Source organism: Mycolicibacterium wolinskyi, assembly GCF_002101965.1.
GTDB lineage: Bacteria > Actinomycetota > Actinomycetes > Mycobacteriales > Mycobacteriaceae > Mycobacterium > Mycobacterium wolinskyi.
Genome location: NZ_LQQA01000010.1, coordinates 341,493 through 398,664, shown reverse-complemented (window position 1 = coordinate 398,664; position 57,172 = coordinate 341,493). Strand labels below are relative to the sequence as shown.

The 57,172-nt window shown below is 66.8% G+C and carries 52 protein-coding genes and 2 pseudogenes (2 of these 54 only partly in view); 32 read left to right on the top strand and 22 right to left on the bottom strand.

Annotated features, from left to right (window positions below; translation table 11 throughout):
* The 5 genes from AWC31_RS10655 to AWC31_RS10635 form a co-directional block, all read left to right on the top strand.
* Positions 1-867: the 3' portion of an AAA family ATPase gene (locus tag AWC31_RS10655; RefSeq protein WP_085144219.1), read on the top strand. It extends 150 nt beyond the left edge of the window; 867 of the gene's 1,017 nt are visible here — the last part of the coding sequence; the start codon falls outside the window, past its left edge; the stop codon is at positions 865-867.
* On the top strand, positions 864-1,784 hold the full coding sequence (locus AWC31_RS10650; protein WP_085144218.1) for a DUF58 domain-containing protein: 921 nt from the start codon (positions 864-866) through the stop codon (positions 1,782-1,784). Before AWC31_RS10655 ends, AWC31_RS10650 begins: the two co-directional genes overlap by 4 nt.
* A complete protein-coding gene (locus AWC31_RS10645) occupies positions 1,781-2,725 on the top strand; it encodes a VWA domain-containing protein (RefSeq protein WP_067844021.1) in 945 nt (314 codons plus the stop codon). Before AWC31_RS10650 ends, AWC31_RS10645 begins: the two co-directional genes overlap by 4 nt.
* A gap of 12 nt (positions 2,726-2,737) precedes the next feature.
* Positions 2,738-3,658 carry a S1C family serine protease gene (locus AWC31_RS10640; protein WP_085144217.1) on the top strand — a complete coding sequence of 307 codons (921 nt, stop codon included), beginning with the start codon at positions 2,738-2,740 and terminating at the stop codon, positions 3,656-3,658.
* A gap of 111 nt (positions 3,659-3,769) precedes the next feature.
* A complete protein-coding gene (locus tag AWC31_RS10635; protein ID WP_085144216.1) occupies positions 3,770-4,066 on the top strand; it encodes a hypothetical protein in 297 nt (98 codons plus the stop codon).
* Between the two features lie 126 nt (positions 4,067-4,192).
* On the opposite strand, the gene AWC31_RS10630 is transcribed toward AWC31_RS10635, so the two are convergent.
* From AWC31_RS10630 to AWC31_RS10620, 3 genes are all read right to left on the bottom strand, one after another.
* Complete coding sequence (locus AWC31_RS10630) at positions 4,193-4,600, bottom strand: DUF2628 domain-containing protein (protein WP_085144215.1); 408 nt, start codon at positions 4,598-4,600, stop codon at positions 4,193-4,195.
* 47 nt (positions 4,601-4,647) lie between these two features.
* On the bottom strand, positions 4,648-6,078 hold the full coding sequence (locus AWC31_RS10625) for a BamB-related PQQ repeat family beta-propellar protein (protein ID WP_085144214.1): 1,431 nt from the start codon (positions 6,076-6,078) through the stop codon (positions 4,648-4,650).
* Between the two features lie 64 nt (positions 6,079-6,142).
* Positions 6,143-7,363: an MFS transporter gene (locus AWC31_RS10620; protein ID WP_067844030.1), complete on the bottom strand. Its 1,221-nt coding sequence runs from the start codon at positions 7,361-7,363 to the stop codon at positions 6,143-6,145.
* A 150-nt stretch (positions 7,364-7,513) separates the two neighbouring features.
* Between AWC31_RS10620 and AWC31_RS10615 the strand changes: the two genes are divergently transcribed.
* Entirely contained in the window at positions 7,514-8,644 is a 1,131-nt protein-coding gene (locus tag AWC31_RS10615) for an ROK family transcriptional regulator (RefSeq protein WP_085144213.1), read from the top strand.
* Between the two features lie 4 nt (positions 8,645-8,648).
* Here AWC31_RS10615 and AWC31_RS10610 read toward each other — a convergent pair whose 3' ends face one another.
* The gene (locus AWC31_RS10610; RefSeq protein WP_085144212.1) at positions 8,649-9,524 is read right to left on the bottom strand and encodes an LLM class flavin-dependent oxidoreductase; all 876 of its coding nucleotides are present in this window, start codon (positions 9,522-9,524) and stop codon (positions 8,649-8,651) included.
* Between the two features lie 122 nt (positions 9,525-9,646).
* Here AWC31_RS10610 and AWC31_RS10605 point away from each other — a divergent pair, with 122 nt between their 5' ends.
* Positions 9,647-10,351, top strand: coding sequence for a GAF and ANTAR domain-containing protein (locus AWC31_RS10605; RefSeq protein WP_085144211.1), 705 nt, complete (start codon positions 9,647-9,649; stop codon positions 10,349-10,351).
* A 1-nt stretch (position 10,352) separates the two neighbouring features.
* Here AWC31_RS10605 and AWC31_RS10600 read toward each other — a convergent pair whose 3' ends face one another.
* Positions 10,353-11,081: an STAS domain-containing protein gene (locus AWC31_RS10600; RefSeq protein ID WP_085144210.1), complete on the bottom strand. Its 729-nt coding sequence runs from the start codon at positions 11,079-11,081 to the stop codon at positions 10,353-10,355.
* Positions 11,082-11,215: 134 nt separating this feature from the next.
* Between AWC31_RS10600 and AWC31_RS10595 the strand changes: the two genes are divergently transcribed.
* Entirely contained in the window at positions 11,216-12,394 is a 1,179-nt protein-coding gene (locus tag AWC31_RS10595; RefSeq protein ID WP_085144209.1) for an MFS transporter, read from the top strand.
* Here AWC31_RS10595 and AWC31_RS10590 read toward each other — a convergent pair.
* A complete protein-coding gene (locus AWC31_RS10590) occupies positions 12,378-13,649 on the bottom strand; it encodes a diiron oxygenase (RefSeq protein WP_085144208.1) in 1,272 nt (423 codons plus the stop codon). The genes AWC31_RS10595 and AWC31_RS10590 overlap by 17 nt on opposite strands.
* A gap of 118 nt (positions 13,650-13,767) precedes the next feature.
* On the opposite strand from AWC31_RS10590, the gene cobF reads away from it, so the two are divergent.
* Both cobF and AWC31_RS10580 read left to right on the top strand, forming a co-directional pair.
* Positions 13,768-14,508: a precorrin-6A synthase (deacetylating) gene (cobF, locus tag AWC31_RS10585; protein WP_085144207.1), complete on the top strand. Its 741-nt coding sequence runs from the start codon at positions 13,768-13,770 to the stop codon at positions 14,506-14,508.
* Positions 14,509-14,514: 6 nt separating this feature from the next.
* Positions 14,515-14,904, top strand: coding sequence for a phage holin family protein (locus AWC31_RS10580; protein ID WP_085144206.1), 390 nt, complete (start codon positions 14,515-14,517; stop codon positions 14,902-14,904).
* On the opposite strand, the gene AWC31_RS10575 is transcribed toward AWC31_RS10580, so the two are convergent.
* Complete coding sequence (locus tag AWC31_RS10575; protein WP_234816794.1) at positions 14,869-16,611, bottom strand: FUSC family protein; 1,743 nt, start codon at positions 16,609-16,611, stop codon at positions 14,869-14,871. The genes AWC31_RS10580 and AWC31_RS10575 overlap by 36 nt on opposite strands.
* A gap of 42 nt (positions 16,612-16,653) precedes the next feature.
* Here AWC31_RS10575 and AWC31_RS10570 point away from each other — a divergent pair, with 42 nt between their 5' ends.
* The 5 genes from AWC31_RS10570 (at position 16,654) to AWC31_RS10550 (ending at position 20,339) form a co-directional block, all read left to right on the top strand.
* Positions 16,654-17,508 (top strand): Fpg/Nei family DNA glycosylase, encoded by an 855-nt coding sequence (locus AWC31_RS10570; RefSeq protein WP_067844055.1) that lies wholly within the window; start codon positions 16,654-16,656, stop codon positions 17,506-17,508.
* Between the two features lie 41 nt (positions 17,509-17,549).
* Entirely contained in the window at positions 17,550-18,299 is a 750-nt protein-coding gene (locus AWC31_RS10565; protein ID WP_085144204.1) for an SDR family oxidoreductase, read from the top strand.
* Between the two features lie 701 nt (positions 18,300-19,000).
* Positions 19,001-19,312, top strand: coding sequence for a helix-turn-helix transcriptional regulator (locus tag AWC31_RS10560; RefSeq protein ID WP_085144203.1), 312 nt, complete (start codon positions 19,001-19,003; stop codon positions 19,310-19,312).
* Positions 19,278-19,841 carry a hypothetical protein gene (locus tag AWC31_RS10555; protein ID WP_085144202.1) on the top strand — a complete coding sequence of 188 codons (564 nt, stop codon included), beginning with the start codon at positions 19,278-19,280 and terminating at the stop codon, positions 19,839-19,841. Before AWC31_RS10560 ends, AWC31_RS10555 begins: the two co-directional genes overlap by 35 nt.
* An 84-nt stretch (positions 19,842-19,925) precedes the next feature.
* On the top strand, positions 19,926-20,339 hold the full coding sequence (locus tag AWC31_RS10550; RefSeq protein WP_207626333.1) for a hypothetical protein: 414 nt from the start codon (positions 19,926-19,928) through the stop codon (positions 20,337-20,339).
* A 13-nt stretch (positions 20,340-20,352) separates the two neighbouring features.
* Here the strand turns inward: AWC31_RS10550 and pgi are convergent, their stop codons facing one another.
* The gene (pgi, locus tag AWC31_RS10545; RefSeq protein ID WP_085144201.1) at positions 20,353-22,002 is read right to left on the bottom strand and encodes a glucose-6-phosphate isomerase; all 1,650 of its coding nucleotides are present in this window, start codon (positions 22,000-22,002) and stop codon (positions 20,353-20,355) included.
* 50 nt (positions 22,003-22,052) lie between these two features.
* Here pgi and AWC31_RS10540 point away from each other — a divergent pair, with 50 nt between their 5' ends.
* Together AWC31_RS10540 and AWC31_RS10535 are read left to right on the top strand one after the other, a co-directional pair.
* Positions 22,053-23,501: an NAD-dependent succinate-semialdehyde dehydrogenase gene (locus AWC31_RS10540; protein WP_085144200.1), complete on the top strand. Its 1,449-nt coding sequence runs from the start codon at positions 22,053-22,055 to the stop codon at positions 23,499-23,501.
* Between the two features lie 80 nt (positions 23,502-23,581).
* The gene (locus AWC31_RS10535) at positions 23,582-25,609 is read left to right on the top strand and encodes an acyltransferase family protein (protein WP_085144199.1); all 2,028 of its coding nucleotides are present in this window, start codon (positions 23,582-23,584) and stop codon (positions 25,607-25,609) included.
* On the opposite strand, the gene AWC31_RS10530 is transcribed toward AWC31_RS10535, so the two are convergent.
* Positions 25,606-25,869 (bottom strand): chorismate mutase, encoded by a 264-nt coding sequence (locus AWC31_RS10530; protein WP_067844861.1) that lies wholly within the window; start codon positions 25,867-25,869, stop codon positions 25,606-25,608. The genes AWC31_RS10535 and AWC31_RS10530 overlap by 4 nt on opposite strands.
* Positions 25,870-26,103: 234 nt before the next feature.
* Here AWC31_RS10530 and pcrA point away from each other — a divergent pair, with 234 nt between their 5' ends.
* Together pcrA and AWC31_RS10515 are read left to right on the top strand one after the other, a co-directional pair.
* On the top strand, positions 26,104-28,425 hold the full coding sequence (gene pcrA / locus AWC31_RS10520) for a DNA helicase PcrA (protein ID WP_085144198.1): 2,322 nt from the start codon (positions 26,104-26,106) through the stop codon (positions 28,423-28,425).
* Positions 28,426-28,443: 18 nt separating this feature from the next.
* Positions 28,444-29,046: an HAD family hydrolase gene (locus tag AWC31_RS10515; protein WP_234816793.1), complete on the top strand. Its 603-nt coding sequence runs from the start codon at positions 28,444-28,446 to the stop codon at positions 29,044-29,046.
* A gap of 101 nt (positions 29,047-29,147) precedes the next feature.
* On the opposite strand, the gene AWC31_RS10510 is transcribed toward AWC31_RS10515, so the two are convergent.
* The 7 genes from AWC31_RS10510 to AWC31_RS10480 form a co-directional block, all read right to left on the bottom strand.
* On the bottom strand, positions 29,148-29,555 hold the full coding sequence (locus tag AWC31_RS10510) for a 4Fe-4S dicluster domain-containing protein (protein ID WP_085144196.1): 408 nt from the start codon (positions 29,553-29,555) through the stop codon (positions 29,148-29,150).
* The gene (locus AWC31_RS10505; protein WP_085144195.1) at positions 29,552-31,135 is read right to left on the bottom strand and encodes an FAD-dependent oxidoreductase; all 1,584 of its coding nucleotides are present in this window, start codon (positions 31,133-31,135) and stop codon (positions 29,552-29,554) included. Before AWC31_RS10505 ends, AWC31_RS10510 begins: the two co-directional genes overlap by 4 nt.
* Positions 31,119-31,856, bottom strand: coding sequence for an ABC transporter ATP-binding protein (locus AWC31_RS10500; RefSeq protein WP_085144194.1), 738 nt, complete (start codon positions 31,854-31,856; stop codon positions 31,119-31,121). The genes AWC31_RS10505 and AWC31_RS10500 overlap by 17 nt, the downstream gene beginning before the upstream one ends.
* Positions 31,853-32,707, bottom strand: a complete 855-nt coding sequence (locus AWC31_RS10495; protein WP_085144323.1) for an ABC transporter permease — start codon at positions 32,705-32,707, stop codon at positions 31,853-31,855. Before AWC31_RS10495 ends, AWC31_RS10500 begins: the two co-directional genes overlap by 4 nt.
* Positions 32,704-33,663 (bottom strand): ABC transporter substrate-binding protein, encoded by a 960-nt coding sequence (locus AWC31_RS10490; protein WP_085144193.1) that lies wholly within the window; start codon positions 33,661-33,663, stop codon positions 32,704-32,706. Before AWC31_RS10490 ends, AWC31_RS10495 begins: the two co-directional genes overlap by 4 nt.
* A 135-nt stretch (positions 33,664-33,798) precedes the next feature.
* Positions 33,799-34,533 carry a hypothetical protein gene (locus AWC31_RS10485; RefSeq protein ID WP_085144192.1) on the bottom strand — a complete coding sequence of 245 codons (735 nt, stop codon included), beginning with the start codon at positions 34,531-34,533 and terminating at the stop codon, positions 33,799-33,801.
* Positions 34,534-35,643, bottom strand: coding sequence for a M23 family metallopeptidase (locus tag AWC31_RS10480; RefSeq protein ID WP_085144191.1), 1,110 nt, complete (start codon positions 35,641-35,643; stop codon positions 34,534-34,536).
* Positions 35,644-35,924: 281 nt separating this feature from the next.
* Here AWC31_RS10480 and sucC point away from each other — a divergent pair, with 281 nt between their 5' ends.
* A complete protein-coding gene (sucC, locus tag AWC31_RS10475) occupies positions 35,925-37,088 on the top strand; it encodes an ADP-forming succinate--CoA ligase subunit beta (protein WP_067844097.1) in 1,164 nt (387 codons plus the stop codon).
* 14 nt (positions 37,089-37,102) lie between these two features.
* A complete protein-coding gene (gene sucD / locus AWC31_RS10470; RefSeq protein WP_085144190.1) occupies positions 37,103-38,005 on the top strand; it encodes a succinate--CoA ligase subunit alpha in 903 nt (300 codons plus the stop codon).
* Between the two features lie 81 nt (positions 38,006-38,086).
* On the opposite strand, the gene AWC31_RS10465 is transcribed toward sucD, so the two are convergent.
* Positions 38,087-39,958 (bottom strand): S9 family peptidase, encoded by a 1,872-nt coding sequence (locus AWC31_RS10465; protein WP_085144189.1) that lies wholly within the window; start codon positions 39,956-39,958, stop codon positions 38,087-38,089.
* Positions 39,959-40,038: 80 nt separating this feature from the next.
* Entirely contained in the window at positions 40,039-40,665 is a 627-nt protein-coding gene (locus tag AWC31_RS10460; protein ID WP_445252263.1) for a TetR/AcrR family transcriptional regulator, read from the bottom strand.
* 138 nt (positions 40,666-40,803) lie between these two features.
* On the opposite strand from AWC31_RS10460, the gene AWC31_RS10455 reads away from it, so the two are divergent.
* Positions 40,804-42,330: an acetyl-CoA acetyltransferase gene (locus AWC31_RS10455; protein ID WP_085144188.1), complete on the top strand. Its 1,527-nt coding sequence runs from the start codon at positions 40,804-40,806 to the stop codon at positions 42,328-42,330.
* A 223-nt stretch (positions 42,331-42,553) separates the two neighbouring features.
* Positions 42,554-43,309: a sensor domain-containing protein gene (locus AWC31_RS10450; RefSeq protein WP_085144187.1), complete on the top strand. Its 756-nt coding sequence runs from the start codon at positions 42,554-42,556 to the stop codon at positions 43,307-43,309.
* Here AWC31_RS10450 and AWC31_RS10445 read toward each other — a convergent pair whose 3' ends face one another.
* Positions 43,310-44,158, bottom strand: a complete 849-nt coding sequence (locus AWC31_RS10445) for an LLM class F420-dependent oxidoreductase (RefSeq protein ID WP_085144186.1) — start codon at positions 44,156-44,158, stop codon at positions 43,310-43,312.
* A 130-nt stretch (positions 44,159-44,288) separates the two neighbouring features.
* Here AWC31_RS10445 and sfnG point away from each other — a divergent pair, with 130 nt between their 5' ends.
* From sfnG to AWC31_RS10415, 6 genes are all read left to right on the top strand, one after another.
* Entirely contained in the window at positions 44,289-45,419 is a 1,131-nt protein-coding gene (gene sfnG, locus AWC31_RS10440) for a dimethylsulfone monooxygenase SfnG (RefSeq protein WP_085144185.1), read from the top strand.
* A gap of 147 nt (positions 45,420-45,566) precedes the next feature.
* Positions 45,567-46,379, top strand: coding sequence for a DUF5336 domain-containing protein (locus tag AWC31_RS10435; RefSeq protein ID WP_085144184.1), 813 nt, complete (start codon positions 45,567-45,569; stop codon positions 46,377-46,379).
* A 60-nt stretch (positions 46,380-46,439) separates the two neighbouring features.
* Positions 46,440-47,870 (top strand): cell division protein PerM, encoded by a 1,431-nt coding sequence (locus AWC31_RS10430; protein WP_085144183.1) that lies wholly within the window; start codon positions 46,440-46,442, stop codon positions 47,868-47,870.
* Between the two features lie 10 nt (positions 47,871-47,880).
* Positions 47,881-48,513 (top strand): phosphoribosylglycinamide formyltransferase, encoded by a 633-nt coding sequence (gene purN, locus AWC31_RS10425; RefSeq protein WP_085144182.1) that lies wholly within the window; start codon positions 47,881-47,883, stop codon positions 48,511-48,513.
* Positions 48,514-48,523: 10 nt separating this feature from the next.
* Positions 48,524-50,086 (top strand): bifunctional phosphoribosylaminoimidazolecarboxamide formyltransferase/IMP cyclohydrolase, encoded by a 1,563-nt coding sequence (gene purH, locus AWC31_RS10420; RefSeq protein ID WP_085144181.1) that lies wholly within the window; start codon positions 48,524-48,526, stop codon positions 50,084-50,086.
* Between the two features lie 30 nt (positions 50,087-50,116).
* Positions 50,117-50,767 (top strand): LpqN/LpqT family lipoprotein, encoded by a 651-nt coding sequence (locus AWC31_RS10415; protein ID WP_067844129.1) that lies wholly within the window; start codon positions 50,117-50,119, stop codon positions 50,765-50,767.
* Here AWC31_RS10415 and lpqN read toward each other — a convergent pair.
* The gene (gene lpqN, locus AWC31_RS38280; RefSeq protein ID WP_409371491.1) at positions 50,764-51,666 is read right to left on the bottom strand and encodes an envelope biogenesis lipoprotein LpqN; all 903 of its coding nucleotides are present in this window, start codon (positions 51,664-51,666) and stop codon (positions 50,764-50,766) included. The genes AWC31_RS10415 and lpqN overlap by 4 nt on opposite strands.
* An 87-nt stretch (positions 51,667-51,753) precedes the next feature.
* Positions 51,754-52,593, bottom strand: a pseudogene (locus AWC31_RS38275) (serine/threonine-protein kinase); the annotation flags it as partial.
* Positions 52,594-52,706: 113 nt separating this feature from the next.
* On the opposite strand from AWC31_RS38275, the gene AWC31_RS10405 reads away from it, so the two are divergent.
* From AWC31_RS10405 to AWC31_RS10395, 3 genes and pseudogenes are all read left to right on the top strand, one after another.
* On the top strand, positions 52,707-54,089 hold the full coding sequence (locus AWC31_RS10405) for a sigma 54-interacting transcriptional regulator (protein WP_067844869.1): 1,383 nt from the start codon (positions 52,707-52,709) through the stop codon (positions 54,087-54,089).
* Positions 54,082-56,076, top strand: a complete 1,995-nt coding sequence (locus AWC31_RS10400; protein WP_067844137.1) for a vWA domain-containing protein — start codon at positions 54,082-54,084, stop codon at positions 56,074-56,076. Before AWC31_RS10405 ends, AWC31_RS10400 begins: the two co-directional genes overlap by 8 nt.
* A 249-nt stretch (positions 56,077-56,325) precedes the next feature.
* A pseudogene (locus AWC31_RS10395) lies at positions 56,326-56,670 on the top strand (hypothetical protein); the annotation flags it as partial.
* A gap of 33 nt (positions 56,671-56,703) precedes the next feature.
* On the opposite strand, the gene AWC31_RS10390 reads toward AWC31_RS10395, so the two are convergent.
* A protein-coding gene (locus tag AWC31_RS10390; RefSeq protein ID WP_110775013.1) for a YdcF family protein crosses the window boundary here: on the bottom strand, positions 56,704-57,172 show its 3' portion. Its footprint extends 134 nt past the window's final position; the window shows 469 of its 603 coding nt (coding positions 135-603); its start codon lies off the right edge, out of view; it ends in the stop codon at positions 56,704-56,706.

The following is a 57,172-nucleotide window of genomic DNA, read 5'->3' as shown; positions in this document are numbered from 1 at the left end:
GTGCCGGGCATCGCCAAGACGCTGGCGGTGCGCACCGTCGCCACCGTCGTCGGCGGCAGGTTTCACCGGCTGCAGTTCACGCCCGACCTGATGCCGGCCGACATTCTCGGCACCCGGGTGTGGCGGCCGTCGAGCGAGACGTTCGAGATCGAGCTCGGGCCGATCTTCGGCAATCTGATCCTGGCCGACGAGATCAACCGCGCACCGGCCAAGGTGCAGTCGGCACTGCTGGAGGCGATGGCCGAACGGCAGGTCAGCATCGGCGGCCGAAGCTTCGCACTGCCGACGCCGTTCCTCGTGCTCGCCACACAGAACCCGATCGAGACCGACGGGGTGTATCAACTGCCGGAAGCCCAGCGGGACCGCTTCCTGCTCAAGGTCGACCTCACGCATCCGAATGAATTGGAAGAGATGGCGATCCTGGCCCGGATGGGGGCGAAGCCGCCGCAGCCGCGCACCTTGGTGACCACCGACGACGTGGTCGCCATGCAGCGCGCCACCGAAGACGTCTTCGTCCATCACGCCGTCGCGCACTACATCGTTCGTCTCGTGATGGCGACCCGCGAGCCCGCCGGTTACGGCGTCGGCAGTATCGCCGGGTTGCTGGACTACGGTGTGAGCCCGCGTGGTTCGCTCGGCCTGCTGTCGGCGAGTCGCGCTCTCGCGCTGCTACGTGGCCGTGACTACGTGCTGCCAGGCGATGTCGCCGAGATCGCGCCCGACGTGCTGGCGCACCGCCTGGTCCTCACGTTCGACGCGGTCGCCGACGGGGTGGATCCGCGTCAGGTGATCGCCGAGGTCCTCGACCGGGTGCCCGCCCCACAGATCGCCCCACGTCACGCCGAGCTCGACGAGATGGCGTCATGAGCGCGAACCCGTGGCGCGCACTCGATCTCGACGTGCTGCGCCGGATCGACGGCCTGGTGCCCGGCGATCACGAAGGCAGCCGGCTCGGCCTTGGCAGTGAACGTGAAGAGGTCGTGCGCTACCAACCCGGCGACGACGTTCGGCGGATTGACTGGAACATCACCGCGCGCAGTACGGATCTGCACGTCTGGCGCCCCCGAGCGGACAACCAACTCGACACCTGGGTGCTGCTGGACATCACGGCGAGTATGGCGTTCGGCACGGTCGCCGACGAGAAGCATGAACTCGCCGCCAAGATCGTGGCGGCCGTCGGGCTGCTGACGGATGCCCCGGGCAACCGGCTGGGCGTTGCCACGTTCGGCGCCGACGGTGTGCGGTGGCACCGCCCGGATTCCTCGCGCCTGGCGGCGCACCGCCTCACCCGCGAGCTCGCCGGGGATGATCGGCGCACCGGATCCGGAATCACCCTGGCCGCGGCCATCGATGAGTTCGGCCGGCGTCGCCACCGCCAGGGGCTGCGGATCGTGGTGTCGGATTTCTTCGACCCCGCAGGCGGTTTCGATCCACCGTTCGACTGGTACCGGCCGCTGCGCCGGCTGGCCGCGCGCCATGACGTCATCGCGATCGAGGTCGTCGACCCGCGCGAGATGGCGCTGCCCGACGTCGGTTCGGTGTTGCTCGTGGATCCCGAATCCGGTCGGCAGCGCCAGATCTGGACATCGAACCGGACCGTGCGGCGCCGATACGAGGACGCCGCGGCGGCCTATCGGACATCGGTATCGGCGGCCATCCGGTCCAGCGGTGCCGAGCATCTTCCGGTCAGCACCGGGCGCGATTGGGTGCGCGATCTCGCGCGGTTCATCGCGGCGCGCAGGCGCACGATGCGCCGCCGTAGCCGAGGGACGCGGGCGCGATGACGTTTCTGTTTCCCGCTGCCCTGATGCTGCTGGTGCCGGTGGCGCTGCTCGCCGTCGGATATCTGGTCACGCTGCGGCGCAAGCAGCGCTACGCCGTGCGCTATGCCGCGCTTCCGTTGCTGGACAAGGTGATTCCTGAGCGCCCGCAGTGGCGACGGCACGTGCCTGCGGCCCTGCTGCTCATCACGCTCGGATTGCTCGCGCTCACCGCGGCCCGGCCTGAGATGGCGGTCCGGGTGCCGTATGAACGGGCGACGATCATCGTCGCGATCGACACCTCGGAGTCGATGCAGGCCCGTGACGTCGAACCGGACCGATTGACCGCGGCCATCGCGGCGGCAGGCGACTTCATCGATCAGCTGCCACCGGCCTTCAACGTGGGGGTGATCGCATTCGCCGGATCGACGGTGGTGGTGCACGCGCCGGACACCGACCACGCCGGCGCCAAGGACAGCCTGCGGTCGATAGGCACGTCGTCGCGCACCGCGATCGGCGAAGGAGTCTTCGCGGCTCTCGCTCAAATCCGGACGGTTACGGGAGACGAGGGAACCGATCTGCCGGCGCATGTGGTCCTGTTGTCCGACGGTACGAACACCAGCGGCCGCAGTCCCACCGCCGCGGCACGCGCCGCTGTTGCCGCCGGGGTGCCCGTCTCGACCATCGCCTACGGCACCGAGGGCGGAGTCATGGAGAGCTATGGCTACTCGACTCCGGTGCCGGTGGACGCGGAAACGCTTGCTGAACTGGCGGATACGACAGGTGGGACGGCGTACGCCGCGGCCAGTAGCGACGAACTGGCCGACGTCTACCGAGACATCAGCTCGTCGATCGGCTGGCGCACCGAGTGGCGTGAGGTGACGCCGTTCGTTGCTGCTCTGGCGCTCGTGTTCGGACTCGTCGCGGCGGGGCTTTCGCTGCGCTGGTTTTCCAGATTGGTGTGAGGAGGAAGTGAGATGGCCGATCAGCAGGGGCATCTGGGCGGCCGTGCGGGCCGTCGGGCCGGGCCGGAATTCGTGACGCCGCTGCACCGGGCGCCGCCTACTCGGCCGGTCCCGGCCGCGGTGCCGACCCGGATCCGCTTACCGCCGCCGGCGGCGGCACACGACGTGCCACCGACGCCGGTGCGGCCACCGGTACGCGCACCACGCCGTGCTCTGTCGGTGACGGCATGCCTGGTGGCGGGCGCGGTGGCCGGGGCAGGCGCGGGTTTGATGGCGGGCGGCGCCGACGTCGCGACGGTGATACGGCAACAGCCGCCCGCCGCCGCTGGATCCAGTGCGGTGCCCGATGCGCAAGCCGCGGCGGCTGCACTGCTGCCCAGCGTGGTGGACATCCGGGCGGGCAATTCCCGGGGGTCGGGCTTCGTGATCGACGACCAAGGTCGAGTGATGACCAACAACCATGTGGTGCAGGGCTATTCGAGGGTATCGGTGGCCTATGCCGATGGTAGGGAGTCGGCGGCCCGGGTAGTGGGTGCCGACCCCGCGACCGACATCGCCGTATTGGAGGTCGCGGGCTCCGCGCCGGCAGCGGCGGCACTCGGGACGAGTTCGGCGCTGCGCATCGGGCAGCCCGTGATCGCCGTCGGCGCGCCACTCGGCCTGTCGAGTTCGGTGACTGCGGGCATCGTCAGCGCCACCGACCGTACGGCTCGCCTGGGCGGGCAGCCGGGACTGCCGATGGTGCAGACCGACGCCTCGATCAACCCCGGCAACTCGGGCGGGCCACTGGCGAATCTGCAGGGGCAGGTGATCGGTGTCAACACCGCACTCGCAACCGTCGGTGGGGCCGAGGCGGGCAACATCGGGATCGGGTTCGCGGTTCCGATCGACCGCGCGATCGACGTCGCTCGGCAGATCATCGCGAATGACTGAAAATCGGCTGAGAAAATCTGGAATTTTCCGGCGCGATTCGAAATTGGAGCTTATAGGCGGCAACCGGAAGCAGCGGGACTTACGGGTCGCCAAAGATGAAGGGTTGGGAAAATGAAGAAGTATGCGTTGGCGGCGCTCGGTGCAGGTGCATTGGCATCGACTGCGCTCATCATGGGTGGCACTGCTGCCGCCGCGCCGACAGAGCAGTCGGTGGAACAGACCGTGAAAAGCCTTGAGACCAGCGGCTATCACGTCATCGTCAACCGTACCGGCGCCGCGCCGCTGTCGAGCTGCACGGTGGTCGGGGTCCGCCAGGGGCCGACCCACTCCACAAAGGACTCTCGGGGTGGCGGCTCCATCAACACGACCGTTATCTCGCAGACCGCTTATGTGGACGTGGCCTGCTGACGGGAATAAAACGCACCATCAATTTGTTTAAGGCGCTCGAACGATGAATTGCGGTTCGTCGATAAAACGCGCCTGCAATTGGCCGCACATCATGTGCGGCCAATTGTTTTTGGCTCGATGAACGGGTCAGCGTTTTCTGCCGAAACCCTCGAACGGGTTCCAGGACTGGCTGTTCTTGACGATGTGCAAGTAGTAGGCGTAGTTGGCGGTCGACATTGCGAGTGCAGCGACGCCGATCCCGACGGCGCGGCCGATCGAGTCGGGAACGTTGAGAAAGACCATGGCCACCGCGACCGAAACGGCCACGGCAAGCAGGGTCAGACCTTTGCGCCACATGCCCTTGACGAAGAAGTAGATGGGGCCGAAGAGGAACGCGAGGACGTTGGATGTGAGCCGCAGCTTGGTCCCGAACGGTAGGGCGCGGTAGGCGGCCTTCGATTGCGGTGTCGAGTTGGGCAGGCCATAGGTGTCGAAGAAGTCGAACCGCCGACGCCACGATGTTGAAAGATGGTTGACCGGTAAGTGTTCAGCCATGGGTGACGCCTTCCTGTGGGAGCGACTCTCGCCGTCGAATCGTAGAGTCACGGTGTGTAGCCGACGATCTCGGCAGTCGAGTCGTCATAGGTTTGCACGAACAGGGTGGCGCCCTGGCTGTCGGCGATGTAGCGCCCATCCGACTTCTTGTCCGACTTGACGGGCCACGGCAGGGTGACTTCCCGGTTGCAGGTGTCGCGGTTGAGGGCCCGTACCTCGAGTCCCTCGCCGTTCGGCGTCACGGTCTGGATGAGGAATTGATCGGTGAGCCACGTTGGCACGGCCCCTGCCCAGGGTTGGCTGGCGTATTGGCAGCGTAGGGAACGGTCGACGTTCATCAGGTCGGTGGTTCGGTCCTGGTCGAGCTCACCCGGGTAGGTCACACCATCGCCGTCCGGCGCGAACACAAAGTCACCGCGACCGTCATCGCTGGGGTAAACCGATCCCGGCGGCAGGTCGGCCGACTGGCCGGTGAGGTAGTTGACGAGCATGTGTTTCCTCTCGCCGAGAGTGATGCACGGTCCGTTCGCGGGGCGCCTCGGGCACGCCTTGTTCAGGGTCAGTGACACGCTGTCGTTGACGGCCCGGTCGACGCGCAGGTTTTCCCAGGTGTCTCGTGGCTGGTTGTCGGCTCCGGGGATCGGCTCGTCGGCGATCTGCGCACCTGTCGCCGGATCGTGGGTGAGGACCCGCAGTCTGATGGTGTCGGGCGTGGAGCAGTCGTTGACCGTGACGAGGTGCGTCGTGGTGTCGGCCTCGCGAACGGTGTAGGGCTCATCGAGGCTGGACAGTGTTTCCAGCGGTCCTGCGCCACAGCCCGCGGGGTTGGGTATCTGCCATGCCTGCCGACCGGTGCGGGCGTTGAAACCGGTCCAGGAATCCTTGCCGCGCACCATGAGTGATGCGAACGAGCCGCCTTCGTTGATGTCGAGTGCCTTCCACATGGCAGCGTCGTGCGATGTCCACAGCTGCTCGCCGGTGACGGCGTCGAGCCCCACCATCTCGGGGGCCCGGCCAAGGTCGTCGTTGCCCGCGAAGCCGACAACGACGATGCGGCCGTCGTCGTAGACGCCGACTCGGGAGAGGCGTTCGTCTGGGCCGATGCGGTTGTAGTGCCACCGTTCGGCCCCGGCATTGTCGAAGGCGGCGATGTCGGGCGCGGCATCGTCCTTCGACCAGTACGGCGTCCACACGATGAACCCGGCGCCGGCGGGCCGGATATGCGGTCTGAAATACGGCAGCGCGAGTCGAAACCGCTCTTGCCCAAGGGTTGCCGGCCGCGCAGGAATATCGACAGGGTCAGCGGTCGTGGCGTCTACGGTGTCGCGTTCGCCGGGCGCAGTGATCGTGGCCGTTACGGTGACCAGGATGGCGGCCGCGCTGCCGGCCAGCGCGGCGGCGAGCCCGATTCGGCGGCGCCGCCGTGACGAACTCCGTCCGGGGCGTCGGCCGGGGTTCTGGGCGTCGAGGCTGTCCATGCTGCGTCGATCCTATGGCCGCCTGACGGCGGTCAGGTGCAGCAGTTTTCAGCCTTCGAACAGCTCAGGCGGTCGCGCCCCGGCGCTGCAACGCCACCGACACCGTCAGCACGAGCAGCCCGCCGACGGCGAGCATCGCGCCGGCCGCCGCGGGAGCGGTGTAGCCGAAGCCCGCCGCGATCACGAGCCCGCCTACCCACGCGCCGGTCGCATTGCCGATGTTCAGTGCCGAGTGGTTGAGTGCGGCCGCGAGCGTCTGTGCGTCATGGGCGACGTCCATGAGCCGGGTCTGCAGCGCGGGACCGACCGCCGAACCGGCCGCCCCGATGCCGAACAGCACCAGCAGCGCCGTCCACGGATTGTGCGATGCCAGTACGAACACCGCCAACAGCACACCCAGCGTGCCCATCGACAAATAGAGCGCACGGATCACCGACACATCGGCCAGCCGGCCGCCCACGAGGTTACCCACGACCATGCCGAGCCCGAACACCATGAGCGCGACGGGAACCAGGGATCGGGAGAGCCCGGCAACGTCGGTCATCGTGGTGCTGATGTAGGTGTACACCGCGAACATGCCGCCGAATCCGATCATGCCGACGAGGACCGCGAGCCACACCTGGGGTCGGCGCAACGCGCCGAGCTCGGTCAGCGCACTGGAAACGTGCATCGCCCGCAACTGGTCGGGCAGCCAGAACCACAGCGCGGTCAAGGTGAGTACGCCGATGACGACGACGAGACCGAATGCGCTGCGCCAGCCCAGGGCCTGGCCCAGCCACGACGCGATCGGAACGCCGAGCACCGTCGCGATCGTCAGACCGGACAGCACGTGGGCGACGGCCTTGGCCCGGTTCTGCGGCCCCATCAGATGCGCGGCCGCGAGTGCGGCGATGCCGAAGAACGCGCCGTGCGGCAGGCCCGCGACGAACCGCGCGACGACGAGTGTCGGGTACGACGGCGCCACCATGCTCGCCAGGTTGCCGAGGGTGAAGACCGCCATCAGTCCAAGCAGCAGCGCCTTGCGCGGAAGCCGGGCGGTCAACGCGGCGATCACCGGGGCGCCGATCACCACGCCCAGCGCATAGGCGGAGATGACGTGGCCCGCGGTGGGCTCGGTGATGCCGAAGCCCGACGCGATGTCGGGCAGCAGGCCCATTGCGACGAACTCGGTGGTGCCGATACCGAAGCCGCCGAGGGCCAGGGCGAAGACTGCGAGCCACCGCACCGTGGGATCGGGTGCGACGACGGAGGATGGGCCGGTCGGGCGTTCGAGTGAAGTCGTCATACGTTGCGGCTTTCCGATGGCTTGGGGTGGGGCTGAGCTCTCGGGCAGCGTTGGCGAGAACGGCGTCTGCAACGCTATCGGGACTTCTGCTGTTCCATCAACTTACTTTTGCATTTTGAATGCGTAAGTGATGGAGGTTACGCTGCTGGTATGTCGACCGTCGGCGACGTCTTTGCCTTGATCAGGCAGCGTCGCGACATCACCCGCACCGAGATCGGCCAGGTCACCGGCCTTTCTCGCACCGCGGTGTCGGCTCGGGTGGCCTCGCTCGCCGCGCAAGGCCTGGTTGTCGAGAGCGAGCAGGCCCCATCGACGGGCGGGCGGCCCGCGACGCTGCTGTCCTTCAACGCCGACGCCGGCGTGGTGCTTTCGGCGGCCATCGGTCGCAGCCGGACGCGGCTCGCGGTGTGCAACTTGGCCGGGGACGTGCTCGACCTCACCGACATCGACCAGCAGCCCGAGCTCGGGCCCGACGATCTCATGCCCGACGTGGTCAAGCGTCTCGACGCGCTGCTCGCGAGCCACCGCGGTGCCCACGTGTACGGCATCGGCGCGAGCCTGCCGGGAACCGTCGACCGATCCCGCGGCGCGAGCCTGGACTCGCCGATCCTGCCCGGATGGGACGGGGTCGAACTGCAGACGTATTTCCGCGAGCTGACCGACGCGCCGGTCGTCGTCGACAACGACGTCAATGTCATCGCGATCGCCGAGAAGCACAGTGCCGTCGACGACATGCTGGTGCTCAAGGCCTCCACGGGCATCGGCACCGGAATCATCGCGGGCGGCGCGTTGCAGCGCGGTGCGATGAACGCGGCGGGGGAGTTGGGGCACAACAAGACCTCTGCGGCGACTGGATTACCCTGCCGCTGCGGCGATACCGGCTGTCTGGAGGCCGTCGCAGGCGGCTGGGCGCTGGTGACCGCGTTGCGCCAGGACGGCAAGGCCGTCAGTCACCTGCGCGACGTGGTGGCACTCGCCCACAGCGGCGATGCCGATGCCAGGCGGATGATCCGCGACAGCGGCCGCCATGTCGGCGAGGTGCTCGCGGCCGCGGTCAACCTGCTCAACCCCGCTGTCCTGGTGGTCGCGGGCGACATGTCGGGCGGCTACGACATATTCGTAGCCGGGCTGCGAGAGACGTTGTACGGCAACGCCACTGCGTTGGCGACCCGCACCTTGCAGGTGGTGCCGTCGACGTACGGGGACCGGTCGGGCGTGATCGGCTGCGCCACGATGATTCTCGACGAGGTGCTCAGCGCGGGCGCGATCGACCGGCTCTAGTCGACTACACCTTCGCGATCACGTTCTCGGCGAACCACTCGAGGTTGCGGATCTTCTTGTCGAGCGGTTCGGTGTCCTCGCCCATGATGTAGGGAATTCGGAAGCCGACGATGACATCCGTGACACCCTTGTCCTCCAGCCGTTTGATGCCGTCGACCGTGAAGGCGTCGGTCGAGATGACATGAATCTGGAAGTCGTCCGTACGGGCCGCCTCAGATTCTTCTTCCCGAAACTTGTTGAGCCGCCCCAACAATTGATCGAGTTCCTCGGGGCTGCCGCCACCGTGCATCCAGCCGTCGCAGCGGGCGGCCCGGCGCAGCGCGGCGTCGGCGTGCCCCCCGATCAGGATGGGCACCGGCTTCGACGGTGCCGGCGTCATCTTGGTTTTGGGGATGTCGTAGAACTCGCCGTGGTATTCGAAATACTCGCCGGTGGTGAGTCCGCGAATGATGTCGATGCACTCGTCCATCCGCTTGCCACGTTTGGCGAACGGCACATCCATCAGCTCGTAGTCCTCGGGCCACGGGCTGGTGCCCACGCCGAGCCCCAGGCGATTGTCGAACAGCGCGGCCAGCGACCCGGCCTGCTTGGCCACCAGGGCGGGCGGCCGGATCGGCAGCTTGAGGACGAAGAAGTTGAACTTGAGTGTGGTGGTCGCCGCGCACAGCGCCGACGCCAGCACGAAGGCTTCGATGAACGCCTTGCCGTCGAGGAACTCGCGGTTGCCGTCGGGCGTGTAGGGGTATTTCGAGTCGGACTCGAATGGGTAGGCGACGCTGTCCGGGATCGTCATCGCGTGATAGCCGGCCGCCTCGGCGGCCTTGGCCAGCGGGATGTAATAGGTGGGATCGGTCATCGCTTCTGCATAGGTGAACCGCATGCCCCCACACTAGAACGTGTTCTAAAACTGGGTGGCTTATTGGTTGGCGCCGACGGGGTTAGTCTTGAAGACTGCATATACCTCTGCGACGACGGTCGCCGTGCGGGATCGGAGCCACGCCCATGTCGGAAAGCCGTCACCAGGTCATCGCCCTGCAGGTCGCTGACCTGATCCGCGACATTCAGCAGAATCCGCCCACCGACATCGACGCAGCGCTCACCGAGCTCACCGAAAGCGGCGTGACCTACATCCCCGCCGCCCAGCACGGCGGCATCACCATCGCCTCCAGCGACGGCAAGCTGCACACCGTGGCCGCGACGAGCGAGATCGCGACTCTTCTCGACAAGATCCAGCAGCGCTGCGGCGAAGGCCCGTGCCTCACCGCGGCATGGGAACAACACGTCACCAAGATCGACGACGTCGAGATTGAACAGCGGTGGCCCGCCTATTGCCGGGACGCCCGCGAGGAAACCCCGGTCAGGTCGATCATGGCGTTCCAGCTCTACGCCGACAACAAGACCATGGGCGCCTTGAACTATTACGCCGAAGAGCCATATGCGTTCGATGCGGACGCGATTGAGGCGGGGTTGATCGTTGCGACGCATACCGCGCTCGCCTGGAACCTGCTGCGCCGTGACCAACAATTCCGCAGCGCGCTGGCATCTCGCGACATCATCGGCCAGGCGAAGGGAATGATGATGGAGCGCTACAAGATCGATGCCGTGCAAGCGTTCGAGGTGCTCAAGAAGCTCTCGCAGAGTTCCAACACGCCACTGGCCGAGGTCGCCCGCGAAGTCATTCAGTCAGAACACCCGGTCGCCGACTGATTCAGAGGCGGTTTTCGGGGCCGATCAGCGCCCAGACTATTTTGCCGGTCGTGGTCGGCGTGCTGCCCCAGGCGCGAGCCACCGCGGCCATCACCGCCAGGCCGGATACCGCGACGGCGCCATGATAGGGGTTCTCGTGCCGGACAGCGGGGGCCCGGCTGTTGTCCTCGACGGCGATCGCGACGGTGTCACCTCTGCTCTCCGCGACCAGGTGAGGCGCGCTCTGCGTGTGTTCCAGCACGTTCTCGACGAGGACGTCGACGATTATCGACGCCACCGGGATCAGGTCAGGGTGCCACCAGGTCAACAACCATTCGATGACGAGCTCACGCGCCCGGTGCAGGCTGGAGTGCACGGCAGGCAAAGAGGCGTCGGCACGCTGACTCGGTTGCCCACGGCCCTCGTAAGCCGCGCAAGCCGATTCGACCGTCGGATACACCGGAACGTGACGCGTGATGCCCGTGCGGGCGATGCGCCCGCGGCTGCGGTCGTCCTGGCAGGCCAGGGTCACCGGCACGTCCGGCCACATGCTGACGTGCCAGCGGGCGCTGGTGAACACCGACCACGCCGAGCGCACCGGGACCTGAAGGTCGGTGACATCGACGATGACCGCATCGGGTCCGCTCAAGGCGCACTCGATGACGGAGTCGCGCAACGGTAGATAGGTCGTGTCGTCGAGAATTCCGTCGAAGGCCAAGACGCTGGAGTTGCCCAACGTGTGCGCCGACATCGCAATCGGACTCTCCGCTCCAGCCACTCCGATCCTCCATCGCATCCCTAGCGAGGCCTGGCAGCTGATCGAGTACCCGCAATTCGCGCTTCGACAACCCTCTCGACACAACGAATTCGAGGCATTATTTCGGGGTGCCCATCGCCTGGCTCACCCGCAACGTCCGGGTGCTATCGGCGGTGTCGTTTCTGCAAGACACCGCAAGCGAACTCCTCTATCCGCTACTGCCAATCTATTTGACGTCGGTGTTAGGAGCCCCGCCCGCGGTGGTGGGTGCCGTCGAAGGCGCTGCCGAGGGCGCGGCCGCGATGACGAAACTCGCGGCGGGTCCGTTGGGGGACCGGTTCGCGAAGCGGCCACTGATCGCGACGGGTTACGGGATGGCGGCGCTCGGCAAGGTCATGGTCGCGGCAGCAGGCGCGTGGCAGGGCGTGCTGGCCGGTCGCGTGGTCGACCGCCTCGGCAAGGGGATCCGCGGCGCGCCGCGCGACGCCCTGCTGGTCGCCGATGTCGATGCCGCGGCACGCGGCAGGGTGTTCGGATTTCACCGCGCCATGGACAGTTTCGGCGCAGTGCTCGGGCCGCTGCTCGGCTTGGTCGGGTACGAGTTGCTCGACCACCAGATCGCGCCGCTGTTGTGGGTCGCGATCGTGCCCGCGGTGCTGAGCGTCGCCCTGGTGTTCCTGGTATCCGAACATCGGCGAGAGACGCCGCGCAGAGACCGCCAGCCGGTTTTCGCTCGGGTGCATGATCTGCCCGGTCGATACTGGCGGGTGACGGCCGTCCTCGTCGGCTTCGGACTGGTGAACTTCCCGGACGCGCTGTTGTTGTTGCGGCTCAACGGGATCGGCTTCTCAGTCGTCGAGGTCATCCTGGCCTACGTCACCTACAACGCGGTCTACGCGGTCGCGAGCTATCCGGCCGGCCTGCTGGCCGACCGGATCGGCCGGGTACCGGTGTTCGGGATCGGGCTCGTGTTCTTCGCGGTCGGCTACGCCGGTCTCGGGATGACGTCCGACCCTGTGTTCGCGTGGTTGCTGATCGGTGCGTACGGCATGTTCACCGCGTGCACCGACGGTGTCGGCAAGGCCTGGATCTCGTCACTGGTCGGCTCGGATCTGCAGGGCAGCGCGCAGGGAGTGTTCCAGGGTCTCAGTGGTTTCGCCGTGCTCGCGGCGGGGGTGTGGGCCGGGCTGCTGTGGGGTGCCGTGCCCGGCGAGCCGGGGCAGCTGCCCCTGCTGGTCTCCGGAATCGCCGGGGGCGTGTTCGCCGTCGCGCTCCTCGTGGCCGCGGTGGTCAGCCCGCGACGGTGATCTCGACGTCGTCGAGCGGGAACGGCGGTTCACCCACCCCGGCGATCGAGAACGTGCCCTGCGCGGTGCGTTCGGTGATCCGCGCGTCGACGGTCCGCGACCCGATGGTCAGCCGCACGGGTCCGGCACCGGCGGGCATGTCGCCGTCGAGGATCGAACCCTGCCAGCGGTAGCGGCCGTCGATCGGGCCCAGATGCCCCGTGAGCAATACCCGCACCGCGTGCTCACGCTCGGCGGCGTGCACAACGGCGGGCCCCTCGTAAACGTCCTCGTCCATCGACGGCTCGGCACCGGGCTCCAACGCAATACGTCGCCGCCAGTTGATCTTCGGCCGGTGACCGGCATCCTGCGGCAGGAACCCGCTGCGCCGCCACATCCGGCGGCCGATGCGGCCCATCAGGCCGACCTCTTCGAGGAACGCCGCCAGTGGCGCGAACCCGGCGATCTGGACCTTCTGGCGATGTGCACTGGCGCGGGCCATGCGACGCGCGGCGCGTGCGTCCAGGCCGACGCGCTGGTACTGCACCTTGTTGGTGAACAGGTACCGGAAGAACAGCCCGCCGACGCCGTTGAGGTTGCTCACCCACACGCGGGTGATCCACGGCATCGTCGGCGTGCGCTTGCGCAGACCGTCGCGGGCGAACTGGATGTGGCGCGCCTCTTCGGTGACGTGAATGCGCATGAGACGCTGCACCATTGGCTGCAGGTCAGGATCGTCCATCATCTGGCGCTGCAGCGAGTCGAAGATCTCCTCACCGATCAACGCGGCCACCCACAGGACCGAGCCCTGGAACATGAACGGCAGCGAATTGATGATCATGCGCTGATAGAGCCGAGGCCGCACCGGCTTGGCGCCGATCTTGTCGATCGCCTTGCCGAACATCACCATGTGCCGGGTCTCGTCGCCGAGTTCGGTGAGCTCGTAGTGGGTCGACCGGGCCGTCGGATCCTGATGCATCATCTTGCGCAGCAGCGCCTGATTGAGGATGTTCTCGAACCAGATGCCCGCCGACAGCGTGTTGGTCAGTTCTTGACGGGACAACTCGATCTGCTGCTCGCGGGACATGCTGTCCCACAACGGTGTTCCGTACAGGGATACCACCCTGGGCGGCAGGTAGAACTTGTCGGGATCCAGCGGCGCATCCCAGTCGATGTCGACGATCGGTGCGTATGACTTCTTGACCGAACCTTTGAGGAGGCGTTCGGAGAACTCGTCGCGCGTGGCGGCGTTGGTCGCCCTTACCGAGGCTGTCACCCTTGACGTCCCTTCGTTGACGTTTCGCCCTTCGAACGTAAGTACCCGCAACACAAGATGTCAATACCCGGGGTATCGGATACTTTGGGTACTTTCCGGCGGCGGCTAACCTTCGCATGTGCGTCGCATCCATGTCATCGGAATCGGGGCCGGCGATCCGGGCTACGTAACCGCACAAGCCGTTTCCGCGTTGAACGACACGCAGGTGTTCTTCGCGATGGACAAGGGCCAGTCGAAAGACGAACTCGTCGCACTGCGCCGATTGATCTGCGAGCGGTTCATTCGCGAGCCCGGCTACCGGTTCGTCGAACTACCCGACCCCAAGCGCGCCGAAGAGGGCGAGTACCGCCAGATCGTGGCGGATTGGCACGCCGAGCGGGCCCGGATCTGGGCGCACGCCATCGAGACCGAACTCGGCCCCGACGGCACCGGGGCTTTCCTGGCGTGGGGTGACCCGTCGCTCTACGACAGCACCTTGCGGATCCTGGAAAAAGTGGCCGAGCACGTGGACTTCGAGTACGACGTGATCCCCGGCGTCACCGCGATCCAGGCCCTCACCGCGCGCCACCGCATCCCGCTAAACGACGTCGGCGAGCCGGTCCTGATCACGACGGGCCGCCGGCTCCGGGAACAGGGCTTGTCGGGCAGTGCCGTGGTGATGCTCGACGCCGACTGCTCGTTCCGCAGTTGCGCACCGCAGACCCGCATCTGGTGGGGCGCCTATCTCGGCACCCCGGACGAGCTGTTGATCGCGGGCACGGTCGGAGAGGTCGGCGATGAAATCGCCACGGTCCGCGCCGAAGCCAGAAACCGCCACGGCTGGATCATGGACACCTACCTGCTGCGGTCGGCAGACTGATCACCCATGGGCTCATTTCTGCTGCGCGCCGCATTGACCGGATTCGCGCTCTGGGTGGTCACTCTCATCGTTCCCGGGATGAGCTTTGTCGGCGGCGACTCGACTCTGACACGGGTCGGCATCATCTTCGTCGTCGCGGTGATCTTCGGTCTGGTCAACGCGATCATCAAGCCGATCGTGCAGATCCTGTCGATCCCGCTCTACATCCTCACGCTCGGCCTGATCCACATCGTGATCAACGCACTGATGCTGTGGATCACGTCGTGGATCACCGAGCACACCACACATTGGGGTTTGCAGATCGACGACTTCTGGTGGACCGCCATCTGGGCCGCGATCGTGTTGTCGATCGTGAGCTGGCTACTGTCCTTCGTCCACCGCGCGGCGCAGAGCTGACACCTCGTCGGCGAGCGCGGCAGCGGTATCGCCCGCAGCCTTGACGTCGCCGTCGTGTTCGAGTGCCCAGCACGCCGCCAGCGTGCGATAGGCGACCTGTTCGGTCGACACCACCGTCGGCCACATACGTTCGGCCGCAACGCGTTGCGCGGCCGAACCGCCGGTCGCGGCATCGTAGGCCGGCAGCAGCGCCATCGCGCGCAGTTGCAGATCACGGCGGTCGGCGCGGGCCGCCGGTGTCGTGGCGTCGCCCGCGGCGAGGTGGGGCAGTGTCGCGCCGATCGTGTCGACTGTCGCGGAGATGGTGCTGGACAGCCCGCGCTGTGTGCGCAGTCGTTGGGTCGACCAATATACGAAAAGCGCCACCGCACAACCGATCACGGTGTCGCCGCCACGCGCGAGGAGCAATTCGCCGAGCTCGGCGACGGGCGCGCCGCCCGAGGCGATGGTCAGCGCGGCCGGCGTGATGAACACGACGGCGAGCGTGTAGTTGCGCACGACGTACATCTCGATGACGAACTGCAGCGCGCCGATCGTCAGGGCCAGCCACAGCCCTTGCGGGTGTAGCGCGAGGATCACCCCCGCCACACCGAGCCCGAGCAGGGTGCCCACCCCGCGTTCGATACCGCGCAACACGGTGCGCAGCCAGTCGAAGCCCTGATGCAACATGAGCACCGCGGCGGCCATGGCCCAGTAGGCGTGGTTCATCGTCAGAGCGGACGCGATCGCGCCCGAGATCGCCACCGCGATGCCCGCCTGCACGGCCAGTTGCAGTGACACCGAACCGGGTGTGATCGCGCGCCGCAGCAGTTGCCACGCACTCGGCCTGCCGAGCGGAACCCCTTCGGCGCCATGCTCATCGGTGATCGCATCGGCGGGAATCGTCGCGAGATGGCGGGCCAGGTCGGCGGCATCGGCCGGCGGGGCCTGGCCCGTGTCGGCGGCCCGCATCGCCGTGGCGAACAGCACGTGCAGCCGACGGTTCACGACCCGTAACCGGTACAGGGCGCGGTCAGGTTTGGGCTGCACCGGCTGGAAGTTCACGAGCGTGACCCATGCGGTGTGCAGCAGCATCGCGGCCCGGTGGCGTGCCTGCGCCTGTGCGTCCGCGTCGGAACCGATGCTGTCGACGTAAGCAGCGACGGCCGCCGCGGCCGCGGCCACCGCCGCCCTCTCCGGTCCGCGGGGCCGCACGAGCGCACCGATCATGTGGACACACCACGCGAACGCGCCGCCCGCGAGCACGAGCGCCGCCAGGCGGCCGGGGCTCAGATGCGACGCGGCCTGCACTCCGGTGCCCGCGGCGCACGCGAGCACGAACATGTAAGCACCTGGCGGTCCGACAGCCAGTGCATGGCATACGAGAACCGCCAACATCGCGATCACGGTCACGGTGACGATCGCGAGCCACGCCGTCTGCGCCGCCCAGTCGCCGAGTGCGACGGCGGCCGCGAAACACACCGCGATCACGCCGAGGTAGACACCGCGGTTGAGGTAGGGGCGGCCGCTGCCGTACAGCGACGTGAACCCACCGATCGTGGCGATCAGCCCGGCTGCGGTGTCGCCGGCCGCCCAGCCGACAAGAACCGGAACGGCCATGCAGATGCCGGCTCGCAGCGCGAACGGCCACCGGCGGGGCACCTTGTTGATCACGAAGATGGTGCGCAGCGGGTTGGCAACCGGCTTGGGCGCTTGCCGATCGGACATGGTTACCAGCATGCTCGGCGACGGGCTGACACACTGGGAGGCATGCCCGAACTGCCCGAGGTCGAGGCGTTGGCCGACCATCTGCGCCGGCATGCGGTCGGACGGGTGGTCACCCGCGTCGACGTATCGGCACTCTCCGTCCTCAAGACGTTCGACCCACCGATCACCGCGTTGCACGGCGAGACGGTCACCGATGCTGCCCGCTGGGGCAAGTACTTGGGGCTGCAGGCCGGATCGCAGTGGCTGATCACGCACCTGTCGCGCGCCGGGTGGCTGCGGTGGTCGGACAAATTGGCACCGACGCCGCTCAAGCCGGGTAAGGGGCCGATCGCGCTGCGCGTGCACTTGGGTGACGGCGTCGGGTTCGACTTGACCGAAGCGGGCACCCAGAAGCGGCTTGCGGTGTGGGTGGTTTCCGATCCTCTCGATGTGCCGCAGATCGCGTCGCTCGGTCCCGATGCGCTGTCATTGGATTCCACCGGGCTGGCCGCTGTGCTGGCGGGGCAGTCCGGACGGCTCAAGACCGTCATCACCGATCAGAAGGTGATCGCGGGGATCGGAAACGCCTACAGCGACGAAATCCTGCACGTGGCCAAGCTTTCGCCGTTCGCGACAGCTGGGAAACTGACCGACGCGCAGCTCGCCTCCCTGCACGACGCGATGATTTCGGTGCTCACCGACGCGGTGTCGCGGTCGGTGGGACAGCAGGCCGCGACGTTGAAGGGCGAGAAGCGGTCGGGGTTGCGCGTGCACGCCCGCACCGGGCTGCCGTGTCCGGTGTGCGGTGACACCGTGCGCGAGGTGTCGTTCGCCGACAAGTCGTTCCAGTACTGCCCGACGTGCCAGACGGGCGGCAAGGTACTCGCGGACCGCCGGATGTCACGTCTGCTCAAGTAGGCGAGTTCTTGACAGTTGTCTAACCCGGTTATCCTGCTGCGGTGACCCGTCAGAAGATCCTCATCACCGGCGCCAGCTCGGGCTTGGGCGCCGGTATGGCCCGTCAATTCGCTGCCAAGGGCCGCGACCTGGCGTTGTGCGCGCGCCGCACCGACCGGCTCGACGAGCTCAAGGCCGAACTGGCCGACCGGCATCCGTACATCAAGATCGCCGTCGCGGCGCTCGACGTCAACGACCACGAAGCCGTGCCGAGGGTGTTCGGCGAGATGTCGGAGGAAATCGGCGGCATCGACCGGGTCATCGTCAACGCAGGCATCGGCAAGGGTTGGCCGCTCGGTGAGGGCAAGCCGTGGGCCAACAAGGCCACGCTCGAAACCAACTTGATCGCCGGGTTGGTGCAGATCGAATCCGCGCTGGAGATGTTCAAGAAGTCCGGCAGCGGCCACTTGGTGCTCATCTCATCGGTGCTCGGCAATACCGGTGTGCCCGGTGGCAAGGCCGCCTACTGCGCGAGCAAGGCCGGCATGACGTCCTTGGGCGAGTCCTTGCGCGCCGAATACGACAAGGGCCCGATTCGGGTCACGGTCATCGAGCCCGGCTACATCGAATCCGAGATGACGGCTCGCGCCAACTCGACCATGCTCATGGTGGACAACGAGACCGGCGTGCGCGCGATGGTCGAGGCCATCGAGAAGGAGAAGGGCCGCGCGGTCGTGCCGCGTTGGCCGTGGGCGCCGCTGACACAGGTGATGCGGCTGCTGCCGCCGAAATACACCAAGCGCTTCGCCTGAGTTCTCTCAGCGCGGATTCTCTCGGCGCAGCACTCTCTCCGCCGGGAGGTATTGGCTCTGCCCGCCTACGAGCGACAATGTCGCGGAAAACGCCTCTTGTGCACCACAGGCCACGGCAGTCCCGCATGCCCGATCACTCTTGACTCTCCGACCTCATGAGCAACAGTGGCCTCGTGATTTCGGCTGCCCGGCTACCAGCGACAAAGTCGCTACGCAGGGCGGGCAGTGCCTGATCGGACGTATCGGCCGCTCGCGGTCGTCTCGTCACGGTCGTCCGGGGCGCCACCGCTCGCTTACGCACGCCGCTTACGCACGGGGGCGCGCTGTCGCGATCCGCGACCATCCCTACACACGCGGGCAGGAACGTCCACGGCATTACTCAGCGACAAAGTCGCGCATAGCCGGGCAGCCCGATTTCCGTTGTGCAAGTGACTGATTGGGCCCATGGGGTACAAGAGTTCAGCGACGCGAGGCTGCTGAGGCTGATGTTGCCTAGGAGGCGGTTTCCGCGACTTTGTCGCGCATAGGCGGGCGGGACGACACCTCCCGCCCCGAGTCGGTCAGATCCCGCCCCGAGCCGGTCGCATCCGCCCAGCCGAGTCGCGAGGCCGTCGTACCGCCAACCGGTCTCGTCGGCCAGAAACCCAGCAGAGGCGCACGCAGGGTTGACATTTTGTTGGGTTTTCCTAACAATCAGTTGCATGAGTCCGGTGAGACGTGGGGACAACCTCCCGATTCACAACCGTATCGGCGTGCTACGCGCGGAGCGGAGGATGACGCGCGCCGAACTCGCGGCGCTGATCAACGTGAATCCGCAGACGGTCGGCGCTTTGGAACGGGGCGATCATTACCCGAGCCTCGACCTGGCTTTCCGGATCTGCGATGTCTTCGGCCTGCCGGTCGAAGCCGTCTTCTCACGCGAAGCATTCACCCCACTGTCCGCCGAGGTCTACGGAAACAGGACACGAGCGGAAGGAAATGACGAAGATGTCTCGACCGAACACACAGGCTGACCCGACCCTGCTCGATCGCTATCAGGACTATCGCACTCGGCGGTTCCTCAAACACGAACGCACATACGCCAATTCGTTGCCCGGCTGGCGAAACAAACGCCGACGGCGAATCCTCGTCGGCTGGCTGGCCGCGACGTTCGCGTTCATGTTCGCCGTGGCGGTGCTGTGCGCGTTCGGCGTGAAATGGGCTCCGTTGTTGTGGCTTCCGGCGTGCCTCGCGTTCTTTCCGGGGTGGACCGCACTGCAGATCGTGTCCGGGCGACGCGGCGACGCTCCGCAGGCCGCGTTGGACGAATACGAGATCGCGCAGCGCAACAGCGCCCGATCGATCGGGCTGACCGTGACACAGAATTTGATGTTGATCCCGATCGCGTACCTGATCTTCGGGGCGGTGATCACCGGCGGCGCCGATGTCGACATGGCCTACGCGGGTGGTCTCATGGCGCTGACGGTGTTGCTCGTCGGCGGTTGCACGCCCGCGATGATCCTGGGCTGGACGCGCACCGATCCGGACCTCGAAAATCTATAAACCTGCTATCTATGTGGCCTGTGTCGCAGGAAAACAGATCGCAGGGTGGTTTTGACTTCCGGGAGTCGTGGGTAGACGGGAGTCATGATGGCAAAACTTCTCACCCCAATGTTCTTTGCAGGCGCTGCCGCGGGAGCGGTGGCATTCGCACCCATCGCGATGGCTGAGCCGGCTCCGCCGCCGCCGTGCGTCAACGCCGACGGCACGCCGTGTGCGGATCTCGGCACTGCCGGACCAGGTGGGGCCACTGGCCAGATTCCTGGCGGACCTGGTGGCACAGCCGGCCCGGGTGGCGCCAGCGGCGCCATTCCCGGTGGACCGGGCGGTGCGGCCGGACCTGAGGGCGCGACCGGCGTGATCCCCGGTGGGCCTGGTGGGACAGCAGGCCCGGGCGGCGCAACCGGCTCGATCCCCGGCGGCCCGGGCGGCACGGCCGGACCTGGCGGAGCCAGCGGCTGCATCCCGAACGTCGGATGCGCCACCATCCCCGCCCCGTAAGTCCTGAACGCGCTCAGGCGCTTCGACCGCGCTCCACTCGGTAGCGACGGACCAGGGCATCGGTGGAACCATCGGACTGCTTGGCCGGTGACGCCTCAGCGGTGATCACCGGCAGCAGTGCCTTTGCCTGGGTCTTGCCGAGTTCGACACCCCATTGATCGAACGAGTCGATACCCCAGATGACGCCTTCGGTGAACACCTGGTGTTCGTAGAGCGCGATCAGCTGGCCGACCACCGACGGCGTCAACTTCGTAGCGAGGATTGACGTCGTCGGGCGGTTGCCCGGCATCACCTTGTGCGGTACCACGCCGGCCGGAGTCCCTTCGGCCGCAATGGCTTCCGCCGTCTTGCCGAATGCCAGGACCTGGGTCTGCGCGAAGAAGTTGCTCATGAGCAGGTCGTGCATGCTGCCGGTGCCGTCTGCGGTCGGCAGGTCATCAGTGGGCTGGGAGAACCCGATGAAGTCGGCGGGGATCAATCGCGTGCCCTGGTGCAACAGCTGGTAGAAGGCGTGCTGCCCGTTGGTTCCCGGTTCGCCCCAATAGATTTCGCCGGTGTCGGTGGTGACGGGCGTTCCGTCGGCGCGCACCGACTTGCCGTTGGATTCCATGGTGAGCTGCTGCAGATACGCTGCGAATCGCGACAGGTCGTTGGAATACGGCAGCACCGCCCGTGATTGCGCGCCAAAGAAATTCGAGTACCACAGCCCGATCAGCCCGAGCAGTGCCGGCGCGTTCTCGGCCAAGGGTGCGGTGCGGAAATGCTCGTCGACGAGGTGGAATCCGGCCAGGAATTCAGCGAATCGCTCGCGGCCGATCACGGCCATCACCGACAGCCCGATCGCCGAATCCACCGAGTAGCGACCGCCGACCCAATCCCAGAAGCCGAACATGTTGTCGGTGTTGATGCCGAACTCGTCGACGAGCTTCTTGTTCGTCGACACGGCCACAAAGTGCTTCGACACCGCCGCGTCGCCGAGCTTGTCGGTTAGCCAACGGCGCGCCGCCGTGGCGTTGGTCAAAGTTTCCAGCGTCGAGAACGTCTTCGATGCCACGATGAAAAGCGTTGTGGCCGGATCGAGTCCGTCGAGCTTGGCCACCAGGTCGGCCGGGTCGACGTTGGACACGAACCGTGCCGAGATGCCCGCGTCGGCGTAGTGCCGCAGCGCGTCGTAGACCATCACGGGTCCGAGATCCGAACCGCCGATGCCGATGTTGACGACGGTCGTGATCCGCTCGCCCGTCGCGCCCGTCCACTCGCCGCTGCGCAGGCGATCGGTGAAGTCGCCCATGCGGTCCAGCACCTCGTGGACGTCGGCGACCACATCCTGGCCGTCCACGGTCAGCGAGGCATCGGCCGGGAGGCGCAGCGCGGTGTGCAGCACGGCGCGATCCTCAGAAGTGTTGATGTGCTCACCGGCGAACATCGCGTCGCGGCGCGCCTCCAACCCGGCGGCGCGGGCCAGATCGACCAGCAACTCCAGGGTTCTGCGCGTGACGCGGTGCTTGCTGTAGTCGATGTAGAGGTCGCCGACCGTCAGTGCCAACTCGGTTCCGCGCGAGGCATCCTCGGCGAACAACTCCGTCAGATGCTTGTTGCCGATGTCGTCGAAGTGGCTCGCCAGGGCCTGCCACGCGGGAGTTGAGGTGATGTCAGCACTCATTCTCACGACCTTAGTGCGGTGCTCGTTTCGAAGGTGTACATGATTGATGTATGCACATTGAAGACCTGATTTCATCCGTGCCCACCGGATTGTGGATCGGCGGTGAGGAACGCGAAGCCTCGTCGACGTTCAACGTGCTCGACCCCAGTGACGATCAGGTGATCACCGCCGTGGCCGACGCCACCGCCGAGGACGCAGTCGCCGCATTGGACGCCGCATGCGCGGTGCAGGCGGAGTGGGCCGCGACCGCGCCGAGAGAGCGTGGCGAGATTCTGCGGGCGGTGTTCGAGAAGATCAAGGAACGCGCCGACGACATCGCCGCGCTCATGACTCTCGAGATGGGCAAGGTGCTCGCCGAGAGCAAGGGCGAGGTGGCCTACGGCGGCGAGTTCTTCCGCTGGTTCGCCGAGGAGGCCGTACGCATCGGCGGCCGCTACACCCCGGCGCCTGCGGGCACGGGCCGCATCATCGTGACCAAGCAGGCCGTCGGCCCGTGCTATGCCATCACGCCGTGGAACTTCCCGCTGGCCATGGGCACTCGCAAGATGGGCCCGGCCTTTGCCGCAGGTTGCACCATGATCGTCAAGCCCGCCCAGGAAACCCCGCTGACCATGCTGCTGCTGGCCAAGCTCATGGACGAGGCCGGCCTGCCCAAGGGCGTGCTGTCGGTTCTGCCGACGAGCAATCCACGTGAGGTCACCGGTGCGCTGATCGACGACGGCCGGCTGCGCAAGCTGACCTTCACCGGCTCGACCGGTGTCGGCAAGGCGCTCGTCAAGCAGTCGGCGGACAAGCTGCTGCGCACGTCGATGGAGCTGGGCGGCAACGCGCCGTTCATCGTGTTCGACGATGCCGATGTGGACGCGGCCGTCGACGGGGCGATCCTGGCCAAGATGCGCAACGGCGGCGAGGCCTGCACCGCGGCCAACCGGTTCCACGTCGCCAACGCGGTGCGGGAGGAGTTCACCGAGAAGCTCGTCAAGCGGATGAGCGAATTCACCCTCGGCAAGGGCATCGAGCCGTCGTCGACGTTGGGCCCGCTGATCAATTCCAAGCAGGTCGCCACAGTCACCGAGCTCGTGTCGGACGCGGTGTCGCGCGGCGCGACGGTCGCGGTGGGCGGCGTCGCACCCGGCGGCCCCGGCAACTTCTACCCGGCCACCGTGCTGGCCGATGTGCCCGCCGACGCGCGCATCCTCAAAGAAGAGGTGTTCGGGCCGGTCGCGCCGATCACCGGATTCGACACCGAGGACGAAGGCGTCGCGTCCGCCAACAACACCGAATACGGCTTGGCGGCATACGTTTACACGCGGTCGCTGGACCGCGCGTTGCGGGTGGCCGAGGCCATCGAGTCCGGCATGGTCGGTATCAACCGCGGCGTCATCTCGGATCCGGCCGCGCCGTTCGGCGGCATCAAGGAGTCCGGGTTCGGCCGCGAGGGCGGTACCGAGGGCATCGAGGAGTACCTCGACACCAAATACATCGCGTTGACGAAGTAGAGACACAGGCGCGCCTTCCCGATCCGGCGCCGAGCCGCCCTTAGACTTTGGTGCTCGGACGCCAGACGGGAGGGCATGACGTGACTGCGCCGACAGTCCGTGCTGCCAGTCTTGCCGCTCGCCGAAGTCGGACCGTTCCCGCCCGTCGGGACATCCCCGCGCTCGACGGCATCCGCGCGATCGCCGTGCTGCTGGTACTGGCCAGTCATGGGGGAGTCCCCGGTGTGGCGGGCGGGTTCATCGGCGTCGACGTCTTCTTCGTGCTCAGCGGGTTCCTGATCACCTCGCTGCTGCTGGACGAGTACGCCAGGACCGACCGGATCGACCTCAAGGGGTTCTGGATCCGCCGCGCTCGCCGGTTGCTGCCCGCGATGCTCGTGATGACGCTGGCCGTGGTCGCGGTGCGTGACCTGTTCCCGCCCGACGCCGTGACATCACTGCGCGACGACGCCGTCGCCGCATTCTTCTGGATTGCCAACTGGATCTTCGTCGCTCAACAGGCCGACTACTTCTCGCAGGGCGCCCCGCCATCGCCGCTGCAGCACACGTGGTCGCTCGGCGTCGAAGAGCAGTACTACATCGTCTGGCCGCTCCTGTTGGTGGCCGTCGCGCTGCTGCTGCGTCGTCGCTCGGCGCGCACGGTCCGCATCGCGGTGTTCGTACTCGCCGCCGCCGGTGCGGCCGCGTCGGCCGCCGCGTCGATCCTGTTCGTCAACGACGCCACGCTCAATCGCATCTACTTCGGCACCGATACCCGAGCGCAGGCCCTGCTCATCGGTGCGGCGGCGGCCGCCCTGTTGGTCCGCGACTGGTCGGTGCTCACGGTCTCGGGCACGCTGATCCGTACCCGGTGGCGGCGCTGGATCGCGTGGCTCCTGCCGGTTCCTGGCATTGGGGTGCTCGCGGCCGCCGCGCACCTTGCGACCGGCGATGTCAGCGACTTCCGGCACGGCCTGCTGATCGCCGTCGCGCTCGGCGCGGTTCTGGTCGTCGCGCCCGTCGCGCTCGATCAGGACGGGTACGTGGCCCGGGTGCTGGCGTGCCGTCCGCTGGTCGCGCTCGGTGCCATCTCGTACGGCGTGTACCTGTGGCACTGGCCGATCTTCTTGATCCTCAACGGTGAACGCACCGGGCTGACGAGCTGGTCGCTGCTGGCCGTGCGGTGTGCCGTGACGATCGGGGTGTCGTGGTTGTCGTGGTGGCTGATCGAACAACCCGTGCGGCGCTGGCGTCCTCAGCATGTGCCGATGCTGCCGCTCGCGGCCGCCACGGTGGCCACCGCGGCCGTCGTCACCATGACCGTCATGCCCGTCACCACCCGGCCCAGTGAACCCGCGGGACCCGACGTCATGTCCACCGCGCTGACGCAGGCCGACGTCGGGGCCGAGGTCCCCGTTCCCATCGGAGCGCCACCCGTCCGTCGCGATCCCGGCACCCAGACCGTCGCCGTGTTCGGCGACTCGATCGCCTGGACGTTGATGCGCTACCTGCCGAAGACACCCGGCTTCAGCTTCAGCGACTACACGACGATCGGCTGCGGTATCGCGCGCGGCGGGCCGTACCGGTCAGCGGGCGAGACCCTCAACCAGAAACCGGAATGCGACACCTGGCCCGAACGCTGGTCGCAGCGGATCAAACACGACCGACCCGACACCGTGCTGTTGATGATCGGCCGCTGGGAGATCGTCGACCGTATGCGCGGGGGTGAGTGGACCCACATCGGCGACGACGACTACGACGAATACCTCAGCGGTGAACTGCAGCGGGCAGTGGACATCCTCGGCTCGACCGGCGCGCGCGTCGTCGTGACCACAGCGCCCTACACAAGGCGCGGCGAGCGGGCCGACGGCAGCCTGTACCCGGAAGACCGGCCGGCGCGGGTCGAGGAGTGGAACTCACTGCTGCGTGACGTCGTGGGCAAGCGACCCAACGTCACGGTGCTGGACTTCAACGCCAAGCTCAACCCGGACGGCGAATACACCACGCGCGTCGACGGGATCCGGATGCGCAGCGACGGCGTGCATCCGACCGCCGAGGCCGTGAAATGGCTGACGCCGTGGCTGGTGGATTCGCTCAAGCCGAAGAAGCAGGGCCGCGGCGGGCGCTAGTGCCCCAACCGCCCACGGCCGAGCCGCAGCAGCAGCATGGCCAGGTCTTTACCCTCGGGGCCGAGCACGCTGTAGCGCTCGATGACCTTCATCTCGCGGCTGTGCACGAGACGGGTCCCGCCGGAGGCCATGCGGGCTTTACCGATCTCCTTGGAGACCTCGGTACGCCGCTGGATCGCGGCCAGGATGGTGGCGTCGAGTTCGTCGATCTCCCGACGCAGGTCATCGATGTCAGGCACGGAGTCGATGGTCTCAGTCATGATGGGCTCCTCGTTGTGTGGGGGTCTCATCCGGCTTCGGGCCTCACACAAGAGACGAGCCCCGGATCCGGAATGCGGACCGCGGGGCTGATAGGGAGGCAGCTAGACCACGGGCACCGCTGGCCGGTACCCGTAGAAAAATCGCCTCTGCTCTGTGAGCACTCATCGAGTGTGCCATTTGCTGCCGCGCCTGCGCAAAGAATGTCGGAGCCCGGCGGTAAGTTTGAACACAAGATGACGCTCGCGACCGAAACCGATGAACTCCTCTCGGACCTGCTCCAAGGCCTGAACCCGCAACAACGCCAGGCGGTGCTGCATGAAGGGTCGCCGCTGCTGATCGTCGCCGGCGCCGGGTCGGGCAAGACGGCGGTGTTGACGCGGCGCATCGCCTACCTGCTGGCCGCGCGTGAGGTGGGCGTCGGCCAGGTACTCGCGATCACGTTCACCAACAAGGCCGCCGCGGAGATGCGGGAACGTGTCGTGCAGCTGGTCGGGCCGCGGGCGCGGTCGATGTGGGTGTCGACGTTCCACTCGACGTGCGTGCGCATCCTGCGCAACCAGGCTTCGCTGTTGCCGGGGCTCAACTCGAACTTCTCAATCTACGACTCCGACGATTCACGGCGCCTGCTGATGATGATCGGCAAGGACATGGGGCTCGACACCAAGCGGTATTCGCCGCGGTTGTTGGCCAACGGCATCTCCAACCTCAAGAACGAGCTCATCGGCCCGGAGCAGGCGGCCGCCGAGGCCTCGGAGGCGGCCGAGGAGATGGCCGGCATCATCGCCGAGGTCTACGGCGAGTACCAACGCAGGCTGCGGGCAGCCAACGCGCTGGACTTCGATGACCTGATCGGTGAGACGGTCGCCGTGCTGCAGGCCTTCCCGCAGATCGCCCAGTACTACCGCAGGCGCTTCCGCCACATCCTGGTCGACGAGTACCAGGACACCAACCATGCGCAGTACGTCCTGGTGCGCGAGTTGGTCGGCCATCACCTCGACGAGAACGACGGCGTGCCGCCTGCCGAACTGTGCGTGGTGGGCGATGCCGACCAGTCCATCTACGCGTTCCGCGGCGCGACGATCCGCAACATCGAGGACTTCGAACGCGACTTCCCCGACGCGACCACCATCCTGCTCGAACAGAACTACCGCTCGACGCAGACGATCCTCAACGCCGCCAATGCCGTCATCGCGCGCAACGCGGGCCGGCGCGAGAAGCGACTGTGGACCGACGCCGGGGAGGGCGAGCTGATCGTCGGCTACGTGGCCGACAACGAGCACGACGAAGCACGGTTCGTGGCCGACGAGATCGACGCACTGGCCGACCGCGAAGGCTTCTCCTACAACGACATGGCGGTGTTCTACCGCACCAACAACTCGTCGCGTGCGCTCGAAGAGGTCTTCATCCGCGCGGGCATTCCCTACAAGGTCGTCGGCGGTGTGCGGTTCTACGAACGCCGCGAGATCCGCGACATCGTCGCCTATCTGCGGGTGCTCGACAATCCGGGTGACTCGGTCAGCATGCGCCGCATCCTCAACACTCCACGCCGCGGCATCGGTGACCGCGCCGAGGCGTGCGTGGCGGTCTACGCTGAGAACACCGGGGCGAGTTTCAACGATGCCCTGCAGGCCGCGGCCGAGGGCCGGGTGCCGATGCTCAACACGCGCTCGGAGAAGGCGATCGCATCGTTTGTGCAGATGCTCGACGGGCTGCGGGCCAAGCTCGACGACGAGCTCGGCGATCTGGTCGAGGCCGTGCTGGAACGCACCGGATACCGGCGTGAGCTGGAGTCCTCCAGCGATCCGCAGGATCTCGCCCGGCTCGACAACCTGAACGAATTGGTTAGCGTCGCACACGAATTCAGCACCGACCTGGCGAATGCTCAGGCGCTCGCCGAGGACGAGCCGGTCGACGAGGACATCCCTGACACCGGCGTGCTCGCGCAGTTCCTGGAGCGGGTCTCGTTGGTGGCCGACGCCGACGAACTTCCCGAGGAGGGCGCCGGCGTGGTGACGATGATGACGCTGCACACCGCCAAAGGTCTGGAGTTCCCCGCGGTGTTCGTCACCGGCTGGGAGGACGGCATGTTCCCGCACATGCGGGCGCTGGGCGATCCGACCGAACTGTCCGAGGAACGCCGGCTGGCCTACGTCGGGATCACCCGCGCGCGGCAGCGGCTCTACCTGAGCCGGGCCAAGGTGCGCTCGTCATGGGGTCAGCCGATGCTGAACCCCGAATCCCGTTTCCTGCGGGAGATTCCGCAGGAGCTCATCAACTGGCGACGGGTCGAACAGCCCTCGTCTTCGCTGAGTGCACCCATGGGAAATGCCGGCCGCTACGGCACACCCCGCCCGTCACCGGCCCGGCCCGCCGCGGCGCGCAACCGTCCGGTGATCACGCTGGAACCCGGCGATCGGGTGACCCACGACAAGTACGGTCTCGGTCGCGTGGAAGAGGTCTCCGGGGTCGGCGAATCCGCGATGTCGTTGATCGACTTCGGCAGTGCCGGTCGGGTCAAATTGATGCACAATCACGCTCCGGTGCAAAAGCTCTGAGTTCCGATGCACCGCGGGATGCGATGCGTTGTGTTCGATGTCGGCGAGACCCTGGTTGACGAGAGCCGGATGTGGGCGGATCTCGCTGAGCAGGCTGGCGTGCCTGCGGCCATCGTGTCCGACGTACTGGCGGCAGTGATTTCGCGCGGCGAACACCACACTCGGGTCTGGGATGTCCTCGGGGCGGATCCTCCCGAGCGGAGGCCGGTAATCGAACCGCGCGACCTCTATCCCGATGCACTCGACTGCGTTGCTGCGGTTCGAAGCTGCGGGCTCTCGGTCGGCATCGCCGGCAACCAACCTGAGGGTGTCGACAACCTACTACGTGCCGCGGGACTGGAGGCCGACTTCATCGGGTCCTCGGCCGCATGGGATGTGTCGAAACCTGATCTGGCTTTCTTCAGGCGATTGGTCGATGAAGCTGGGATGCCTGCGCCCGACATCCTCTATGTAGGTGACCGACTCGACAACGATGTCCTGCCTGCCCGTGCAGTTGGGATGCGGACGGCTCACATTCGGCGTGGCCCATGGGGCTTCATGCATGCGAAACTTCCCGAGGTCGCGCTCGCCGATCTGCGGGTGGATTCCCTGAGCGAACTTGCGGCTCTCCTTGTGCTTTGAAGACATCCTGAGTCGGGGCGCATATGGGTCTCAAACCCGATATCGCATGTGATATCGCGTTTCAGAAGTGGTTGTGCCTTCGGGCGAGCGGTGCCGAGCGATTACCTCGTCGGATGGTTCCAGGGAGATTTCACGACCGCGGCGGGCACCGGTAGACCCGCTTCGGGCAGCGGCGGAACTGACGTCAGCACCGGGTTCTGGTCGCGACGGGAGCCCGGCGTGCGGCCCCGGCCCCAGCCGACCAATTCCCGATAGTCACCGAACAGCCCGGCACGGGTGACCGCGTCCTCGGAGGCGTGCGGGCTGCCCGGCTCGACTGGCACCGACACCGGCGAGACGTACAGGGCGTCGGTGGGGCAGTAGGCCTCGCACATGAAGCAGGTCTGGCAGTCCGACTGTCGTGCGATCACCGGTATGCCATCGGCGCCGCGGTCGAACACGTCGGTGGGGCACACCTTGACGCAGATGTCGCACGCGATGCAGGCAGCCGAGCTGACGATCTCGATCACGCGACCGCCTCCGACGAGATCAGTTGGGGTGCAACCGGATCGTCGGCAGTCCACACCGAATCCAGTCCGCCGACGAGGATACGGTGATCGAACCGCTCGTCACTTCCGGTGATGTCCTCGCGGCGGTGCAAGCCACGGCTCTCGGCGCGGGCCAGCGATGCTGCGGTGATCCATCGGGCGGCCGCCACGAGCGCGACGGCTTGGCGCGGTTTGTACGAATCCCGTGGCGCCACCGGCGCGAACCCCTCGGCGATGTCACGCCACACGTTGTCGAGGGCGGCCGCCGACGCCGCAAGACGCTCGGACGACTTCAAATAGCTGCGTGACGGCGGCAGGATATGCGCCTGGACGGCACGCACCACCTCCTCGACGGCCGGGGCGCCCGGGCGTGCCGGACGACTGGGCCCATCGGAGACCACCGGCCCGGCCGTGCGACCCCGACTGAACTCCGCGGCGCCGCGGCCGGCGAAGGTGCCCGACGCGATCGCCCACGACCCGTTGCGGCTCCCCCCGCCGGACAGCGAGCCGGTGATGAGCTCGCGCGTCGCGGCGTCGCCGGCCGCGTACAGGCCGGGAACCGTTGTCGCGCAATCGGGCCCGGTCAGGCGCAGCCCACCGGTGCCGCGTACGGATCCTTCGTAGACCATGCGGATCGGGTACGCGGTCAAGAACGGGTCGATGCCGGCCTTGTCGAGCGGCAGGAAGTAGTTGGGCTGCGCGTCGCGCATGGTCTGGCGGATGTGTTCGGGTGCGCGGTCCAGCCGGGCGAACACCCGCTTGCCATGGGCCAGTGCCCACTGGGCATCCTGTCGTCCGCCGAGCCCGAGTTGCGTCGGGAACGGCTGGCCGTCCTCGTCGTAGAAACTGGCCCACTGCAGCATGCGGCCCTTGGTGTGGGTGCCCCATTCGGGTGCGAGTGCGTAGGCCGAACAGAACTCCATGCCGGACAGCTGGGCACCGTGTTCGGCGGCCATCAGCAGGCCGTCGCCGGTGTTGACGTTGGTGCCGAACGTGCCGGACAGAAACGCCGTACCGCCGGTTGCCAATACGACGGCCCCGGCGTGAATCCGCCACGGCCGTCCGCCCTCCTGTCGCGCGATGCCGGTGGCGCCGTTGACGACACCGTCGGCGTCGGCGGTCAACTCGAGCGCGGGATGGTGGTCGAGGATGCGCACCCCGCTGCGATGAGCCTTGCGCCGCATACGACGCATGTACTCGGGTCCTTGCAGGCTGCTGCGCATCGGCCGGCCGTCAGCTCCGATCGGAAACGGGTATCCCCATTGGGCCAGCTGCTCGATGCGGTCCCACGACGTGGCGAGCACGCGAGACATCCACTCCGAGTCGGTGATGCGCCCGGCCGCCCGCTCGCGCTCGCGGATCGACTCCTCGCGGCGCGGGCCGGGCGCGATGAGCCACAGATTGTTGCCGCCCGCCGCCGTCGCCCCGCTCGTACCGCAATAACCCTTGTCTACGAGGGTGACCCGGCTGCCGGACTCCGCCGCCGAGATCGCGGCCCACGTCGCGGCCGGACCGCCGCCGATGACCAGGACATCGGCTCGGTCCTCATCGACTCCGGTCATGGCCGACCTCCTCGCGAACCCCGAGTTCGGCCAGCAGGACGCGACGCAGCTCGTCGAAGCCCGCGTCGCCACGACTACGCGGGAACGGCAACTCGACCTGCCGGTCCAGCGACACGTGGCCTTCGGAGAGCACCACGACACGGTCGGCGAGCAGGATGGCCTCATCGACATCGTGAGTGACGTGCAGTACCGCCATGTGCCGGCGTGCCCACAGCTCGTGCAGCAACCGGTACATCTTGAGCCGTGTGAGTGCGTCCAACGCGCCGAACGGTTCGTCGAGCAGTAGCAGGTCTGGTTCACGGACCAGTGCCCGGGCCAGCGAAACCCGTTGGGCCTCACCGCCGGACAGTGACAGCGGCCACGCCTTGACCTTGTCTGCCAGACCGACCTCGTCCAGCGCGGCCCGGCCGCGGTCCGTACGGCTGGGCGCATCGGGGCCGGCATCGGGTAGTGCGAACGTGACGTTGGCCAGGGCGCGCCGCCATGGCAGCAGCCGCGGGTTCTGGAACACGACGGCTCGTGACCGCGGCACCACCACCGACCCGGTGACCTGATCGTCGAGCCCGGCCAGCACCCGAAGCAGCGTGCTCTTGCCGGACCCCGAGCGGCCCAGCATCGCGACGAACTCGCCGTCGTCGATGTGCAAGTCGAGATCGCACAGTACCTGCTGGGGCCCAAATGCCCGGTGAAGCCCGCTGACCTTGACGACCGGCGAACTCATGAGACGCCGTCAAAGCCGTTGCGCCAGGACAACAGCAGCCGTTCGAGAACGCGTACGAGGGTGTAGGAGAGCAGGCCCGCGACCGCGTAGATGACGATCACCAGCAGGGAGACGTCGAACTGCAGATTCGTCTGGGCGCGCGACATCAGGAACCCGATGCCTTCGGTGGTGTTGATCATCTCGGCGAAGATCAGGCTCAGCCACGCACTGGACAGCCCGAGACGTAGCCCGACAAGGAAATTCGGCATCGCACCGGGCAGGATCACCTGCGTGATCAGCGTGCGCCGCGGAGCCTCGAGAGTTTGTGCCATCTCCACCAGTTGACGGTCGACGCCGCGGATCCCGGAATAGGTGTTGATGTAGATCGCGATGGCGACGCCCGTGGTGATGAGCACGATCTTGGGACCCTCGCCGATGCCCATCCAGATGATGAGAAGCGGTGTGAGCGCGAAATTCGGTACGGCCTTGAGGATCTGCATGGTCCAGTCGAGCAGATCCTCGCCGGTGCGGGTGAGCCCCGCGACGACGGCGAGCAACACGCCGATCACGATGCCAAGGACGGTCCCGGTGAGCACCCGTGTCGCCGATGCGCCGACATGCGTCGCGAGTTGGCCGTCGACGAGCAGCCGCCACGCGGTGGTCGCCACCTCGCTCGGCGGCGGAAACAGGTCGGGGTCGAGCAGTGCGGTGACCGATCCGATGGCCCATGCCGCGAGGATCAGCACGGGGCCCAGCAGCCGGCGGACCGGCCGGGGAATGCGCGACCACAGCCCTTTTCGGCCGTGTCGTCCGGAGACGACCTCGATCAGTTCGGGCTTCGGCGCCGCGGTGACCTCAGGGGCGAGCGTCATGATTTCGCACCCGCCCACTCGCGCACGGAGTACTCGTTGTCGAACGAGCCGTCGGCGTTGAGGAAGTTGTAGGCCGCCTCCAGCTGGTTCAGCCCCACCTCGGGGAACGGCTCGGTGTTGAACTCCTCGGCGCGCGTCGACTTCTGCACGAATTCGAGTTCGGTGCCGTCGGTTTCGGCAACCCAGGCGAGATAGTCGTCGAAGTTCTCGTTGATGTCGCGGTTGACCGCGGTGACGGCTTGCTGCCAAGCGCCGGCGAATTCGGGGTGCTGATCGGTGAACGACGTCAGGGTGATGTTCGTCCCGGTGCTGCCGAACCCGTGCCGCGACAGGCTGTCAATGACGGGAAAGCCCTTGGATTGCAGCTCTATTGCGCTGGCGCCGGTGACCACGGTCGCGTCGATCTGTCCGGAACTCAGCCCGGCGATGGATTCGGGCGTCGGCACGTCACGCACCTGGATCTTGCCCGTCAAGCCCGCGGTGTCGATGAGTTGGCGCGCGGCCCGGTCGCGGATCGTGCCTTGCGGCGCGGTGACGGATTTGTCGACCAGCCCCTGGATATCGGTCGGCCCGCCCTTCGCGCCGACGATCCAGGCGTCGCCGTTGATCGAATCAAGGGACAGCAGAACTACTTTCGCGTCCCTGCTGCGGGCGCGAAGCGCCGGGTTGTCGCCGACCGCGGCGACGTCGATCGCGCCGGCGAACAGTGCCGAGACCACGTCACTGCCGGACTGGAAGAACGAGTACTCGATCTTGTCGACGCCCGCGGCCTTGAGCTGTTCGGCGAGGATGCCTTCGCGATCGCCCCATCCCAGGGATCCGGCCGGGGTTCCCGTGACCGACGTGGCCCCGATCCGCAGGGTGTACCCGGCGGAACCGCTGTCGTTGCCAGAGCACGCGACAGCTGTTGCGGCCATTGCCAATACGAACACGATGCGCAATATGCGGCTGAACATGGGAGCGGGCCTCCGGAGGGGTGTCATGGCGTGAACACACGCGAATCCGCCCCAGTAGACGCCTGCGCCCGAATTCGGGTCGACGGTTTGGATCAGGCTGACCGGAAGCTGTGAACCCGGGCAGCGATGCCGACGCTAGTTCCGCGACCCCGCCCAGCGGCCCGTGGAGGGCAGCAAGGTGAGGCCGATGCTGGCCGCCGGCAGGATCGGCATCGCGTAGACGACCGGATGAAACTTGGCACCCGCGATGAACAGGCTGCCGAAGATGAGCAGCCCGATGATCGCGCCGACGACGATCAGCAGCCGACCCATCCTGCGGCGCAGCAACAATGCGATGAGCCCGCCGATGGTTGCTGCGGCTGAGATCGCGGCGAGAAATCCGATGGCGACACAGAACAATGCGTCGGTGCGCCACCAGCCGGCGATGAGGTCGGTGGCGATGACACCGGTCGCCCACCCGCTGAGGATGCTGACAACCGAGGCCGCTACGGCCGACCGGGGGTTGGTGTTCGCTGACGTCCGCGGGATCGCGATCGGCCGAGCACGCGGGATGTAGCCGGTCCGTGCGTCGTCGGCGGGGCGGCCGATAAGGCCCGTCTGGGCGTCGCTGACGGCCGGTGGACCGATGAGACCGGTCTGTGCCTCACCGCCGGCGGGATCGCCGATCAGGCTCGTCTGAGGCTCCGCGTCGGCGGCGGTCGGAATGGCGCCCGTGGGATGACGCCGAATGATGCTCGTTTTCGGGTCGTCGGAACTTGGCAAAGGTTTCGAAACCGGACCGGAAGGGAATCCCTCGGGCTGGCGGCGGAGGATGCGGGTGTGGTCGTCCTGGTCGGGAGAATCGGCGTCGGAAGGACCTGGATGGCTCACTCAGCCAACATAGCCGCCGACGCTGAGACCACGTTTGGCCAGCCAACTCGTCGGGTCGATGCGGTCCGACCCGTTGAGCATGACCTCGAAGTGCAGGTGCGGGCCAGTCGAATTACCGCGGTTGCCCATGGTGGCGATCTGGTCGCCGGCCATGACGCGCTCGCCGACACTGACGAGCCACGTGTTGATGTGGCCGTAGAGCGTGACGGTGCCGTCCGAGTGCCGGATCTTGACCCAGGCGCCGTAACCGGCCGTCGGGCCGACGTCGATCACGACGCCGTCGGAGGCGGCGTAGATGGGGGTGCCGATCGAGTTGGCGATGTCGATGCCGCCGTGCAGAACACCCCAGCGGTAGCCGAAGCCGGACGTCCACACACCCTTCGTGGGCATCGCGAACAGCGGGCGGGCGAGCCGGGCCTCGCGCTCGGCGCGCTCCTGTGCGAACGCGGCGGCCTTGGTGATCTCCTCGGCGTGCACCGACGAGTCCGTGTTCGAGGCCACGGACACGATCTGCATGCCGTCGACGGAACCGGTGACGGCGGCGCCGTTCACCCGGGTCTGTCCGCTCGCCATCACGGTGTCGTCGGCGGCCTGGGCCTCGGTGCCGTTGCCGAACGAGTACGCACCCGCCGCGGTGGCGCCCGCGGCCATGGCCGCGATCATCAGACGGCTCTTGACGGCGCCGGTGCTCTCCTTGCGGTGCGCGCCGCGGCGCCCGGCCATGTCGATGATGTCCGTCGCGGCGACGCCGTCGCTGACGTCGGTGTGGCTGTCGCGGTACGCGTACGTGGAATTTCGCGCTCCGCGCGAGGAAGCGGAGCTGCGCTCCTTGCCGACATCGGGACGGAACTGCGACGGAACGGCGAGCCGGACCGGGACGAGATCGTCCGTGTCGTGCAAGTCGTCGAGCTCGGGTGCGTGGATGACGCGCGATTCCCGATCGAAGGCGCTCGAAGAATGAAACTCCAGATCAGTGAGCTTGCCGAACTCGTTGAACGGGATGATGTCGGTGACTTCGGCAGCGTCGAGTTCGTCGGGCGAAGGGATGGTGCGGTGCCGTGCGTTCGTCGGTACTCCCTTGGGAGACGCGGAAGAACGATGCTGCGGCAACCTGGAAGATCCTTCTCGACGTGACCTGAACGTTATCTGGACCAGAGGCACGTTAACCAAATCCCAATGATGGTGGCAACTTATGCGACTATTCCGCGCCGGAATGTGATCTGTATCACCAGCGGACCCCGGTGAGATCTGCCACATGAGTGGTAGGCGGTGCCTAAGCCTCACTCTTCGGTGGATAAAGTGCGTCCGGGCCCGTCAGAGAGGTACCGGACCGGGCGGCTTCGACGCGCGTTCGAGGCCAAGCAGACAGACACCGCCTAATTAGGAAGCAAATGGATCTCTTCGAATACCAGGCGAAAGAGCTGTTCGCCAAGCACAACGTCCCCACGACGCCCGGCCGGGTGACCGACTCCGCCGAGGACGCCAAGGCGATCGCCGAGGAAATCGGCCGCCCGGTGATGGTGAAGGCACAAGTCAAGACCGGTGGCCGTGGCAAGGCCGGCGGTGTCAAGTACGCAGCCACCCCTGATGACGCGTTCACGCACGCCGGGAACATCCTCGGCCTCGACATCAAGGGCCACGTCGTCAAAAAGTTGCTGGTGGCCGAGGCGAGCGACATCGCCGAGGAGTACTACATCTCGTTCCTGCTCGATCGCGCGAACCGCACCTACCTCGCGATGTGCTCGGTCGAGGGCGGCATGGAGATCGAAGAGGTCGCCGCGACCAAGCCCGAGCGGCTGGCCAAGGTGCCCGTCGACGCGGTCAAGGGTGTCGATCTCGCGTTCGCTCGCTCGATTGCCGAGCAAGGCCACCTGCCGGCCGAGGTGCTCGACGCTGCCGCGGTGACCATCGCGAAGCTGTGGGAGGTGTTCGTCAAGGAGGACGCCACCCTGGTCGAGGTCAACCCGCTGGTGCGTACCCCCGACGATCAGATCCTTGCGCTCGACGGCAAGGTCACGCTCGACGCCAACGCCGACTTCCGTCAGCCCGGCCACGCCGAGTTCGAGGACAAGGACGCGACCGATCCGCTCGAGCTCAAGGCCAAGGAGAACGACCTCAACTACGTCAAGCTCGACGGCGAGGTCGGCATCATCGGTAACGGTGCCGGGCTGGTCATGTCGACGCTGGACGTCGTCGCCTACGCGGGCGAGAAGCACAACGGCGTGAAGCCGGCCAACTTCCTCGACATCGGTGGCGGTGCCTCGGCCGAGGTGATGGCCGCGGGCCTGGACGTCATCCTCAACGACACTCAGGTCAAGAGCGTGTTCGTCAACGTGTTCGGCGGCATCACCGCGTGTGACGCCGTCGCCAACGGCATCGTCAAGGCGCTGCAGATCCTCGGTGACGAGGCCAACAAGCCGCTGGTGGTGCGCCTGGACGGCAACAACGTCGAGGAGGGCCGCCGCATCCTGGCCGAGGCCAACCACCCGCTGGTGATCCAGGCCGAGACCATGGACTCCGGTGCCGACAAAGCCGCCGAGCTGGCGAACAAGTAAGGGAGCCAACGAGAATGTCTATCTTCCTGAACAAGGATTCCAAGGTCATCGTCCAGGGCATCACCGGCGGTGAGGGCACCAAGCACACCGCGCTGATGCTGAAGGCCGGCACCCAGGTGGTCGGCGGCGTCAACGCGCGCAAGGCCGGCACCAAGGTGTCGCACAAAGACAAGGACGGCAACGACATCGAGCTGCCGGTCTTCGGCTCGGTCGCCGAGGCCATGAAGGAGACCGGCGCCGACGTGTCGATCGCCTTTGTGCCGCCTGCCTTCTCGAAGGACGCGATCATCGAGGCCATCGACGCCGAGATCCCGCTGCTGGTCGTCATCACCGAGGGAATCCCGGTGCAGGACACCGCTTATGCGTGGGCCTATAACGTCGAGAAGGGTCAGAAGACCCGCATCATCGGCCCCAACTGCCCGGGCATCATCACGCCCGGCGAGTCGCTGGTCGGCATCACGCCCAACAACATCACCGGCAAGGGCCCGATCGGCCTGGTGTCGAAGTCCGGCACGCTGACCTACCAGATGATGTACGAGCTGCGCGATTTCGGCTTCTCGACCGCCATCGGCATCGGCGGCGACCCGGTCATCGGCACCACCCACATCGACGCCATCGAGGCGTTCGAGAAGGATCCCGAGACCAAGGTCATCGTGATGATCGGTGAGATCGGCGGCGACGCCGAGGAGCGGGCAGCCGACTACATCAAGGCCAACGTCTCCAAGCCGGTCGTCGGCTACGTCGCGGGCTTCACCGCGCCGGAGGGCAAGACCATGGGCCACGCCGGCGCCATCGTGTCGGGCTCGTCGGGCACCGCGGCCGCCAAGAAGGAGGCCCTGGAGGCCGCGGGCGTGAAGGTCGGCAAGACCCCGTCCGAGACCGCCAAGCTGGCCCGCGAGATCCTCGAGTCGCTGTAACTTTCCCTGCGCGAGCAGACGTTAAGGTCCCCGAAATCACCCGATTTCGGGGACCTACGCGTCTGCTCGGCTGCTCGGCAGTTAAAGGCGACCGCCCAGGTGCTCGGCGAGGAACCGCTCGACCGCGTGGTACATGTCAATGTTGTTGTCGGGATTGAGGAATCCGTGTCCCTCGTTCTCCTTGACCATGTACTCCACCTCGACGCCTCGCTTGCGGAGTGCTTCGACGAGGTTGTCCGACTCGGCTTGGACGACGCGAGAGTCGTTGGCGCCCTGCACCACGAATAGCGGCGTGCGGATCTGATCGACGCGCGTGATGGGGGAGCGCGCCAGCATGTCGGCTTCCTGCTCGGGGTCCGACGGGTCGCCGACGTACAGATGCCAGTTGGTGGCGAGAAATCGCCGACCGACATTCGGCAGCGTGCGCATGAAGTTCGCGAGGCTGGAGATCCCGACGTAGTCGATGGCCGCGGCGAACACGTCGGGTGTGAAGGTGACGCCGACGAGCGCGGAGTATCCGCCGTAGGAGCCACCGAAGATCGCGACGCGATCGCGATCGGCGTAGCCCTGTTTGACGGCCCAATCGACGGCGTCGATCAGGTCGTCGTGCATCTTGCCCGCGAACTCACCGATGGCGGCCTTGGTGAATGCCTTGCCGTAGCCGGTCGATCCGCGAAAGTTGACCTGCAGCACCGCATATCCACGGTTCGCCAGCATCTGGACATCGGGCTGGAAGCTCCAGCTGTCGCGGGCCCAAGGCCCGCCGTGGACCAGTAGAACCATCGGCAGATCGACTGGTTCGACACCGACTGGCAGCGTCAGATACGAATGCAACAGCATGCCATCGCGCGCGGTGATGGTCACCGGGGTCATCGGTGCCAGATTCTCGGGATCGAGCTTCGGATAGGGCCGGAACAGCAGTCGGCTCTCGCCCGTCGAGTGGTCGTAGAAATAGGTCGCCCCGGGATCGCGATCGTGATTGAAGCTCACGACCCAGCGCTGCTCGCTGTCGTCGCAGGACATGCCGGTGAGGTCGCCGTCCGAGAGCTTGGTCAGATTTTCCAGTACCGCAGCGAAATCCGGGTCGAGCGCATGAATCACCTGGCGTTCCCCGTAGTAGCGGACGCCGAGGAGCTCACCGGTGCGTCGGCGCAGGATCAGCGGCGCGACCGGAAGTCCGAGCGTCCACGCCAGGTCGAGCGTCGGGTGGCTGTCCACCTCGGTTTCTTCGCCGGTCGCCACGTCGAGGCGGGCCAACCGCGTCAGGTCGGTGCCCTCATTGGATCCCAGCCAGATGCCGGTGCCGTCGGGCGTGATGGCGACGGGATTGACGCCGAGGGGGTAGTCGGTTCCGTCATAGACCTTGATGGTTCGCAATGTGCTTGTGGCCGAATCCCATTGCGATATCTCGACATCGCCGTCGGCGGTGAGCGTGTTGGTGAAGAGGTCCCCGCTGGGCCCACTGATCCACTGGACGACGTTGCCGGGATTCTCCGCAAGCAGCGTGAGTTCACCGGTGGCGATGTCGAGTTCGTAGGCGTCGAGCAGTTCGGGATTGCGGTTGTTGATCTGAACGACAGCCTTTCCGGGGCGGCCCTTGAGAAGGTCGAATTGTGCTCTGGCGCCGGGGAACGGCGTCAGATCGACGGCCGAAGCATCCGGGTTGTCGGGGTCGACGCGGTAGACGTGCCAGTTCTCGTCACCGCCGCTGTCCTGCATATAGATCAGCCACCGCGAATCGTGCGTCCACTGGTAGATGTAGACGCTGCGGGTCTCGTCGGCGGTCACGCACCGCGGCGCATCATCGGAGTCGATGCCCTGGACCCAGACGTTGAGTCGGTTGCGCCACGGCGCGAGGTAGGCGAGCTTGGTGCCGTCCGGTGAGATCGTGGCGGCCGCGCGTTCTGGGGCGCTGAAGAAGTCCTCGACGGTGATGAGTTCGGGGAGGGCCATGGTGGTCCTTTCTGGTTGGAAGGCAAGTTCGTTCGCCGGGCCTCCCGACGGGAGACTCGCTGTGTGCGTATTCAGTTGTGTTATCGGGGTTCGACCGGGCCGCCCAATCGACCATTGGTGGCTTCCCGGATGGCCCTGTCCATGAGCGCCAGGGCCTCGGACTGGCTGACCTTCTTTCCGTCGACGATGACGGCCTTGCTGACGTCCTCGTCGACGACGCGGAACGCGCCCGTAACGGCCGCCGCGCACAGGCGCACCGTGAGATCGTCTTCCGCGAGACCCAGCCGGTCGGCGATCACCGGGATGAGTCCCTGCTCCATGCGGTCGTGAACCATCAGATACGAAGTGCGCAGGGCGGGTTCGGACGACGTCATCGTGGCGAGCCGTATTGCGCTGATCTCGTCCTCGATGTCCTGCGGCGTGAGCGGGTGTTCAACGCTGTCTGCCGCAAGGTGTTCGGACAGGGAGAGCTCGTGGGGCCACCGACGCGCCGACGCGAGGAATCGGTCGGCCGACTTGGCCAGCAGGGGCTCGACGCAACTTTCCTTCGTCCGGAAGTAGCGCCAGATGGTGCGGGTGGAAAGCCCTGCGGCGGCGGCGATGTCGTCACCACTCGTGCCGGCGACACCGCGTTCCCAGAACAGGGCACAGGCATGTCGGGATACGGCCAGCCGTGCTTCGGCCTGTTTGTCGTTGATACCCCTCACCTCCGCCCTGTCACTTAGTGACAAGTCCAAGAGTGTCACTAAGTGACAGGCTCGTCAAGCGGGTCCGTGTGCACCGAATTCGCCCGGGAAAGGCCCGTCCGTTAGCCTGGCGAATTAACACGTGTCAGGAGGTTTGTCATGGTCGATCCCCGCACACCCGTCGTCGTCGGCGTCGGGCAGTTCACCGAACGCATCGACGATCCGGGGTACCGCGGCATGTCGTCTGTGGAACTCGCCACCGAGGCGGCCAAGGCCGCCCTCCATGACTGTGGCGCCGACATCGACGCCGTCGCACGGGCCATCGACACCGTCGCGGGGGTTCGTCAGTTCGAGATCTCCGGGCCGACGCCGCCGCCGTTCGGTGCCTCCAACAACTACCCGCGTTCGGTGGCGCGTCGTGTCGGTGCCGAGCCGGCCAGGGCAATCCTCGAAGTGATCGGCGGTCAGGGCCCTCAGCACCTCGTCACCGAGTTCGCGGCGGCCATCGCGGCCGGAGACTCCGACGTCGTGCTGTTGTTCGGGTCCGACGCGGTGTCGACAGAACGATATTTCGCGAAGAGGGACGACAAGCCGGATTTCAGCGAGACGATCGACGGTCAATTGGAAGACCGCGGCTTCGGCTACGACGGCATCTTCGACGAGTACACGGTCAAGCATGGATTGATCGGCGCACCCGTGCAGTACGGCTTGCTGGAGAACGCCCGCCGGGCCCGCTTGGGCTTGTCGGTCGCCGATTACCGGCAAGCGATGGCCGAGCTGTTCGCTCCGTTCTCGAAAGTTGCCTCCAAGAATCCGTTTTCGGCGGCACCGGTGGAGCGTTCGGTCGAGGAGTTGGCCACCGTCACCGACAGCAACCGCATGATCTGTGACCCGTATCCGCGCCTGATGGTGGCCCGCGATCAGGTCAACCAGGGCGCTGCCACGCTGCTGACGTCGGTAGGGAACGCACGCCGGCTCGGGGTGCCCGAGGAGAAGTGGGTGTACCTGCGCGGGCACGCCGACATGAAAGAACAGAAGCTGCTGGAGCGTGCGGACATCGGCGCGAGCGCCGTCGCGGTGACGGCGGTGAACGAGGCGCTGCGGGTTGCCGGCATCGGACTCGACGACGTCGCGGCCTTCGATCTCTACAGCTGCTTCCCCTTCCCGGTGTTCAACATCTGCGACGGAACCGGTCTGGCCACGGACGATCCGCGCGGCCTGACGCTCACCGGCGGGCTGCCGTTCTTCGGTGGTCCGGGCAACAACTACTCGATGCACGGCATCGCCGAGGCCGTCAACGAAATGCGCGACAAACCAGGGCAGTTCGCGTTGGTGGGCGCCAACGGCGGTATCGCGAGCAAGTACTCGGTCGGCATCTATTCGACCGAACCCGCTGATTGGGCACCCGATAACAGCGCCGAGCTGCAACAGCACGTCGCGGCGCTCCCCACGGTATCCATCACCGAGAACGCCGACGGCGCTGCGACGATCGAGACCTACACCGTGCGCTACGACTGGCCGGTGCGCACGGGGATCATCATCGGCCGCTTGGATTCCGACGGCAGCCGGTTCCTCGCAATGACCAAGGACGAGGATCTCGTGGGCCTGTTGTCCGACGGCGATCCGCTCGGTGCGGCGATCGTCGTGCGCTCCGGTGACAAGGGCAACCGCGCGTCGCTCGCTTGAGCGATGTCCCGCGCGGCGGCCGAGTGGCGGGTGGGTATGTGGTGGGTCGCGCTGTGACGAACGTGCAACCTCTTGTGGCGTCGTCGGCAGGCAGGCACGAAAGCCTGCACGTTCGTCACAGTGGGTTGAAGAGGTGGGCCGCCCGGACGGGTACGCGCGTCGACACCTCTCAAAAGCACGTGTTGACCCGCTGACAGCACCCGATGGTCCGTAGGCTGACCCCATGACCCAGGCCTGGTACCCGGTGCCGAAACCGCCCAAGAAGTCGAGCACCGGACGAACCGTCGGCCTCGTCGCCGCCGCCCTGGTGGCATTGATTGCCGTTGTGGCATCGGTCATTTGGGGTGTGCAGCCGCGGACGGTCGACGGGCAGGCGGCCGCGGTGCAGGCCGGGGGCCCGGTTGTCGACGATTCCGATCTCGAAGGCCTCCTGCTGAGTCCTGACGAGATCTCGGACATCGTGAAGTTGCCGGGGATGGTGACGGTCGCGTCGTGGATGAATCCGGACGCGGCCGACGATCCCGGCAGCTACGACCCGCTGGATTGCCTGGGCGCGATGTACAGCGGCATGTCGGTCGTCTACGACGAAAACGGCTACGAGGCGATCTTCCAGACCAGGACGGGGCCGAGTAACAAGAAGGGCTTGCCTGCCGTCGACCAATCGGTGGCGACTTTCGAGAGTGCCAACGCCGCGCAATCGGCGTTGGGCGACTACATCGAGCTGTGGAAAAGCTGCGCCGAGAAGAAGTTCACCTACACCGGGCCGGACGCGCGCGAGTCATGGACGCTGGGCACCCCGGAGTCGAACCACGACGGCATGACCACGCTGCAGAACGCGATGGACGGCGAACAGCTGTACCTCGACAGAGCGGTGGCAGCGCGCGGAAACGTCTTGGTCGAAGTGCAGCTTCAAGACGCCAAGCCGGCCGGCGCTGTCGTCGCGATCGCCCAGGGGATCCTGGATCGCATCGGCGACTGACTACACCAGCGCGGCCAGCTTGCCCGCCAACCGCTCGACGTAGGCGGCGACCTCGGATTCCGACTTGTCGGGTAGCCCGAAGAGAACCTCGGTGACGCCGATCTCGCGCCAATGGGCCAGCTTCTCGGCGTCGGGCTTGAAGTCCAGCGCCACGATCTGCGGGGCGCCGTCACGCCCGGCCGCCGCCCACGTGTCCTGCAGCAGCTTCACCGGTTCGTCGATGTCGAAGTCACGCGGCGTGGTGATCCAGCCGTCGGCGGAGCGGGAGATCCACTTGAAGTTCTTCTCGGTGCCGGCCGCACCGACCAACACGGGGATATGTGACTGGACCGGCTTGGGCCAGGCCCACGACGGTCCGAAGTTCACGAATTCGCCGTCGTAGGAGGCCTCTTCCTCGGTCCACAGCGCCCGCATCGCCTCCAGGTACTCGCGCAGCATCGTGCGGCGACGGCCGGGCGGAACCTTGTGATCGGCGAGTTCATCGGTGTTCCAACCGAATCCGACGCCCAGGCTGACCCGGCCGCCGGACAGGTGATCCAGCGTCGCGATCGACTTGGCCAGGGTGATCGGATCGTGTTCGACGGGCAGCGCGACGGCCGTCGACAACCGCACGCGCGACGTCACGGCACACGCCGTGCCCAGCGACACCCACGGATCGAGGGTGCGCATATAGCGGTCATCGGGCAGCGACTCGTCACCCGTGGTGGGATGCGCGGCCTCGCGTTTGATCGGGATGTGGGTGTGTTCGGGCACGTAGAAGGTGGTGAAACCGTGGTCGTCGGCCAGCTTCGCCGCCGAAGCCGGGGTGATGCCGCGGTCGCTGGTGAATAGAACGAGCCCGTAATCCATGACCAGAATTAGAACGTGTTTCAGTCTGGGTAGCAAGACGCCGCGTCTCGTTGCGTGGGCGGTGCGGAGAAAAGTTCAGCGCGAGCGATACCCGCGACGACCGGTGCGGTGTTTGCTGGGATCACTGTCCATGACGACCGAACGCATCGCCGACCACGTCAAGTTCGCCTACTGGGTGCCCAACGTCAGCGGCGGCCTGGTCACGAGCGACATCGAGCAGCGCACCGACTGGAACTACGAGTACAACGCCAAGCTCGCGCAGACCGCGGAGAACAACGGCTTCGAGTACGCGCTGAGCCAGGTCCGCTATGAGGCCAGCTACGGCGCCGAGTACCAGCACGAATCCACGAGCTTTTCCCTGGCGTTGCTGCTGGCGACCGAGAAGCTCAAGGTCATCGCGGCCGTCCATCCCGGCCTGTGGCAACCTGCGGTCCTGGCCAAGTTGGGCGCGACCGCCGACCACCTGTCCGGCGGACGATTCGCGGTCAACGTCGTCAGTGGCTGGTTCAAGGACGAGTTCACCCATCTCGGCGAACCGTGGCTGGAACACGACGAGCGGTACCGTCGCAGCGCCGAGTTCCTCCAGGTGCTGCGCAAGATCTGGACCGAGGACGACGTGGACTTCCGCGGTGATTTCTATCGCATTCACGACTTCACGTTGAAGCCGAAACCGCTCAACACCCCGGAGCGGCCCAACCCGGAACTGTTCCAGGGCGGCAATTCCAGCGCGGCCCGGCGCAATGGCGGCTATTACGCGGATTGGTACTTCTCCAACGGCAAGGATTTCGACGGTCTCACCGAACAGGTGGTCGACGTTCGCGAACATGCCCGCGACGCAAATCGTGAAGTGAAGTTCGGGCTCAACGGGTTCATCATCGCGCGTGACTCCGAGGCCGAGGCGAAGGAGACCTTGAGGGAAATCGTCGCGAAGGCCAACAAACCTGCCGTCGAGGGCTTCCGATCGGCGGTGCAGCAGGCCGGCAACTCCACCGCGGACAAGAAGGGTATGTGGGCTGATTCGAGTTTCGAGGATCTGGTGCAGTACAACGACGGGTTCCGCACACAGCTGATCGGCACCCCCGAACAGATCGCGGAACGCATTGCGGCGTACCGCAAACGCGGTGTCGACCTGATCCTCGGCGGCTTCCTGCATTTCCAAGAGGAAATAGAGTACTTCGGCGCCAAGGTGCTGCCGCTCGTCCGCGAAATCGAGGCGGCCGAACAGGATTCGATCGACGCGCCCGTACTGGTATCTGCTTGAGACCTGTCTGACATACAGAGCGTGTGCCCTGCACCCATGCGGGTGCGCTAGCGTGGAAGCTCGAATCGCTCACGTGGTCCGTACCAGGTCCGCATCCATGCCTGCGTGGAATGCACGACGCGACGCTCGATCAGCACAGGAGAGGTCATGGCCTACCCGCCTAGTAGCCCCGGATACCCACCCGCACCGCAGTCGGGTTCTCAATACGGCGCAACACAGCAGTTCGCGAAGACGGACGTAGCGCCCGGTGAAAGCAAGCTGCCGGAAATCCTGCTGGCGGTCGTCGCCGCCGCGGGCCTGATCACCTACCTGGTCAGCTTCGCGCTGGAAGCCGCGGCCGGGCTCGGTGCCCTGCCGGTCCTGCTGTCGTTGCTGGCCGGTCTGTTGGCCGGCGTCAGCCTGCTGCCCAAGCAGAAGAACTACGTGGCCGTCGTCAGTGTGATCGCCACCTTTGCCCTGCTGCTCGCGATCTCCGATCTGGTCGCGACCGGGGGAGAAGCGGGCTGGGCCCTCTACACGATCCTGGTACTCACGCTGATCCAGGCCGGCTCGGCAATCGCGGCGCTCCTGTTCGACTCGGGCGTGCTCACGCCGCCGGCGCCCAAGCCCGCATACGAGCAGCAGCCGCAGTACGGCCAGTACGGCGGACCTTCGCAGTACTACGGTCAGCAGAGCCAGCCGCAGGTCGGCGGCCAGCCTTACGGGCAGTCCGCTCCGCAGCGCCCCGGCTACCCGTCGCAGTACGGCAGCTACCCCGGCAGCAGCGGTTTCCCGTCGCAGAGCCCCCAGGGTGCCCCGCAGGGCGGTCAGCAGAGCGGCCCGCCGACCCCGCCCACCGGCTTTCCGACCTACGGCCAGCCGCAGCAGCAGTCCGGCTCGTCGGCGCCCACCACTCAGGTTCCGGCGCAGCCGCAGGCACAGCAGCCGTCTTCACAGCAATCTGGCCAGTCGTCGTCGTAAGCTGATCCGCGCGTGCGTGACCCGCGCACGCGCGATCACATGCGAGGAGCGGCCCAGCTAGTGGAATCCCGGCCAGTCGGCGCACGCCAGGCGCGTGAGCTGCTTCGGGTCGCGTTCGGGCCGTCCGTCGTGGCGTTGGTGATCATCGCCGCTGTCGTGTTGTTGCAGTTGCTCATTGCCAACAGCGACATGACGGGCGCGTTCGGCGCGATCGCGAGCATGTGGTTGGGCGTGCACCAGGTGCCGGTGTCGATTGGCGGGCGCGAACTCGGCGTCATGCCGTTGCTGCCCGTGCTCGCGATGGTGTGGGGAACCGCCCGCACCACCGCGGCGGCCACCGCACCCAACTCTTCGTGGTTCGTCACCCGCTGGGTCGTGGCCTCCGCTCTCGGCGGGCCGTTGTTGATCGCGGCCATCCTGCTGGCGGTGATCCACGACGCGGCGTCGGTGATCACCGAACTGCAAACCCCGAACGCACTGCGTGCGTTCTGCGGCGTATTGGCTGTGCACGCCATCGGCGCGGTGATCGGGGTGGCGTCGAAGATCGGGCGTCGCACCCTGGCCGCGTCGCCGCTGCCCAATTGGCTGCCCGACGCATTTCGCGCTGCCGCTGCCGGCGTGCTGGCGCTGTTCGGGCTGTCCGGTGTGGTGACGGCTGCGTCGTTGGTCGTGCATTGGGGCACCATGCACGACCTCTATGCCATCACCGACACGGTGTTCGGGCAGTTCAGCCTGACCGTGCTGTCGATGCTCTACATACCGAACGTGATCGTGGGAACCTCGGCCATCGCGGTCGGGTCCAGTGCACACGTGGGGTTGGCCACGTTCAGCTCGTTCACGGTGTTCGGCGGCGACATCCCGGCAGTGCCCGTGCTGGCCGCGGTGCCTGCGCCGCCGCTCGGCCCGGTCTGGGTGGCGCTGCTGATCGTCGGCGCGGCATCGGCCGTCGCGGTCGGTCAGCAATGCGCCCGGCGGCCGCTCCCAGTGCTGCCCGCGCTGGCCAAGCTGGTCGTCGCCGCTGCGGTTGCGGCCGCGACGATGGCGCTGCTCGGCTATGCCGGCGGCGGACGCCTCGGCAATTTCGGTGACGTCGGGGTGGACCAGGCGACGTTCGCGCCCGCGGTGTTCCTGTGGTTCGTCGGGATCGGCGGGCTGACGGTGTCGATGGCCGGCGGATTCGCGCGACGCCGCCGCCCGGTGGTGGCTCCCGCTGCTCCGGCTCCCGAGCCCGAGCCCGAGCCCGAACCGGAGCCTGAAGTCGAGCGCGAGCCCGAGCCCGAGGACGAGGCCGCCTTCGTCGATGTCGAGGAGGTTCCCCTCGACGCCGATGAGCCCGACCGACCGATCGTGTCGTGGCACTCCGAGGACACCGGTGCGCACCCCGTCGAACCCGTCGTCGATCTGCATGACGACCCCGAAGATCACTTCATCGTGGACGAGATCGCCGACGAGGACGTGTCCGGCGATAAGCCGCGCGACAAGGCCGACTAGGCTGCTGCGCGTGCAGCAACCGCTACGTGTGCCCCCGAGTGCACCGGCACGGCTGGTAGTACTGGCTTCGGGCACCGGATCGTTGCTCGCGTCGCTACTGGCCGCGGCCGTCGACGACTATCCGGCACGGGTCGTCGCCGTCGGCACCGACCGTAAGTGCGCGGCGCTCGACATCGCGGCCGACGCCGGCGTGGCGTCCTACACCGTGCGCCTCGGCGACCACCCCGACCGTGCTGCCTGGGACGCTGCGATCACCGCCGCAACGGCCGAACATCAACCGGACCTGGTGGTCTCGGCCGGCTTCATGAAAATTCTCGGCCCGCAGTTCCTGAGCGCCTTCCCGGGCCGGGTGGTCAACACGCATCCGGCACTGCTGCCGTCCTTCCCCGGGGCGCACGCCGTGCCGGAGGCGCTGGCCTACGGCGTGCGCGTAACCGGGTGCACCGTGCATCTGGTCGACGCCGGGATGGACACCGGCCCGATTCTGGCGCAGCACGTCGTCGAGGTGGCCGACGACGACACCGAAGAGACTTTGCACGAACGCATCAAGGTCGTCGAACGACGGCTCCTGGTGGACGTGCTGGCCGCGCTGGCGACCCGCGGCGTGACCTGGACTGGACGAAAGGCGACCTTCGGATGCTGAGGAGACTGCGATGAGCGACAAGAAACCGATCCGGCGGGCGCTGATCAGCGTGTACGACAAGACCGGCCTTGCCGATCTGGCACGCGGCCTGCACGAGGCGGGCGTCACGATCGTCTCCACCGGGTCGACCGCGAAAACGATTGCCGGCACCGGTGTTCCGGTCACCCCGGTCGAGGACGTGACGGGCTTCCCTGAGGTGCTCGACGGGCGGGTGAAGACCTTGCACCCGCGCGTACACGCCGGGCTGCTCGCCGACACCCGCAAGCCCGAACACCTCGCCGCGCTCAAGGAACTCGACGTCGAGGCGTTCGAACTCGTTGTGGTGAACCTCTACCCGTTCAGCGAGACCGTGGAATCGGGAGCATCGGTCGACGAATGCGTCGAGCAGATCGACATCGGCGGCCCGTCGATGGTCCGTGCCGCGGCCAAGAACCACCCCAGCGTGGCGGTGGTCGTCGACCCGATCGGCTATGACGGTGTGCTCGCCGCGGTGCGTGCCGGCGGCTTCACCCTCGCGGAGCGAAAGATCCTGGCTTCGTTGGCGTTCCGTCACACCGCGGAGTACGACGTGGCCGTTGCGACCTGGATGGGGTCCACGCTCGCTCCTGAAGAGCACGCCCAGAAGCTGCCACAGTGGTTCGGCGGCACCTGGCATCGCAGCGCGGTGCTGCGCTACGGCGAGAACCCGCATCAGCAGGCGGCCGTGTATCGCGATGACTCCGCCTGGCCGGGCCTGGCCCAGGCCGAGCAGCTGCACGGAAAAGAGATGTCCTACAACAACTACACCGATGCCGACGCGGCGTGGCGGGCAGCGTTCGACCACGAGCAGATCTGTGTGGCGATCATCAAACACGCCAATCCGTGCGGCATCGCGATCTCATCGAAGTCGGTGGCCGACGCGCATCGCAAAGCGCACGAATGCGATCCGCTCAGTGCGTTCGGCGGCGTCATCGCCTCGAACACCCAAGTCAGTGTGGAGATGGCCGAGACCATCGCCGACATCTTCACCGAGGTGATCATCGCGCCCGCTTACGAACCCGGTGCGGTCGAAGTGCTGTCCCGCAAGAAGAACATCCGCATCCTCGTCGCGTCCGAACCGCTTGTTGGCGGCATCGAACTGCGCCAGATCAGCGGTGGTGTGCTGCTGCAGCAGCGGGACGCGCTCGACGCCGACGGCGACGATCCGAACAACTGGACGCTGGCGACGGGGCAGCCCGCCGACGAGCAGACGCTGTCCGATCTCGCTTTCGCCTGGCGTGCCTGCCGCGCAGTAAAATCGAATGCGATCGTCGTTGCCAAGGACGGCGCGACCGTGGGAGTCGGCATGGGCCAGGTGAACCGCGTCGATGCAGCGCGACTCGCCGTACAGCGCGCCGCTGACCGCGTGCAGGGCGCCGTGGCGGCCTCAGACGCGTTCTTCCCCTTCCCCGACGGGCTCGAAGTCCTCACCGAGGCGGGCGTCAAGGCCATCGTCCATCCCGGCGGTTCGATGCGCGACGACGTGGTGACCGAAGCCGCCGCGAAGGCCGGCATCACCCTGTACCTCACCGGCGCAAGACATTTCGCGCACTAGCATGCGACTCGTCGCAGGAAGGCGGCAGCTATGAAGGCCACCACGCGTACTGCCGCCATCCTGGCGATGCTCACCCTGGTCACGGCGTCGTGCACGCGCGTCGTCGAAGACGCGCAGGCGGTGCCCGGCCAGGATCTGTTGGAGGCCGCGGCCACCGACAACCCGGACTGCGAAGAGGTCGACGCGCAGCTCGCGACGGTCGATTCGCGTAACCCCGACGAGCCGGTGCTCAAGGTCCCGCAGCCGGACGGCTGGGAACGCACCACGATGATGGACTCGGAGCTGATCCGGTTCGCGATGGCCAATCCCGCGCTCGGCACGCCCGAGTTCGCCCCGACCGCGGTGGTGACGCTGGAGAGCGGGCCGGGCAACGAAGACCCCGAGGTCGTTTTCTCAAGCCAGCGCGACGCGTTGGAATCCGGGCTCGGCGCCACCGACATCTCGGTCGAGAGCCACACCTTGTGCGGGTTGCCCGCCGAGACAATCCATTACCAGATGCCGCCGATGGGTCTGGTCGCGCCGCATCCGGCGATGGTGACCGCGGCGGTACTGCACACCGATGACATGACCTTCGTCGCGGCCGTCACTGTGCAGACCACCGACCCGGCGAATCCGGCGTATCAGCGTGACGCCGAGACGATCCTGTCCGGCTTCCAGATGCTGCCGCCGACAAAGGGCTAGGGCGTGACGGTGGCCTGCTGGTCGATGGCTTTGTTGACATCGACGAGCGCCTGGAAATCGCGATACAGCGAATCGGCGTTGATCTGCAACACGTAGAAGCCCGTTGGTGATTCGATCACCACGGTCTTCTGAGTGATCGCGCGGCGCTTGCCGTCCTTGAAGTACGTGCCGCCCAGTTGCACCGCGGGGAACCCGCCGAGGTTTCCGCGCGTGACCCCGCCGATGGGCTCGTATTCGGCCAGGTTCTGTAGCTCATTGGGGGCGAACTCGAGCAGCTTGTTCGCGTCGGCGTTGCCCGCGAGCTTGGAGATCAGCGAGATGACCGACGGGGGATCGGTCGGTGAGATCGCGTCGTTGACGATCGCCGAGTAGGCCCAGGCCGGCGTGCGCGGGCCCGCGTCGACCCAGCCTGGCGGCGTCGGCATCGTGAACACCGGTGCACCCGGATCGCCGCGGTGGATCGGGGTTTCGGTGATCTTGTTCTCGCGGATGTAGTCGGCGATCGTGTACGAGCGGCCGCCGGGCGGCTTCGGCGTGGTCGACACGGTCGTCTCGGTCGTGGTCTCCGACGTCTCCACCGACGTCGTGGTCTGGTCGGCGGCCGCCGAATCGTCACCGCCCGACGTGACGGCCAGCGTGATACCGCCGACGAGCAGCACCACCGCACCGATCGCGGCGGCGGCCAGGATCAGCTTGCGTTTGTCGCCGGACTTGCGCGGCGGCGTCGTGTAGGGCAGCGGCGGCGGACCGAAGTTCGTCGGTGGGGGCGGCGGCCCCGGCCGACTGGCCACCGGCTGTTTGCCGGACAGGTCGTCGGTGCCGGTCCACGAGGACTGGTACACCGGTGGCTGCGACGGCGCGGCCTGAGGCGGGTGCACTTGCGGATTCGACGGCGACATCGGCACCGGGAGCGGCTGGGCCTTCAACGGCATGGTCGGCGGTGCGGACGGCACCGAGGTCGGTGCCGCGGCGACGCCAGGGACGGTGCCGGTGGCCGCCTCGGCGAGTGCCACCGCGAAGTCGTGGCACGTGTCGTAGCGGTCCTTGGCGTCCTTGGCCAGTGCCTTCGCCATCACCGAATCGAACTTGGCGAGTTCAGGTTTGGTGTCGCCGAGCTTGGGCGGCGGCGAGTTGAGATGGTGGCTGATCACCACTGCCGGGTTGCTGTGGGAGAACGGCGGCGCCCCGGTGAACAGCCGGTAGGCGGTGGCGGCCAGCGAGTACTGATCGGCGCGGCCGTCGAGCGGCTGACCCATCAACTGCTCGGGAGAGGTGTAGGACATCGAGCCCACCGTGATGTTGGTGGAGGTGAGCCCGTTGACGTCGTCGGTGCGCCGCGCGATACCGAAGTCGGTCAGCATGATGCGCCGCTTGGTGCCTTGTTTGCTGGTGACGAGGATGTTGGCCGGCTTGACGTCGCGGTGCAGCAGTTGGCGCTGATGCGCGTAATCGAGCGCGTCACCGACGGCGGTGACGATGTCGATCACGTCCTCGGCAGGCATGCCGCCCGGGTACTGGTCGTGCAGCAGCCGTGCCGCGTCGTGCCCGTCGACGTAATCCATCGAGATCCACAGCCGGCCTTCGAACTCGCCGCGGTCGTGGACGCCGACGATGTGCGGGTGCCACAGCGTCGCGGCCATGTCGGCCTCACGGATGAACCGCTGCCGGAACTCGTTGTCCGAGCTGACACTCGTGGGCAGCACTTTGAGAGCGTCCTCACGTGGCAGCCGCGGATGCGTTGCCAGATAGACCTCGCCCATGCCACCGGTGCCCACCAACCGGACGATGGTGAACCCCGCGAAGACTTGACCGCTAGCCAACGGCATGGCCCGCAGACTACCGGTCGCACGGCGCTCGCCACGACTTTGGCGGGGGTATCGCAACCCCGAGTCAGGTAGGTGGCCATGCTTACTGGCGCACACAGTCGTAGCTTGGAGTGGTGAGTCAACCCAAGGATCTGCCCCGGACAGTCGGTGAGCTGCGTGCTTCCGGTCACCGCGAGCGGGGCGTCAAGGCCGAAATCCGGGAGAACCTGCTGGCAGCACTCGCGGACCGCCGCGACATCTGGCCCGGGATTCTCGGTTTCGACGACACGGTGATCCCGCAGCTCGAGCGGGCCTTGATCGCGGGACACGACGTGGTGCTGCTCGGTGAGCGCGGCCAGGGCAAGACGCGGTTGTTGCGGGCACTGACCGGCCTGCTCGACGAGTGGACGCCGGTGATCGCGGGGGCTGAGCTGGGCGAGCACCCGTACAGCCCGATCACGCCGGAGTCGATCCGCCGCGCCGCCGACTCCGGTGAGGATCTGCCGATCGAATGGCGCCACCGTAGTGAGCGCTACACCGAGAAGCTGGCCACGCCCGATACGAGCGTGGCCGATCTCGTCGGCGACATCGACCCCATCAAGGTCGCGGAGGGCCGGAGCCTCGGGGATCCGGAAACGATCGCCTACGGGCTGATCCCGCGCGCGCATCGCGGCATCGTGGCCGTCAACGAGCTGCCCGATCTGGCCGAGCGCATCCAGGTGTCGATGCTCAACGTGATGGAAGAGCGCGACATCCAGGTGCGCGGCTACACGCTGCGGCTGCCGCTGGACGTCCTCGTCGTCGCGAGCGCCAACCCGGAGGACTACACCAACCGCGGCCGCATCATCACCCCGCTCAAGGACCGCTTCGGTGCCGAGATCCGCACGCACTACCCGCTGGAGATCGATGCCGAGGTGGGCGTCATCCGCCAGGAGGCACATCTCGCGGCCGAGGTGCCGGAGTACCTGCTGGCGATCCTGGCCCGGTTCGCACGCAATCTGCGTGATTCCAACTCGATCGATCAGCGTTCGGGTGTGTCGGCCCGGTTCGCGATCGCGGCCGCCGAAACCGTGGCGGCATCGGCGCGGCACCGCTCGGCGATTCTCGGTGAGGACGATCCGGTGGCGCGTGTCGTCGACCTCGCCACCGTGATCGACGTGCTGCGCGGCAAGTTGGAGTTCGAGACGGGCGAGGAAGGGCGCGAGCAGGCGGTGCTGGAGCATCTGCTGCGACGCGCGACCGCCGACACCGCACAGCGGCTGCTGGGCGGCATCGACGTCGGCCCGGTGGTGGCCGCGGTCGAGGAAGGCTCCCCGGTGACCACCGGCGAGCGGGTGTCTGCCAAGGACGTGCTGGCCGCGCTGCCGGACCTGCCCGCGGTCGACGCGATCACGACTCGGCTGAATGCGGTGTCGGTCGGACAGCGCGCCGCCGCGATCGAATTGGCGCTCGAAGCGCTGTATCTGGCCAAACGCATCGACAAGGTGTCAGGGGAGGGCGAGACCGTCTATGGCTGATCCCGGCCGCGGCGCCGGCCGGGGCCATGGGCATACCTCGCGGTATTCGAGGTACACCGGTGGCCCCGACCCGTTGGCGCCGCCGATCGATCTTCGCGACGCGCTCGAGCAGATCGGCCAGAACGTGATGGAGGGCAGCTCGCCGCGGCGGGCGCTGTCGGAGCTCATGCGGCGCGGCACCCGCGATATGCGTGGCGCGGACCGGTTGGCCGCCGAGGCCAACCGCAGGCGTCGGGAACTGTTGCAGCGCAACAACCTCGACGGCACATTGCAGGAGATCAAGAAGCTGCTCGACGAGGCGGTGCTGGCCGAGCGCAAAGAACTCGCACGGGCGCTCGACGACGATGCTCGGTTCGGTGAACTGCAGCTCGACTCGTTGTCGCCCTCGCCGGCCAAGGCCGTGCAGGAGCTCTCGGAATACGACTGGCGGTCACCGGAGGCCCGCGAAAAGTACGAGCAGATCAAGGATCTCCTCGGCCGCGAGATGCTCGATCAGCGTTTCGCCGGCATGAAAGAGGCCCTCGAGAACGCCACCGACGAGGACCGTCAGCGTGTCAACGACATGCTCGACGATCTCAACGACCTGCTGGACAAGCACGCGCGCGGTGAGGACACGCAGCAGGACTTCCAGAACTTCATGGACAAGCACGGCGAGTTCTTCCCGGAGAACCCGCGCGATATCGACGAACTGCTGGACTCGCTGGCGAAGCGGGCCGCCGCCGCGCAGCGGTTCCGCAACAGTCTGTCCGAGCAGCAGCGGGCCGAGCTGGATGCACTGGCGCAGCAGGCGTTCGGCTCACCGTCGTTGATGAATGCGCTGAACCGCCTCGACGCGCACCTGCAGGCGGCGCGGCCCGGTGAGGATTGGACGGGCTCGCAACGGTTCTCCGGCGACGACCCGCTCGGCATGGGGCAGGGCGCCCAGGCGCTGTCCGACATCGCCGAGCTGGAGCAGTTGGCCGATGCGCTCTCGCAGAGCTACGCCGGGGCCACCATGGACGACGTCGACCTCGACATGCTGGCCCGCCAGCTCGGTGACGAGGCCGCGGTCGATGCCCGCACGCTCGCGGAGTTGGAGCGCGCCCTGGTGAACCAGGGCTTTTTGGATCGCGGCTCGGACGGGCAATGGCGGCTGTCGCCCAAGGCCATGCGGCAGCTCGGCCAGACCGCACTCCGTGATGTCGCGCAACGCCTTTCGGGTCGGCATGGCGAGCGTGACACCCGGCGTGCCGGTGCGGCCGGCGAGCTGACCGGTGCGACGCGGCCATGGCAGTTCGGCGACACCGAGCCGTGGAATGTCACCCGCACGGTGACCAATGCCGTACTGCGCCAGGCCGGTACGGGCACGGTCGAGCGTCCGATCCGGTTCGCCGTCGAGGACGTCGAGATATCCGAGACCGAGACCCGCACGCAGTCGGCGGTGGCGCTGCTCGTCGACACGTCGTTCTCGATGGTGATGGAAAACCGCTGGCTGCCGATGAAGCGCACAGCGCTCGCGTTGAACCACCTGGTTTCGACCCGCTTCCGATCAGATGCCTTGGAGATCATCGCGTTCGGCCGCTATGCCCGCACCGTGACCGCCGCCGAGTTGACCGGGCTGGAAGGCGTCTACGAGCAGGGCACCAACCTGCACCATGCGCTGGCCCTCGCGTCGCGGCATCTGCGTCGTCACCCCAACGCACAACCGGTCGTGCTCGTGGTCACCGATGGCGAGCCGACCGCGCATCTCGAGGGTTTCGACGACGGCTCCGAGGTTTTCTTCGACTACCCTCCACACCCACGCACCATCGCCCACACCGTGCGCGGTTTCGACGAGGTGGCCCGGCTGGGTGCGCAGGTGACGATCTTCCGACTCGGTTCCGATCCGGGGCTCGCCCGATTCATCGACCAGGTGGCGCGTCGCGTGGCAGGCCGCGTTGTCGTGCCGGACCTTGACGGCCTTGGCGCCGCGGTTGTCGGGGACTATCTGCGTTCGCGTCGGCACTAGGTTCGCGTTGGCGCCGAACCCGACGCTTTGGCGGGTTCGACGGCGGCGGATCGACCTTTGCGTCGATCTCGGTGACAGTGGGAGCCACGCCGGACCTGGCTGCGTCCAAACAATGTGGAGTTTCCATTCATCGGTAGCGAGGCGATAGCGGCAGGCCACCTCACCAGGGCCCACCTGCGCAGCCAATATCGGCCGCTGTACCGCAACGTTTACGTCCCGCGCCGGTATCAAGCGTCGCTGCGCGACCGGATTGTCGACGGCGGCGCCGCGTCGCCACGGGAAACCTGGCTGCGGTTGCTGTTCCACGACGCCGGGCTGCCGCGCCTGACCACGCAGTTCGTGGTTCATGACGAGCGCGGACGCTACGTCCGGCGAATCGACATGTGCTGGGAGCAATTCGAAGTCGGAGCCGAGTACGACGGCGAGCAGCATCTCAACAGTCGCCGTCAGTATGTCCTGGATGTCCAGGTCAACCGGACGCTGCAGCGCCTCGGCTGGCACGTCATCCACGTGATCAAGGAAGATCACGGTTCCGACATCGTGGCGCAGGCACGCGCCGCTCTGCTGTCGCGCGGCTGGAAACCCACTCCCTGAAACCGACGCAATGGTCGTCGCGCCGCGAATATTTCAGCCAGAGCATAGGTTTCGCGGACGGGAATGCCGCGCCACGCGGCGCCGGAGCATCTCGTGGGCCACCATGAGCGCGTGCGCCAAGCCCCATTCGCACGGGAGGTAATCGCGGGCACGGACCAAACGCGCTGCCAATTCCGGTGATTCGTCCCGAAGGATGCGCCGCGCGCGCCGGGCGTGGAAGGTGTTCGACGCGATCTTGACCGCCGGCGAGTCGGCCATCATGGGTATCGAGTTGGTGATGTTCTCGACGGTCGTCCTCGATTGGTCTTCGAGAGCGATGTTGGTGGCGGGAACACCGAGCGTCACGACCGCGTAGTTGGCCATCATCTGCGCTTCTGAGAGCTCCGAACGCACCGCTCCACCGGAGAAGATGAAGCGCGCCCGCGCCGCGTCGGTCGACCGCACCGCGATGCGTACGCGCCACCGGTGCAGGGCAGGCCGCGGGCAGCCCAGCACCAGAATC

Excerpts from the sequence above, each read along its gene's own strand:
- AWC31_RS10570 (WP_067844055.1), top strand. The coding sequence starts at position 16,654 with ATGCCCGAACTGCCCGAGGTCGAGGCGTTGGCCGACCATCTGCGCCGG.
- AWC31_RS10435 (WP_085144184.1), top strand. The coding sequence starts at position 45,567 with ATGGCCTACCCGCCTAGTAGCCCCGGATACCCACCCGCACCGCAGTCG.
- AWC31_RS10560 (WP_085144203.1), top strand. The coding sequence starts at position 19,001 with ATGAGTCCGGTGAGACGTGGGGACAACCTCCCGATTCACAACCGTATC.
- AWC31_RS10630 (WP_085144215.1), bottom strand. The coding sequence starts at position 4,600 with ATGGCTGAACACTTACCGGTCAACCATCTTTCAACATCGTGGCGTCGG.
- AWC31_RS10600 (WP_085144210.1), bottom strand. The coding sequence starts at position 11,081 with ATGTCGGCGCACACGTTGGGCAACTCCAGCGTCTTGGCCTTCGACGGA.
- sucC (WP_067844097.1), top strand. The coding sequence starts at position 35,925 with ATGGATCTCTTCGAATACCAGGCGAAAGAGCTGTTCGCCAAGCACAAC.
- AWC31_RS10515 (WP_234816793.1), top strand. The coding sequence starts at position 28,444 with ATGCGATGCGTTGTGTTCGATGTCGGCGAGACCCTGGTTGACGAGAGC.
- AWC31_RS10415 (WP_067844129.1), top strand. The coding sequence starts at position 50,117 with ATGAAGGCCACCACGCGTACTGCCGCCATCCTGGCGATGCTCACCCTG.
- AWC31_RS10530 (WP_067844861.1), bottom strand. The coding sequence starts at position 25,869 with ATGACTGAGACCATCGACTCCGTGCCTGACATCGATGACCTGCGTCGG.
- AWC31_RS10445 (WP_085144186.1), bottom strand. The coding sequence starts at position 44,158 with ATGGATTACGGGCTCGTTCTATTCACCAGCGACCGCGGCATCACCCCG.
- lpqN (WP_409371491.1), bottom strand. The coding sequence starts at position 51,666 with ATGTCGCCGTCGAATCCGCAAGTGCACCCGCCTCAGGCCGCGCCGTCG.
- AWC31_RS10465 (WP_085144189.1), bottom strand. The coding sequence starts at position 39,958 with ATGGCCCTCCCCGAACTCATCACCGTCGAGGACTTCTTCAGCGCCCCA.
- pgi (WP_085144201.1), bottom strand. The coding sequence starts at position 22,002 with ATGAGTGCTGACATCACCTCAACTCCCGCGTGGCAGGCCCTGGCGAGC.
- AWC31_RS10640 (WP_085144217.1), top strand. The coding sequence starts at position 2,738 with ATGGCCGATCAGCAGGGGCATCTGGGCGGCCGTGCGGGCCGTCGGGCC.
- AWC31_RS10650 (WP_085144218.1), top strand. The coding sequence starts at position 864 with ATGAGCGCGAACCCGTGGCGCGCACTCGATCTCGACGTGCTGCGCCGG.
- AWC31_RS10400 (WP_067844137.1), top strand. The coding sequence starts at position 54,082 with ATGGCTGATCCCGGCCGCGGCGCCGGCCGGGGCCATGGGCATACCTCG.
- AWC31_RS10625 (WP_085144214.1), bottom strand. The coding sequence starts at position 6,078 with ATGGACAGCCTCGACGCCCAGAACCCCGGCCGACGCCCCGGACGGAGT.
- AWC31_RS10490 (WP_085144193.1), bottom strand. The coding sequence starts at position 33,663 with ATGTTCAGCCGCATATTGCGCATCGTGTTCGTATTGGCAATGGCCGCA.
- AWC31_RS10615 (WP_085144213.1), top strand. The coding sequence starts at position 7,514 with ATGTCGACCGTCGGCGACGTCTTTGCCTTGATCAGGCAGCGTCGCGAC.
- AWC31_RS10505 (WP_085144195.1), bottom strand. The coding sequence starts at position 31,135 with ATGACCGGAGTCGATGAGGACCGAGCCGATGTCCTGGTCATCGGCGGC.
- AWC31_RS10550 (WP_207626333.1), top strand. The coding sequence starts at position 19,926 with ATGATGGCAAAACTTCTCACCCCAATGTTCTTTGCAGGCGCTGCCGCG.
- AWC31_RS10580 (WP_085144206.1), top strand. The coding sequence starts at position 14,515 with ATGGGCTCATTTCTGCTGCGCGCCGCATTGACCGGATTCGCGCTCTGG.
- AWC31_RS10620 (WP_067844030.1), bottom strand. The coding sequence starts at position 7,363 with ATGACGACTTCACTCGAACGCCCGACCGGCCCATCCTCCGTCGTCGCA.
- AWC31_RS10575 (WP_234816794.1), bottom strand. The coding sequence starts at position 16,611 with ATGTCCGATCGGCAAGCGCCCAAGCCGGTTGCCAACCCGCTGCGCACC.
- AWC31_RS10500 (WP_085144194.1), bottom strand. The coding sequence starts at position 31,856 with ATGAGTTCGCCGGTCGTCAAGGTCAGCGGGCTTCACCGGGCATTTGGG.
- purH (WP_085144181.1), top strand. The coding sequence starts at position 48,524 with ATGAGCGACAAGAAACCGATCCGGCGGGCGCTGATCAGCGTGTACGAC.
- pcrA (WP_085144198.1), top strand. The coding sequence starts at position 26,104 with ATGACGCTCGCGACCGAAACCGATGAACTCCTCTCGGACCTGCTCCAA.
- sfnG (WP_085144185.1), top strand. The coding sequence starts at position 44,289 with ATGACGACCGAACGCATCGCCGACCACGTCAAGTTCGCCTACTGGGTG.
- AWC31_RS10455 (WP_085144188.1), top strand. The coding sequence starts at position 40,804 with ATGGTCGATCCCCGCACACCCGTCGTCGTCGGCGTCGGGCAGTTCACC.
- AWC31_RS10645 (WP_067844021.1), top strand. The coding sequence starts at position 1,781 with ATGACGTTTCTGTTTCCCGCTGCCCTGATGCTGCTGGTGCCGGTGGCG.
- AWC31_RS10635 (WP_085144216.1), top strand. The coding sequence starts at position 3,770 with ATGAAGAAGTATGCGTTGGCGGCGCTCGGTGCAGGTGCATTGGCATCG.
- AWC31_RS10450 (WP_085144187.1), top strand. The coding sequence starts at position 42,554 with ATGACCCAGGCCTGGTACCCGGTGCCGAAACCGCCCAAGAAGTCGAGC.
- AWC31_RS10495 (WP_085144323.1), bottom strand. The coding sequence starts at position 32,707 with ATGACGCTCGCCCCTGAGGTCACCGCGGCGCCGAAGCCCGAACTGATC.
- sucD (WP_085144190.1), top strand. The coding sequence starts at position 37,103 with ATGTCTATCTTCCTGAACAAGGATTCCAAGGTCATCGTCCAGGGCATC.
- AWC31_RS10555 (WP_085144202.1), top strand. The coding sequence starts at position 19,278 with ATGACGAAGATGTCTCGACCGAACACACAGGCTGACCCGACCCTGCTC.
- AWC31_RS10605 (WP_085144211.1), top strand. The coding sequence starts at position 9,647 with ATGTCGGAAAGCCGTCACCAGGTCATCGCCCTGCAGGTCGCTGACCTG.
- AWC31_RS10540 (WP_085144200.1), top strand. The coding sequence starts at position 22,053 with ATGCACATTGAAGACCTGATTTCATCCGTGCCCACCGGATTGTGGATC.
- AWC31_RS10610 (WP_085144212.1), bottom strand. The coding sequence starts at position 9,524 with ATGCGGTTCACCTATGCAGAAGCGATGACCGATCCCACCTATTACATC.